Annotated in this window: 20 protein-coding genes (2 of these 20 only partly in view); 16 read left to right on the forward strand and 4 right to left on the reverse strand. The window is 74.9% G+C overall.

Annotated features, from left to right (window positions below; translation table 11 throughout):
- Positions 1-57 carry the 5' portion of a 3-oxoacid CoA-transferase subunit A gene (locus DY262_RS04230; protein WP_116957731.1) on the reverse strand. 660 nt of this gene lie to the left of the window's left edge, so the window shows 57 of its 717 coding nt (coding positions 1-57); its start codon is at positions 55-57; its stop codon lies beyond the left edge, outside the window.
- Positions 58-182: 125 nt separating this feature from the next.
- Here DY262_RS04230 and DY262_RS04235 point away from each other — a divergent pair, with 125 nt between their 5' ends.
- On the forward strand, positions 183-989 hold the full coding sequence (locus DY262_RS04235) for an IclR family transcriptional regulator domain-containing protein (protein WP_116957732.1): 807 nt from the start codon (positions 183-185) through the stop codon (positions 987-989).
- Positions 990-1,213: 224 nt separating this feature from the next.
- Here the strand turns inward: DY262_RS04235 and DY262_RS04240 are convergent, their stop codons facing one another.
- Together DY262_RS04240 and DY262_RS04245 are read right to left on the reverse strand one after the other, a co-directional pair.
- Entirely contained in the window at positions 1,214-1,750 is a 537-nt protein-coding gene (locus tag DY262_RS04240) for an AAA family ATPase (RefSeq protein WP_116957733.1), read from the reverse strand.
- 137 nt (positions 1,751-1,887) lie between these two features.
- Positions 1,888-2,673, reverse strand: coding sequence for an AraC family transcriptional regulator (locus DY262_RS04245; RefSeq protein WP_181936410.1), 786 nt, complete (start codon positions 2,671-2,673; stop codon positions 1,888-1,890).
- A gap of 83 nt (positions 2,674-2,756) precedes the next feature.
- Between DY262_RS04245 and DY262_RS04250 the strand changes: the two genes are divergently transcribed.
- Positions 2,757-3,935, forward strand: coding sequence for an MFS transporter (locus DY262_RS04250; RefSeq protein ID WP_245980811.1), 1,179 nt, complete (start codon positions 2,757-2,759; stop codon positions 3,933-3,935).
- A gap of 28 nt (positions 3,936-3,963) precedes the next feature.
- Here the strand turns inward: DY262_RS04250 and DY262_RS04255 are convergent, their stop codons facing one another.
- Positions 3,964-4,665, reverse strand: coding sequence for a 4'-phosphopantetheinyl transferase family protein (locus tag DY262_RS04255; protein WP_116957736.1), 702 nt, complete (start codon positions 4,663-4,665; stop codon positions 3,964-3,966).
- Between the two features lie 384 nt (positions 4,666-5,049).
- Here DY262_RS04255 and DY262_RS04260 point away from each other — a divergent pair, with 384 nt between their 5' ends.
- The 14 genes from DY262_RS04260 to DY262_RS04325 form a co-directional block, all read left to right on the forward strand.
- On the forward strand, positions 5,050-5,814 hold the full coding sequence (locus DY262_RS04260; protein WP_116957737.1) for a thioesterase II family protein: 765 nt from the start codon (positions 5,050-5,052) through the stop codon (positions 5,812-5,814).
- A gap of 76 nt (positions 5,815-5,890) precedes the next feature.
- A complete protein-coding gene (locus tag DY262_RS04265; protein ID WP_181936411.1) occupies positions 5,891-11,269 on the forward strand; it encodes a type I polyketide synthase in 5,379 nt (1,792 codons plus the stop codon).
- Between the two features lie 5 nt (positions 11,270-11,274).
- Positions 11,275-17,799: a type I polyketide synthase gene (locus DY262_RS04270; protein WP_116957739.1), complete on the forward strand. Its 6,525-nt coding sequence runs from the start codon at positions 11,275-11,277 to the stop codon at positions 17,797-17,799.
- On the forward strand, positions 17,796-22,223 hold the full coding sequence (locus DY262_RS04275) for a type I polyketide synthase (protein WP_116957740.1): 4,428 nt from the start codon (positions 17,796-17,798) through the stop codon (positions 22,221-22,223). Before DY262_RS04270 ends, DY262_RS04275 begins: the two co-directional genes overlap by 4 nt.
- Before the next feature lie 3 nt (positions 22,224-22,226).
- Complete coding sequence (locus DY262_RS04280; RefSeq protein WP_116957741.1) at positions 22,227-29,855, forward strand: type I polyketide synthase; 7,629 nt, start codon at positions 22,227-22,229, stop codon at positions 29,853-29,855.
- A complete protein-coding gene (locus DY262_RS04285) occupies positions 29,848-36,600 on the forward strand; it encodes a type I polyketide synthase (RefSeq protein ID WP_116957742.1) in 6,753 nt (2,250 codons plus the stop codon). The genes DY262_RS04280 and DY262_RS04285 overlap by 8 nt, the downstream gene beginning before the upstream one ends.
- 27 nt (positions 36,601-36,627) lie before the next feature.
- Positions 36,628-43,149: a type I polyketide synthase gene (locus DY262_RS04290; RefSeq protein ID WP_116957743.1), complete on the forward strand. Its 6,522-nt coding sequence runs from the start codon at positions 36,628-36,630 to the stop codon at positions 43,147-43,149.
- Positions 43,146-44,132 carry an EamA family transporter gene (locus tag DY262_RS04295; protein ID WP_181936412.1) on the forward strand — a complete coding sequence of 329 codons (987 nt, stop codon included), beginning with the start codon at positions 43,146-43,148 and terminating at the stop codon, positions 44,130-44,132. Before DY262_RS04290 ends, DY262_RS04295 begins: the two co-directional genes overlap by 4 nt.
- A 40-nt stretch (positions 44,133-44,172) precedes the next feature.
- Positions 44,173-45,090, forward strand: a complete 918-nt coding sequence (locus DY262_RS04300) for a DMT family transporter (protein WP_116957745.1) — start codon at positions 44,173-44,175, stop codon at positions 45,088-45,090.
- Complete coding sequence (locus DY262_RS04305; RefSeq protein ID WP_116957746.1) at positions 45,087-48,710, forward strand: non-ribosomal peptide synthetase; 3,624 nt, start codon at positions 45,087-45,089, stop codon at positions 48,708-48,710. The genes DY262_RS04300 and DY262_RS04305 overlap by 4 nt, the downstream gene beginning before the upstream one ends.
- A gap of 3 nt (positions 48,711-48,713) precedes the next feature.
- Positions 48,714-53,267: a type I polyketide synthase gene (locus DY262_RS04310; protein WP_116957747.1), complete on the forward strand. Its 4,554-nt coding sequence runs from the start codon at positions 48,714-48,716 to the stop codon at positions 53,265-53,267.
- Positions 53,264-56,602 carry a non-ribosomal peptide synthetase gene (locus DY262_RS04315; RefSeq protein ID WP_116957748.1) on the forward strand — a complete coding sequence of 1,113 codons (3,339 nt, stop codon included), beginning with the start codon at positions 53,264-53,266 and terminating at the stop codon, positions 56,600-56,602. The genes DY262_RS04310 and DY262_RS04315 overlap by 4 nt, the downstream gene beginning before the upstream one ends.
- On the forward strand, positions 56,599-57,366 hold the full coding sequence (locus tag DY262_RS04320) for a serine aminopeptidase domain-containing protein (protein ID WP_116957749.1): 768 nt from the start codon (positions 56,599-56,601) through the stop codon (positions 57,364-57,366). The genes DY262_RS04315 and DY262_RS04320 overlap by 4 nt, the downstream gene beginning before the upstream one ends.
- Positions 57,363-57,671: the start of an alpha/beta fold hydrolase gene (locus tag DY262_RS04325; protein ID WP_116957750.1), read on the forward strand. 597 nt of this gene lie beyond the right edge of the window; the window shows 309 of its 906 coding nt (coding positions 1-309); its start codon is at positions 57,363-57,365; the stop codon falls past the right edge of the window. Before DY262_RS04320 ends, DY262_RS04325 begins: the two co-directional genes overlap by 4 nt.

Here is a 57,671-nt window from a genome sequence, read left to right on the forward strand (position 1 = left end):
GCCGTCGCGCACGCCGTGCAGGGCCTCGGCCACCGAGGAAGCGATCTTGTTGATCACGGGGGTTGGTCTCCGGACGGAACGCTGAAACAGCGGGGAGGGGCGCTTGCCGTGTCGATCGCCAGATGTTCTAATGACGAACACTTGTTCGATTGACGAATCATTCTAGTCGCCCACCAAAGCCCATGGCAACCCACGCCCGTCGCGCACCCGACGCCCCCACGCCCGGTGACGGCTACGTGCAGTCTTTCGCGCGTGGTCTGGAGGTGATCCGCTCCTTCAGCGCCGAGGCGTCCGAGCAGACCCTGTCCGAGGTGGCCGCGCGCAGCGGGCTCACGCGCGCCGGCGCGCGGCGCATCCTGCTCACCCTGCAGACGCTGGGCTACGTCGAGGGCGACGGCAAGCTGTACCGCCTCACGCCGCGCATCCTGGACCTGGGCTTCGCTTACCTCACGTCCATGCCGATATGGAACCTGGCCGAGCCGGTGATGGAGCGCCTGGCGGACGCGGTGGGCGAGTCGTGTTCGGCGGCGGTGCTGGACGGCAGCGACATCGTCTACGTGCTGCGTGTGCACACGCACAAGATCGTCTCGCTCAACCTCAACGTGGGCACACGCCTGCCGGCCTACTGCACCTCGCTCGGCCGTGTGCTGCTGGCGGGGCTGGACGACGCCGAGGTGAAGGCGCGGCTGAAGGCCAGCGAGCGGCGCGCGAACACGCGCCACACGGCCACCGAGCCGGCCGAGATCCTGGCGCGTGTGCAGCAGGTGCGTCGCCAGGGCTGGGCGCTGGTGAACCAGGAGCTGGAGGAGGGCCTGATCTCCATCGCGGCGCCGGTGAGGAGCCGCGCGGGCGCGGTGATCGCGGCGCTCAACGTGTCGGGGCAGGCGAACCGCACCTCGGCGACGGTGATGAAGGAGCAGCTGCTGCCGAAGCTGCGGGCGGCGGCGGACGAGGTGTCGTCTTTGCTGGGACGCGCCGGGCGGGGGTGAGTCGGTCGCTTGGGCCGGCCGTCCTGCGCTCCTCGCCTGCGCATAGTCGCCCCCAGCGGCCGGGCCCAAGCCCTCGGCTGGCGATGGGCGGGCGATCGCCGCGAAGCATTGGCGGGAGTGCGCCCTGGCTCGGATGTGGGCCGAGTGGTTTCGTGTCGACTGCGATCGCGGCTCACGGCCAGGAGCGGGCTCTTACCAAGCGCGGCGGTGGTGAACTCAGGCGCTTAGGCGTTCAGGAGAAACTTTTCGCTTTCAACTGCGGCGACCACGGCAGCCAATGTGAGTTCTGGCGACAGGCTTCGTATGTCCAGCACATGCTTGTTCAGCGCCCCAAGAGACGACAACTGGCGATGCAGGGATGCAATCACTTGCGCATCGGTGAGCGTGTCGCCGCCACGGGCTTGGCAGCGCGCAATTGCGCTGTCGACATCGATCTGAAGCACTATGTAGTGAAGGCGCGCCGAAAGCCCAATGAAGGCGTCCAGGAACCACGGCCCGACGATGCCATCCACGATGACAAAGTAGCCACCCTTCGCATAGCCCTCCGCCGCCTGGGCCAACACCTTGACGACCGTTTCGTTTTGTTTGTGCGCCGATTCCAGAAAAGGTGGGATCGCTCCGTGCTTGATGAAGTGCCAGAAGTCATCGCAATGAAGATGCACCTTGGGCGAGCCCGATGTCGCTGCTAGCGCCTTGGCGGTGGTCGTTTTCCCCGCGCCTGGAGTACCGGTAAGGATGAGGATGTCTTTTGCCTGATTCATTGAGGACCGGATTCTGCAGCGCGTTGTGGCCAGTGCCAAAGACGGCTTCGGGCCCCCAGCCGGCACCCGGAAACGAAGCAGGTGCCCCGTGGGTGCACCAGGGCGCCTTCCCTGACACCCGCCCACCCGCGGCCCCTTCACCCCGACCCGCCCAACACCTTCCTCGGCGCCTGCCCGAACTGCTTGGCGAACATCTTTCCGAAGGCCGACGCGCTCGCATAGCCGAGTTCATCCGCCAACTGCCCGATGTTCATGCCCTGGTCGCTCAGCGCGAAGGCGCGCATCAGCCGCGCCTGCTGGCGCCAGCGGTGCAGGCTCAGGCCCGTTTCCTGCGGGAACAGCCGGATCACGCTGCGCTCGGACAGGCCCACCTCGCGGCCCAGTTCGGCGATGGAGGCGGCCTCGCCCGGGTTCTCGATCAGCCACTGGCACAGGCGCGCGAGCCGCTTGTCTTCGGGCAGTTTCAGGGACAGGGGCCGGGACTCCAGCCAGCCCACCTCGTCGACGATCAGGTCCATCAGGCGCGCGTCGGCGCTGTCGAGCGCGTAGCGCGGCGGGATCGTCATCGCGCGCAGGATCAGCTCACGCAGCAGCGGTGTGATCGCCAGCACCTGGCAGTCGCGGCCCTGGCCCGTGACCGTGCCGGGCTGGAAGTACAGGGTCCGCATCTCGACCTCGGTGTCCATGCGGATCTGGTGAACGGTGTGCGCGGGCATCCACATGCCGTGGCTGGGCGGCAGGGTCCAGATGAAGCCCTTGGCGCGGATCGTCATGACGCCACGGATGGCGTAGATCAGCTGGTCGCGCGCGTGCAGGTGGGGGGCGATTTCCATGCCGGCCGGATCGGAGCGCGCCAGCGCGGCCACGGGGCGCGGCACCCGGTTGGCGGCCTGCGCGTCGGCGCTGGGACCCCGGCGCAGCACGCCGGGACGGCTTGGCGGTTTTGGACGCATTTCTGGCGGTCTTGAATTTCTTCCGCGCAGCTTAACCGGCGATGATCGCCCCCATGCACAACAAGACCACCCAGACCCTGTTGAACGTGGGCCACGCCATGGACCACATGATGTTGCTGATCTTCGCCACCGCGGTGACCAGCATCGCCACCGAGTTCGGCCTGGCGCGCTGGGAAGACCTCATGCCCTACGGCGTGGCGGCGTTTTTCTTCTTCGGCATCGGCTCGCTGCCCGCAGGCAAGCTGGGCGATCACTGGGGCCGGCGCAAGATGATGCTGGTGTTCTTCTTCGGCATGGGCCTGGCCTCGCTGCTGGTGGCCGCCACGAACACGCCGCTGCAGATGGCGTTCGCGCTGGCGCTGCTGGGCGCCTTCGCGTCGATCTACCACCCGGTGGGCATTCCCATGCTGGTGCAGGGCGCGCCGCGCCCGGGCTGGACCATCGGCGTGAACGGCCTGGCGGGCAACCTGGGCGTGGCCTTCGCGGCCATCGTCACGGGCTTTCTCGTGAAGTACGCGGGGTGGCGTGTGGCCTTTGTGGTGCCGGGGCTGCTGTGCCTGGCCTGCGGCCTGCTGTTCGCTGTCTACGGCTCGCGCGAGAGCGCGGCGCCAGCCAAGAAAAAGGGCGGCGCGGCGCAGGTGTCCGGGGTGCCGATGGCGCGGCTGTTCCTCATCATGACCATGGCCGCCACCAGCGGCAGCCTGTTGTTCAACTTCTCCACCAACGCCAACTTCGAGCTGCTGACCGACCGCCTGCGCGAGGTCTCGCAGGACCCGGCGCGCATCGGCACGCTGCTGGCGCTGGTCTACGCGGTGGCCTCGGTCACGCAGCTCATCGTGGGGCACCTCATCGACCGGCACTCGCTCAAGCGGCTCTACATCGGCGTCATCACCCTGCAGGCGCTGCTGCTGTTGCTGGCCACCACGCTGAACGGCTGGGCCTTCCTGCTCATCCAGCTGCTGTTCATGTCGGCGATCTTCGGCGCCATTCCCTTCACCGACGCGATGATCGTGCGCTTCGTCGACGACGGCATGCGCTCGCGCGTGGCCGGCATGCGGCTGGCGGTGTCGCTGGGCGCCAGTTCGGTGGCGGTGTGGCTGATCGGGCCGGTGGTGAAGGCCGCAGGCTTCACCGCCTTGCTGGGCGTGATGGCGGTGACCTCGGTGGTCACGCTGCTGGTGCTCACGCAAATGCCGCGCACGCCCGCGCCGGTGCCGGCGCCGGTGGGCTGAAGGGGGGCGGCGACCCCGTCTCGCCGGACTAGAACGCCAGGTGCCGTGAGCCGGGTTCGAGCCAGGCCACGGCCGCCAGGGCCTCGCGGTCCACGTCCACGCTGAGCACCGTCACCTGGCAGGCCTGGCCCGACACCGGCACGGTGGTGGTGCGCTGCTCGGGCGTGGTGCCAGCCTCGAACAGGCCTGGCTCGATCGACAGCCCACTGCCGATGGCCTTGAGGCAGGCTTCCTTGCGCGTCCAGCAGCGCAGGAAGGCGCGCAGGCGCCCGGCCTCGGGCAGGGCCAGCAGTTCGCGGCACTCGGTGGCGGTGAAGTTGCGCTCGGCCAGGGCCATCAGCTCGCCCATCTCGCGCGGCGCCTCGATGTCCACGCCGATGGGCGTTTGCCCGCCGATGCCGATCAGGGCCCAGCGCCCGCTGTGGCTCATGTTGAAGGCCGGCGCGCCGGGCAGGTCCAGGCGCGGCTTGTCGTGGCTGCCCGCCCCGAAGCGCAGGCTGGCCGCCGCCACGCCTGTGCGTTGGGCGAGCAGGTGGCGCAGGGCGCTGTGGCTGGCGCGGTAGCGGTGGGCGTCGCGCTCGAAGTGAAAGCGCGCGGCGCGCGCGCGCTCGGCGTCGTCCAGCCAGTCGCCGGGGGCGGGCGCCTCGTGTTCGCGCGCCGGGACCTCCAGGTCCACCAGCCACAGCTCGATGCCCGGGGCCGCGAGGGGCGCCTGTTGCTTGATCCGCATCCTTGGTTACACCCTCGTGGGCCGTTGCGTGAATATTTACTACCTATCTTTGGCCGGTGCCCGTCTAATCGCCTGCCGGCCCCGGCCGACATTCTGTAACGGGTATTCGGAGGCCCCCGGATTTCACCAGTTCTTCACTCTGCGCACGGTGCTCGCATGGAACTTGATACAGGTAGAGGAAGGAACGTGATGAAAGGCACTGAAATAGGGGGTCGGCGGAGCCGCCCGAGACGATACATTCGGTAACATCGAAGGCCAAAAACCCATACGTTCCCTCTACATGGGGAGCAGGTGCGCCCACCTGGGCGAGCCAGAGGAAGTCATCATGCAACGCAGGGTCGCACCAGCCGTCGACGCTCAGGTCTCCAGCCGCCGGGGCGCGCCATGAACAGCCCGTGGTTTCAGCGCTTCGTTCCCCGTCCCGGCGCGCGCCTGCGCCTCTTTTGTTTCGCCCACGCCGGCGGCAGCGCGGCGGTCTATCGGCCCTGGTGCAATGCCTTGCCCGACGCGGTGGAGCTGATCGCCATCCAGCTGCCCGGGCGGGCCAATCGCCTGAACGATCCGGTGGTCACGCGGCTGGACACCATCGTCGAGGCCGTGGTGGCCGCGTTGAGGCCGCACCTGGACCGGCCGTACGCGCTGTTCGGCCACAGCATGGGCGCCGTGCTGGCCAACGAAGTGGCGCGCGCGCTGCGCCATGAGGGCGCGCCCCAGCCCGGGCACCTGTTCGTCTCGGGCCGGCGCCCGCCGCACTGGCCCAACCCCGACCCGCTGCTGCACGTGTTGTCCGACGCCGATTTCGTGGCCGAGATCCAGCGCCGCTACGGCGGCATTCCGCCCGAGGTGGCCGAGCACGAGGAACTGATGGCCATGCTGCTGCCGTCCCTGCGCGCCGACATCCACGCGCTGGAGACGCACGCGCCGCTCGCCGGGCGCCCGCCGCTGGCCTGCCCGCTGTCCGTGTTCGGCGGCTCGCACGACCCGCTGACGCCGCGCGAGCACCTGGAGGGCTGGCGCAACGAGTCCAGCGGACCCTTCCGCTTGCGCGTGCTGCCGGGCGACCATTTCTACCTGAACGCCCAGCGCGACGCGCTGCTGGCCGAGGTGTCGGCCAGCCTGGCACCGCTGCTGGGGAGGGTGGCGGCATGAGCCCGGCACGGCCGCCCGAAGGGGCTCGCACCGCAGCGCGTTGCGCGGGGTTCTCCGAATGAGCCCGAATCCACCGATGCCCATCGCTGTCGTCGGCATCGGCTGCCGCTTTCCCGGAGGCGTGACCGATCCGGCGGGCTTCTGGCGCCTGCTGGCCGAAGGGGTCGACGCCATTGGCGAGATCCCCACCGACCGCATCGACCTCGGCCATTACTTCGATCCGCGCCCGGCCACGCCGGGCCGCATGATGACGCGCTGGGGTGGCTTCCTCGAGGGCATCGACCGCTTCGACGCCGGCTTCTTCGGCATCTCGCCGCGCGAGGCCGAGCGCCTGGACCCGCAGCAGCGCCTGCTGCTGGAAACCGCCTGGGAAGCTCTGGAGGACGCCGGCCTCGATGCGCGCGCGCTGGACGGCTCGCGCACCGGCGTGTTCGTGGGCCAGTGGCTCAGCGACTTCGAGGCCCGGCTGTTCGCCGATCCTGAGGGCGTGGATTTCTTCATGACCACGGGCAGCGGCCGCTACGCCAGCTCGGGGCGCCTGTCCTACCTGCTGGGCCTGCGCGGCCCCAGCCTCACGCTGGACACGGCCTGCTCGTCGTCCCTGGCCGCGGTGCACCTGGCGGCGCGCAGCGTGCGCAGCGGCGAGAGCGAAGTCGCCATCGCCGGCGGCGTGAACATCATCTTGCAGCCGCACATCAGCGTGGCCTACTCGCAGAGCCGCATGATGGCGCCCGATGGCCGCTGCAAGTTCGGCGACGCCCGCGGCGACGGTTATGTGCGCAGCGAAGGCGCGGGGCTGGTGGTGCTCAAGCCGCTGGACAAGGCCCTGGCCGACGGTGACCGCGTCTACGCCGTCATCCGCGGCAGCGCGCTCAACAACGACGGCCGCGCCAGCGGATCGATGGGCACGCCGAGCCAGGCCGGCCAGGAGGCCCTACTGCGCAGCGCCTGCGAGGACGCGGGCATCGACCCGGCCCAGGTGGGCTACGTGGAAGCCCATGGCACGGGCACGCGCGCGGGCGACCCGGTCGAGCTCGGGGCCATCGCCGCCGTGCTGGGCGCCGGACGCGACGCCGCGCAGCCGGTGCGCGTGGGCTCGGTCAAGACCAACATCGGCCACACCGAAGGCGCGGCCGGCGTGGCCGGCCTCATCAAGGCGGCCCTGGCCCTGCACCATGGGCGCATCCCGCAGAGCCTGCACTGCCAGCAGCCCAACCCCGCCATTCCCTGGACCGACATTCCCGTGGTGGTGGCGCGCGAGGCCACGCCGTGGCCACGCGGTGAGCAGCCGCGTCTGGCCGGCGTGAGCGCCTTCGGCATCGCCGGCACCAACGCGCACGTGCTGCTGCAGGAAGCCCCCGCCGCCACCACCACCCCGCCCGCGCCGCGCCTGGCGCCGGCGGGCGAGGCGGCGCTGCTGGTGCTCAGCGCGCGCGACGAAGGCGCCTTGCGCGCCCAGGCGCGGCGCTTCGCCGAGGTGTTGTCGGATGGCGCGTCCCTGGCCGACCTGTGCTGGAACGCCGCCGTGCGCCGCACGCCGCACGAACACCGCGCCGCCTTCGTGGCCGGTGACGCCGCCGCCATGGCCGAGGCCCTGCGCCAGCACGGCGATGGCCAGGCGGCCGCGGCCGAAGGTCGCGCGCCCGAGGCCCGCCCGCGCATCGCCTTCATCTGCCCCGGGCAGGGCGCGCAGTGGGACGGCATGGCCCGCGAACTCATGGCGCGCGAGCCCGTGTTCAAAGCCGCGCTGCAGCGCTGCGACGCGGCCGCGCGGCCCTACGTCGATTGGTCCATCGTCGAGCAACTGGCGCTCGAACCCGGCGATCCGAAGCACCTGCTGGAGCGCATCGACGTCATCCAGCCCGTGCTGGTCGCCATCTCCCTGGCCTACGCCGAGCTGTGGCGTTCGCTGGGTGTGCGGCCCGACGCGGTGGTGGGCCACAGCATGGGCGAGGTGGCGGCGGCCTGCATCGCGGGCGCCCTCAGCCTGGACGAGGCGATGCGCATCATCTGCCGCCGCAGCGCGCTGATGCGCCGCACCAGCGGGCAGGGCGCCATGGCCCTGGTCGACCTGCCCATGGACGAGGCGCAGCGGCGCCTGGCCGGCCACGAGCACGAGGTCTCGGTGGCGGTGAGCAACAGCCCGCGCTCCAGCGTGATCTCCGGCCGGCCCGAGGCCGTGCAGGCGCTGATGGCCGCCTGGGAAGCGCAGAACGTGTTCTGCCGCCTGGTGAAGGTGGACGTGGCCTCGCACAGCCCGCAGATGCAGCCGCTGGCCGAGCAACTGCGCGCCGAACTCCAGGGGCTGAACCCCGGGGCGCTGGCCGTGCCGCTGGTCTCCACCGTGCTGGCTCGCCGCGCCGAGGCGCACGAACTGGGCGCCGCCTACTGGGGCGACAACCTGCGCCAGCCGGTGCGCTTTGGCGCCGCCGTGCAGCGCCTGCTCGACGATGGCGTCACGGTGTTCATCGAACTGGGGCCGCACCCGGTGCTGCTGCCCTCGGTGGAGCAGACCGCGCAGGCGGCGGGCGCCGAGGTGGCGGTGATCGGCTGCGCGCGCCGCGGCGAACCCGAACAGGCGGCCTGGCTCGCGGCCGTGGGCGCCGCGTTCTGCGCCGGCGTGGCGCCCGACTGGTCGCGCCTGATGCCCGAGGGCGGGCGCTTCCTGGCCTTGCCCACCTACCCCTGGCAGCGCGAGCGGCACTGGATCGCCGCCGCCGAGCGGGCGGCCGCGGGCGCCCAGGGCCACGGGCGGACGGTGCCCAGCCAGCACCCGGTGCTGGGCGCGGGCATCGAACTCGCGGGCGCCCCCGCGGGCGCCCTGTGGGCGCTGAGCCTGGACCCGCAGCGCGTGCCCGCCTGGTTCGGGCACGCCTTGCACGGCAGCGCGCTGCTGCCGGCCTCCGCCTACCTCGAGCTCGCGCTCGCGGCCGCGCGCGCGCTGTCGCCCGGGCAGCCCCTGGCGCTCGAGGGCCTGAGCTTCGAGCGCGCCCTGCACCTGCAGGCCGATGCGGCCTGCGCGCTGCAGCTGCAGGCCAGCGCGGACGGACAGGGCGGTCTGCGGCTGGCGTTCCAGACGCACAGCGGCAGCGAGTGGCTGCCGCACGCGCGGGCCCGGCTGGCGGCGCCCAGCGCCCGCCGCGCCGGCCCGGTGTCGCCCGTGGACACGGCCGCGCTGCGGCGTGGCGCGGCGCTCTCGGCGGACGCGGTCTACCAGCGGCTCGCGGCGCTGGGCGCCGGCTTCGCCGCGCCACTGCGTGGCATCGCCCGCGCCTGGCTGTCGGCCGACGAGGCGCTGGTGGACCTCGAGGCCCGGCCCGAGGACACCGCCGCCGCGCCCGGCTTCTGTTGGGCGCCCGAGGTGTTGGACGCCTGCTTCCAGGCCGCCGCGCTGCTGGCGCCGCCAGGCCAGCTCTGCCTGCCCACCGGCCTGGACGACGTGGCGGCGCACCGCGCGCCACGGGGCGCCTTGAGCGTGCACCTGATCCGGCGCGCCGGCAGCGGTCTGATCGATGCGACGCTGAGGGACGGGCAGGGCCCCGCGCTGGAACTGCGCGGCCTGCGCCTGCAGCCCTTGGGCGAGCGCGCCCTGGCAGACCCCGCCGACTGCTTCTACGACCTGCAGTGGGTGCCGGCCGAGCCGGCGGCCAGCGCCGCGCCGGCGGGTGCCCGCCGCTGGTGCCTGATCGCCGACCAGGGCGGGCTGGGCCCCGCGCTGCTGAACGCCCTGCGGCAGGCCGGTGAAACGGCCGAGCTGGTCGACGGCCCGCCCGCCGCCGACGACGCCGGTGCCCCCATCGAGCTGGTGGACCTGCGCGCGCTGGACCTGTCCCGCCTCGACGCCGAACACGCCGCCGGGCTGCACCGCCTGCTGCTGGGCGCGCAGGCGCTGGAGCGCCTGCCGCCGTCCTCGCGCGCCCGCCTGTGGTGGGTCACGCGCGGCGCCATGGCCGTGTCGCCGGCCGAGGCCACGGCGCTGGCGCTGGCGCAGTCGCCGCTGTCGGGGCTGGCGGCCGTCATGGCGACGGAGCAGGGCGAGCGCTGGGGGGGGCTGATCGATCTGGACCCTGCCGCCGCGCCCGGCGACGCGGCGCTCGCGCTGGCCCAGGCCCTGCCGGGCGCGGCGCCGGGCACCCTGGCCCTGCGCGGCCACCAGCGCGTCGAGCCGCGCCTGCGCCGCGCGCCCTGGGCGCCCGAGGCGCCGCCGCGCTGGCGCCCGGACGCGAGCTACCTCATCACCGGCGGCCTGGGCGGCGTTGGCCAGCAGATCGCGCAGCGCCTGGTGGCGCAGGGTGCGCGCCACCTCGTGGTGCTGTCGCGCACGCCGCTGCCGGCGCGCGCGGCCTGGGCGGGCCTGGGCGCGGACACGCCCGCGGGCCGCGCCGTGGCGGCCGTGCGCGGTCTCGAGTCGCAGGGCGCCAGCGTGCGCCACGTCGCGCTCGACGTGGCCGATGAAGCCGCCCTGCGCGACTGGCTCGAGGGTTTCGCCGCCGAGGCCCATCCGCCCATCCGTGGCGTGTTCCACGCCGCCGGCCTCACCGACGACCAGCTGGTGCGCGACCTCGACGCCGCCTCGCTCGCCGCCGTGCTGCGCCCGAAGTTGGGCGGTGCCTGGAACCTGCACCGCCTGCTGCCCGAACTCGATGCCTTCGTGCTGTTTTCGTCCATGGCCGCTGTCATGCCGCAGGCCGGGCAGGCCAGCTACGCGGCGGCCAACGCCTTCCTCGACGGCCTGGCGCGGCACCGACGTGCCCTGGGCCAGCCCGCGCTCAGCATCGGCTGGGGCGTGTGGTCGCAGACCGGCGTGATGCGGGGCGACACCGGCCAGCGCCAGCAAGACGAGCTGCAGCGCCAGGGCATCGCCGCCTTTGCGCCGGCGCAGGCCCTGGCCCTGTTCGACGAGGCCCTGCGCTGGCCGCACGGTCACCTGCTGGCCATGCCCATTCACTGGGCGCGGCTGCGCGCGCAAGGCGGCGCGCGCCAGGCGCCGCTGCTGCGCGACCTGTTCGAGTCCGAGGCCGCCCCGGCGCAGCCCGGCGCGGCGCCCACCGCGCCGGCACCCGCCGACCCGGCCGACCCGGCTGAGCGCCGCCGCGCCCTGGAGCTCACGGTGCGCGAGGTCGTGGGCCGCGTGCTCAAGCTCAACCCCGCGCGCATCGACCCACGCAAGCCCCTGGGCAGCCTGGGCCTGACCTCGCTCATGGCGCTGGAACTGCGCAACCGCCTGGAGCCGCTGCACGGCCAGCCGCTGTCGGCCACGCTGGCCTGGAACTACCCCACCATCGAGGCCCTCACGGGCTTTCTCGCCGGGGCGCACGCCGCCGCGCCGGCGCCAGCCGCCGCGCCCGTGGCGGCGCCGGCCGCCGGGCCAGCGCCCGAGCTCGCCGCCGCGCTCGACGACGTGAACCAACTCTCCGACGAGGACGCGGCCCTGCTGCTGCGCCAGCGCCGCTGACCCCCATGAGCGACACGCCTTCCTCTCCTTCGCTGGGCCAGCTGTCGGCCATCAAGCTCGCCTTGATGGCGCAGAAGGTGCGCGCGCAGAGCGAGGCCGTGCTGCGGGCCGACCCGATCGCCATCGTCGGCATGGGGTGCCGCTTCCCTGGCGGCGCGGACTCGCCCGAGGCGTTCTGGCAGCTGCTGGTCGACGGCGTGGACGCGGTGCGCCCCGTGCCCGCCGACCGCTGGGACGTGCAGGCCGTCTACGACGCCGACCCCTCGGTGCCCGGCAAGTCCATCGCGCGCGAAGGCGGTTTCCTGGAGCGCATCGACGGCTTCGACGCCGCCTACTTCAACATCCTGCCGCGCGAAGCCGAGCGCATGGACCCGCAGCAGCGCCTGTTCCTCGAAGTGGCGATGGAGGCGCTGGACGACGCCGGCTTCACGCGCGACAAGCTGCGCGGCAGCCGCGCCGGCGCCTTCGTGGCCAGCTACCACAACGACTACCAGCTGCTGGAGTACCGCGACCCCGAAGCCATCGACGCGCGCACGCTCACCGGCACGGTGCACAGCGTGCTGGTCAACCGCCTGTCTTATCTGCTGGACCTGCGCGGCCCCAGCGTGTCGGTGGACACCGCCTGCTCGTCCTCGCTGGTGGCCATCCACCTGGCCTGCCAGAGCCTGCGCCACGGCGAGAGCGACATCGCCCTCGCCGGTGGCGTCTCGCTGATGGTCACGCCCGACCTGATGGTGTCGCTCTCCAAGGTCGGCTTCATGGCCCCCGATGGCCGCTGCAAGACCTTCGACGACAGCGCCGACGGCTTCGGCCGCGGCGAGGGCTGCGGCGTCATCGTGCTCAAGCGCCTGAGCGACGCCGTCGCCGACGGCGACCGCGTGCTGGCCGTGGTGCGTGGCTCGGCCGTCAACCAGGACGGCCACTCCACCCTGCTGGCCGCGCCGAATGGCCTGGCCCAGCAGGACCTCATTCGCGAGGCCCTGGCCGCGGCGCAGCTCGAGCCCGGCCGCATCGGTTTCATCGAGGCCCACGGCACCGGCACGCCGCTGGGCGACCCGATCGAGGTGGAGGCCCTGGCGGCCACCGTGGGCCGCGCCGACGTGGGCGGCGGCACCTGCTGGCTGGGCGCGGCCAAGGCCAACCTGGCGCACATGGAGGCGGCGGCGGGGGTGGCCGGTGTCATCAAGACCGTGCTGGCCATGCGCCACGAGGCGATCCCGCCGCAGATCCATTTCAAGTCGCTCAACAAGCACCTCTCGCTGGACGGCACGCGCCTGGCCGTGCCCACGACGCTCACGCCCTGGCCGCGCGGCGCGCTCACGCGCTGCGCCGGCACCAGCTCGTTCGGCGTGGGCGGCACCAACGCGCACGTCGTGCTCGAAGAAGCGCCGCGCCTGGGCGCCGCGCCGCAGGCGCCGGCCGGGCAGGGCACGCATCTGCTGCACCTGTCCGCGCAGAGCGGGCCCGCGCTGCGCGAACTCGCCCGGTCCTGGGCCGGGTTCCTGCCGCGCAGCCAGGCCTCGCTGACCGACCTTTGCTTCACCGCGGGCGCGCGCCGCTCCGCGCTGGACCACCGCCTGGCGGTGCTGGGCCGCGACCGCGAGGAACTGCGCGCCCGGCTCGAGGCCTTCGCGCGCGACGGCGAAGCGCCCGGCGCCTGCCTGGGCCGCGTGGCGCCCGACGCCGCGCCGCGCCTGGCCTTCGTCTTCAGCGGCCAGGGCCCGCAGTGGTACGCCATGGGCCGCGAGCTGTTGGCGCAGGAACCGGTGTTTCGCGCGCGCATGGACGAATGCGAGGCGCTGATCCGCGCGGCCACCGGCTGGTCGCTGCTGGCCGAGCTGTCCGTGGACGAAGCGGCGTCGCGCCTGCACCAGACCGAGGTGGCTCAGCCCGCGCTGTTCGCCATCCAGGTGTCGCTGGCCGCGCTTTGGGCCGCCTGGGGCGTGCGCCCCGGCGCGGTGGTCGGCCACAGCGTGGGCGAAATCGCCGCGCTGCAGGTGGCCGGTGTGCTCAGCCTGGCCGAGGCCGTGCGCGTGGTCTGCCTGCGCGCCCGCGTGATGCAGCAGGCCACCGGCCACGGCCGCATGGCCGCCGTCGACTGCAGCGCCGCCGAGGCCGAGGCCCTGCTGGCGCCCTTCGGCGAGCGGCTCTCGCTCGCGGCCCTGAACGCGCCGCGCAGCGTGGTGCTCTCCGGCGAGCCCGCCGCGCTGGACGAAGCGCTCAATGCCCTGGCGTCGCGCGGCGTGCACCACCGCCTGCTGCCGGTCAACTACGCCTTTCACAGCGCCCAGATGGCGCCGCTGCAGCGCGAGCTGGTGGCGCGCCTGGGCGAGGTGGCGTCCTCGCCGGCGGCCGTGCCGGTGTACTCCACCGTCACCGGCGCCGCCGCGCCGCGCCAGCGCTTCGACGCCGACTACTTCGGCCGCAACGTGCGCGAGCCCGTGCGCCTGCAAGCCGCCATCGAGGCCCTGTCGGACGACGGCTTCAACGCCTTCCTGGAGATCGGTCCGCACCCGGTGCTCAGCGGCGCGCTGGGCGACACGCTGCAGGCCCGCGGCCGCGCCGCCACGGTGGCCGCCTCGCTGCGCCGGGGCAAGCCCGAGCGCGACGCGCTGCTGGCCTCGGCCGCCGCGCTGCACGTGGTGGGCCACACGCTGGACACCGAGGCCTTGCTCGGCGGCCCGGGCGAGGTGGTGGACCTGCCGCGCTACCCCTGGCAGCGCCAGCGCTACTGGCTGCGCCCCACGCCGGTGGCCGCTGCCGCCCCCGCGCGGCCCAGCGGCGCGCACCCCTTGCTGGGCGCGCGCCTGCCGCTCGCGGCCACCAGCGACCGGGTCTACCAGGCGCGCTGGACGGTGGACAGCGCGGGCGCGCTGCGCGACCACCGCATCGGCGGGCGCCTGCTGATGCCCGGCGCGGCCATGCTGGAGACCCTGCACGCGGCCTGGCGCGCCGAGGCCGGCGCAGGCTCGCTCGAGGCCTTCGCCGTCGACCGCCCGCTGCCGCTGCCGGACGCGGGCGAACTGGCCTGGCAGGTGGTCGTGCGCGACGGCGCGGCGGGCGCGGTGCTGGAGCTGTTCCAGGCCATCGACGCGGCACCCGGCTGGCAGCGCGTGTGCTCGGCCATCGGGCGGCGCGAGGCCGCGCCGTCGCCTGGCGCCGCACCCGCCCCGATGGAAGGCGCCGCCGTCGACCGCGCCGCTTTCTATCAACGCTTCGACTCGCTCGGCGTGGCCTTCGGCCCCGGCTTTCGCGGCGTGCAGGTCTTGGCCGCCGGCGACGGCTGGGCCCGGGGCGAGCTGGCCCTGCCGCCCGAGCTGTCGCACGAGGCGCCGCGCTTCGGCCTGCACCCGGCCCTGCTCGACGCGGCCCTGCAGCTCTGCGCGGCCGCCGCCTCGGCCGGCTCGGCGGGGCTGCCCACCCAACTCTGGGTGCCCATGGGCGTCGAGCGCTTCGCGCTGTGGCGCCCGGGCCTGGCGCGGCTGCGCGCCAGCGCCACCCTGCGCGCCGAACCGGCGCCGGGCGCCGAGGCCTTCGCGGCCGACCTGCGCCTCGACGACGAGGCCGGCGAGCCGGTGGCCTTCATCACCGGCGCCCGTTTCGCGCGCGCCGACGCGCGGCGCCTGGCCGGCGACGCGCCGGACGAGGGCGTGTACGAGGCGCGCTGGCAGCCGGCGCCCGCCGGCGCCGCGTCCCCCGAGCGTCCCGCCGACGGCGCCTGGCTGCTGTTGAGCGACGCCTCGGGCCTGGCGGCCTCGCTGCGGGCGGCGCTGCAGGCGCGCGGCGCGCGCTGCATCGAGGTGCGGCCGGGCGAACGCCTGCAATCCCTGGGCGGGGACCGCTGGACCGTGGACCCGCACGGCCCGCAGGACTTCAAGGCGGTGCTGGACGCGGCCCAGGCCAGCGGCCCGCTGCGCGGCGCGGTGCACCTCTGGGGCCTGGACGCCCCGGCGCTGGAGGCCGATGACCCCGAACACGCCGAGCGGCTGGCCAGCGGCGCGCTGCTGCACCTGGCCCAGGCCCTGGTCGCGGCGCCGGCAACGCTCACCCTGGTGACGCGCTCGGCGCAATCGGTGCACGCCGGCGAAGCACCGGCGGGCCTGGCGGCCGCGGGCGCCTGGGCCTTCCTGGGTGTGCTGCGCGTGGAACACCCCGAACTGCAGCCGCGCGCGATCGACATCGATGCCGCGGCCAGCGACGGCGCGGCGCTGCTGCCCTGGCTGCTGGGCGCCGGTCCCGACACCGCGCTGCGCGGCGGCGGCGCCTGGGTGCAGCGGCTGGTGCCGCTGGCGCTGACTCACCCGGACGCGGCGCCGGCGCCCGTGGCCGACGCGCCCCGGCGCCTGGAAGTGGCGCAGGCCGGCACCCTCGACGGGCTGGCCATCCGCCCCCTGGCGCGCCCGGCCTTGCAGGCCGGCGAGGTGCGCCTGCGCGTGGCCGCGGCGGCGCTGAACTTCCGCGACGTGCTGCTGGCCCTGGGCGTCTACCCCGGCACGGGCATCCCGCTCGGCGCCGAATGCGCGGGCACGGTGATCGAATGCGGCGCCGGCGTCGACGGCCTGCGCGTGGGCGACGCCGTGTTCGGCTTCGCCCACGGCAGCATGGCCAGCGAGGCCGTGGTGCCCGCGGCCTTCCTGTCGCGCCTGCCCGCCACGCTGTCGTTCGAGCAGGCGGCCGCCTTGCCGGTGGCCTTCCTCACCGCCTTGTTCGGCCTGCAGCGCATCGCCGGCCTGCGGCGCGGCCAGCGCGTGCTGATCCACGCGGGGGCGGGCGGCGTCGGCCTGGCGGCGGTGCAACTGGCCCTGCGCGCGGGCGCCACGGTGTACGCCACCGCGGGCTCCGAGGACAAGCGCGCCTTTCTGCGCTCGCTCGGCGTGGCGCAGGTGATGGACTCGCGCAGCACCGGTTTTGTCGAGGAACTGAAGCGCGCCACGCAAGGCGAGGGCGTGCACGTGCTGCTCAACTCGCTGGCGGGCGATTTCATTCCCGCGGGCCTGTCGGTGGTCGCGCCGGGCGGCTGGTTCCTGGAGCTGGGCAAGCGCGGCATCTGGACGCCCGAGGCCGTGGCCGCGCGCCACCCCGGCCTGCGCTACCGCGCCTACGACTTCGGCGACGAGGCCTACGCCGACCCCGCGATGGTGGCGCCGCTGCTGGACGAGGTGCTGGCCGGCCTGGCCGACGGCAGCCTGCGCCCCTTGCCGGTGACGCCCTTCGATTTCGAGCGCGCCAGCGAAGCTTTCCGCCACATGGCCCAGGCCCGGCACACCGGCAAACTGGTGCTGCGCCTGCCCCCGGCGCCGCAGGCGGCACCGGCCGGTCTCGTGCGCGCCGACGCCAGCTACCTCATCACCGGGGGACTGGGCGCGTTGGGGCTGCACACCGCGCGCGGGCTCGCCCAGCGCGGCGCGCGCCATCTGGTGCTGCTGGGTCGCCGCGCGCCCTCGGCCGAGGCGCAGGCGGCCATCGCCGCGCTGCGCGGCAGCGGCGTGAGCGTGCGCGTGGCCGCGCTGGACGCCGCCGACGCCGGCGCCATGGGCGCGCTCCTGGCCGAACTCGCGCGCGAGCTGCCGCCCCTGCGCGGCGTGGTGCACGCGGCCGGCGTGCTGGACGACGGCGCGCTGATCCGCCAGACCTGGGCGCGCTGCGCCGCCGTGCTGCGCAACAAGGTGGGGGGCGCGCGCGTGCTGCACGCGCTCACGCGCGAGTGGCCGCTGGACTTCTTCGTGCTCTATTCCGCCGCCGGCGGCTGGCTGGGCGCGCCCGGCCAGTGCGCCTACGCCGCCGCCAACGCCGAACTCGACGCCCTGGCGCGCGCACGCCGCGCGTCGGGCCTGCCCGCGCTCAGCGTCGGCTGGGGCGCCTGGGCGCAGGGCGGCATGGCCACGCAGCTGGCGGCCTCGGGCCGCGACCCCTGGGCCGGGCGTGGCCTCAAGCCCATCGAGCCCGAGCTGGGCCTGCAACGCCTGGAAGCCCTGTGGCGCGAGGGGGCCACGCACGCCCTGGTGCTGCCGATCGATTGGTCGGCCTTCCTTTCGCACTTGCCGGCCGGCGTGGACGCGGCCCTGTTCCCGGCCGCCGCGCGCCGCCCCGCGCCCGCCGCCGAGACCCTGCCCGACGCCACCCTGGCCGCCCGCCTGCGCCAGCTGCCCGCCGGCCAGCGCCGCGGCGCGCTCATGGCCCACCTCGCCGAGCGCGCGCTGCAGGTGCTGGGCCTGGACGCCGGCACCGCCATCGACCCCCGGCGCGCGCTCAAGGACATCGGCCTCGACTCGCTGATGGCGGTGGAGCTGCGCAACGCCCTGACGCGCTCCATCGGCCAGCCGCTGTCGGCCACCTTGCTGTTCGACTACCCCAACCTCGACGCGCTCACCGCCTACCTGATGCGCGCGCTCGGCCTGGAGGACGCGCCCGCGCCCCAGGCCACGGCCGGCGCGCCGGCCCATGGCGAGCTCGCCGCGCTGTCCGACGAAGAAGCCGAGGCCCTGCTGATGCAGGAACTCTCGGGCGGACCCGAAAGCCCCGGAACATGAACGACCCGCAGCCCGCCACCGAAGCCCTGTCGCCCGTCAAGCGCGCCCTGCTCGAAATCCGCGAGCTCAAGGCGCAGCTCGCGCGCGCGCAGTCGGCCGCGCACGAACCGCTGGCCATCGTCGGCCTGGCGCTGCGCCTGCCGGGCGGCGTGAAAGACATGGAGGGCCTGGGCGATCTGCTGTGGAACGGCCGCGACGCCATCGGCGGCATTCCCGCCGATCGCTGGCCGCTCGACGCGCTGTACGACGCGGACCCGGACGCGCCCGGCAAGATGACCACGCGCCATGGCGGTTTCCTCGACGGCGTGGACCGCTTCGACGCCGAGTTCTTCGGCATCTCGCCGCGCGAGGCCGCCAGCATGGACCCGCAGCAGCGCCTGCTGCTCGAAGTGGCCTGGCAAGCCCTGGAGAACGCCGGCCAGGCGCCAGGCGAGCTGGCGGGCACGCGCACCGGCGTCTACATGGGCGTGGGCAACAACGACTACGGCCGCGCCATCTACCGCCACCACGAACTCATCGACCCGTACTTCGGCACCGGCAACTCCTACAGCGTGGCCTCGGGGCGGCTGTCCTACGTGCTGGGCGCGCAGGGTCCCGCCGTCACGGTGGACACGGCCTGCTCGTCGTCCCTGGTGGCCCTGCACCTGGCGGTCCAGGGCCTGCGCCTGGGCGAGTGCGACACCGCCCTGGTGGGCGCGGTCAACCTGATGCTCACGCCCGAGATGAACATCAACTTCTCGAAGGCGCGGATGATGGCCGCCGACGGCCGCTGCAAGACCTTCGACGCCGCCGCCGACGGCTACGTGCGCGGCGAAGGCTGCGTGGTGCTGGTGCTGCGGCGCCTGTCGGACGCGCAGGCGCGGGGCGACCGCGTGCTGGCGGTGGTGCGCGGCAGCGCCATCAACCAGGACGGCCGCAGCGGCGGCCTGACCGCGCCCAACGGCCCGGCGCAGGAAGACGTGATCCGCGCCGCCCTAACCAACGCGCGCGTGCGGCCGGGCGAGATCGGCTACGTCGAGGCGCACGGCACCGGCACGCCGCTGGGCGACCCGATCGAGGTCGGCGCCCTGGGGGCCGTGCTCGGCGCGGGCCGCGAGGCCGCGCGGCCCCTGCTCATCGGCTCCATCAAGACCAACATCGGCCACCTGGAGGCCGCGGCCGGCCTGGCCGGCGTCGCCAAGGTGGTGCTGGGCCTGCAGCGCGGCGAGCTGCCGCCGCACCTGCACTTCCGCCAGGGCAACCCGCACATCGACTGGGCCGCCTGGCCGCTGAAGGTGCCCACCGCCGTGACGCCCTGGGCGCCCATCGAGGGGCGCCGGCTCGCGGGCGTCAGCGCCTTCGGCTTCAGCGGCACCAATGCCCACGTGGTCCTGGAGGCCGCGCCCGAGGCGCCCGCGCGCGAGGCGCCCGCGCACGAGCGCACCACGCACCTGCTGGCCCTGTCGGCGCGGCACGACGGCGAGCTGGCCGAGCTGGCGCGGCGCTACGCGCAGGCCCTGGCCGCGCCCGACCTGAACCTGGCCGACCTGTGCTTCACCGCCAACGCCGGCCGCGCGCATTTCGCGCACCGCCTGGCCGTGCGCGGTCAGAACGCGGCGCAGATGATCGACGGCCTGCGCGCTTTTCTGGACGGGCGCGAGTCCGAGGCGCTGGTGAGCGGCCACAACGAGGGCGCCACGCGCCCGCGCGTGGCCTTCCTGTTCACCGGGCAGGGCGCCCAGCACGTGGGCATGGGGCGCGCGCTGTACGAACAGCAGCCCGTGTTCCGCGCCGCCATGGACGCCTGCGACGCCGCGCTGCGCCCGCACATGGACCGGGGCCTGCTGGCGCTGCTGTACGCCCCGCCTGACGCGGCGGTGTCCATCGACGACACGGCCTACGCCCAGCCGCTCACCTTCGCCATCGAGGTCTCGCTGGCCGCGCTCTGGCGCTCCTGGGGCATCGAGCCCGAGGCCCTGCTGGGCCACAGCCTGGGCGAGTACGCGGCGGCCTGCGTGGCCGGCGCCCTGTCGCTGGAGGACGGCCTGCGCGCCGTGGCCGCGCGCGGGCGCCTCACGCACGCGCTGCCGGCCGACGGCGGCATGGCCGCCGTGTTCGCGCCGCTGGCCACGGTGCAGGCCCAGCTGGCCGCCAGCGGCGACCCGGCGCTCGCCATCGCCGCCGACAACGGCCCCGAGCACTTCGTCATCAGCGGCCCGCGCGACAGCGTGACGGCCGCCGTGGCCGCGCTGCAGGCCCAGGGCGTGCGCGCCAAATCGCTGCGCGTGCCGCACGCGGCGCACTCGGCCCTCATCGAGCCCGCGCTGCCCGGCCTGCGCGAAGCGCTGGCCAGCGTGCGCTTCTCGCCGCCGGCCATCGCCCTGGTGTCCAACCTCACGGGCGAGCCCGTGGGCCCGAACGAGCTGGCCGACCCCGACTACTGGCTGCGCCACATGCGCCAGCCGGTGCGCTTCGCGCCGGCCCTGCAGGTGCTGCTGCGCCAGGGCATCACGCACTTCATCGAGGTCGGCCCGCACCCGGTGCTGCTGGGCATGGGGGCCGAATGCGCGGCCGGGGCGACCGTCGACTGGCTGCCCTCGCTGCACCGCGAGCGGCCCGAGGCGAACGACATGCTGGAGGGCCTGCAGAAGCTCTACGCGGCGGGCGCCGAGGTGGACTGGGCCGGCTTCGACGCACCCTTCGCGCGCCGCCGCGTGGCCGCGCCGAGCTATCCCTGGCGCGCCACGCGCCACTGGATGGACGTGGTCAACCAGGCGCCGGGCATGGCCTTGAACGCGGGCCAGCGCTGGGCCGCGCTGAGCCAGGCGCTGGACCGGCAGGCACAACGCGGTCCGCTGGACCTGGGCATCGCCTCCTACCCCGCCAAATGGGCCTGCCTGGAGGCCATCACCCTCGCGCACGCCGCGCACACGCTGCACGAAGCGGGCTTGTTTCGCGTGGCCGGCGAATCGCGCACGCTCGACGAGGTGCTGCACGCCGGCGGCATCGCGGCCGGCTACCGCCACCTGGTGGCGCGCTGGCTGGCCGGCCTGGCCGCGCGCGGCGATCTGCGCGCCGCGGGCGAGGCCTTCGTGGCCGACGCGCCGCTGGCCGCGCCCGACCTGCCCGCGCTGTGGGCCGGCGCCGAGGCCCTGTTCGCCGACAACCAGCCCCTGCTGGACTACCTGCGCCACTGCGGCTCGCTGGTCGAGCCCGTGCTGCGTGGCCGCGAAAGCCCGCTGGAAACCCTGTTCCCTGGTGGCTCCTTCGAACTCGCCGAAAACTTGTACCAGCGCTCGGCCACCATGCGCTACATCAACGGCCTGGCCGCCACCGCCTTCGAGTCGCTGGGCGCCTCGGTGCCGCCAGGCCGCCAGCTGCGCGTGCTGGAGATCGGCGCCGGCACCGGCGGCACCAGCGCCGCGGTGCTGGCCGCGCTGCCGCCCGATCGCGCGCGCTACCACTTCAGCGACGTGTCCGACGTGTTCCTCGACCGCGCGCGCGAGCGCTTCGCCGAGCACCGCTTCCTGAGCTTCGGCGCCTTCGACATGGACCAGGACCCGGCCGCGCAGGGCTATGCGCCGGGCGGCTTCGACGCCATCGTCGCCGCCAATGCGGTGCACGCGAGCAAGGACCTGCGCACCGCGCTGCAGCGCCTGCGTGGCCTGCTCGCCCCGGGCGGCGTGCTGGTGCTGGTGGAGTCCACCACCCACCTGGCGTGGTTCGACATGAGCACCGGCCTGATCGAAGGCTGGCAGCACTTCGCCGACGACCTGCGCACCGACAACCCGCTGCTGCCGCCCACCACCTGGGTGCGCGCCCTGCGCGAGGCCGGCTTCGACGAGGCCGGCGCCTGGCCGCCCGCGGGCTCGCCCGCCGAGGCCCTGGGCCAGCACCTCATCGTGGCGCGCGCGCCGGGCTCGGCCGAGGCCGCCGGTGGCGTGACGCAGGCGATCGAGCCGGCCGGTGCGCCGGCGAGCGCGCCCACGCGCACCGGGCCGCAGGAAGCGGCCGAGGCGCTGCGGCGGCGGGTGCGCGAGGCCTTGCCAGGCGAACGCCTGGACCTCTTGCGTGAATTCGTGCGCGATCGGGTCGTTCGCGTGCTGCGCCTGGACCAGAACGAGCCGCCAGGGCGGCACGATCGGCTGATGGACCTCGGATTCGACTCGCTCATGGCCGTGCAGCTGCGCAACCAGCTCGGCACCGGCCTGGGCCTGGACAAGCCGCTGCCCGCCACGCTGATGTTCGACTACCCCACCATCGACGCGCTGGCCGCGCACCTGCTGGGTCGCGTGGCGCCCACCGACACGGCCGCACCCGCCGCCCCGTTGGCCGCGCCCGCCACGCCCGCCGCCGCGCCCGCCGCATGGGGCGAGGCCGCCGTGGCCGCCATGAGCGACGCCGAGATCGAAGCGCTGCTGCTCGCGCGCCTGGACAAGACCTGAACGATGAACGACGCAAGCCCCCCGGCCCCCGCTGGCGAATCCGCCCTGTCGCCCCTCAAGCGCGCCTTTCTCGCGCTGGAGGCGGCGCAGTCGCGCGTGGCCGCGCTGGAGGCCGCGGCGCGCGAGCCCATCGCCATCATCGGCCTGGGTTGCCGCGTGCCCGGCGGCGGCAACGACGCCGACAGCTTCTGGCGCCTGATGCGCGACGGCGTGGACGCCATCGGCCCGCTGCCCGCCGATCGCTGGGACACCGAGGCCCTGTACGACCCCGACCCCGAGGCGCCCGGTCGCATCGCCACGCGCGCGGGCGGCTTCCTCGGCGCCATCGACGGTTTCGACGCCGGCTTCTTCGGCATCGCGCCGCGCGAGGCCCAGGGCATGGACCCGCAACAGCGCCTGCTGCTCGAAGTGAGCTGGGAGGCCCTGGAGCACGCGGGCCAGGCGCCCGACCGGCTGGAGGGCACGCGCACCGGCGTCTACATGGGCATGTGCAGCAGCGACTACGCCTACCTGCAGCTCATGAGCGGCGACCGTTCCCTGCTCGATGCGCACTTCACCTCCGGCATCGCCCACAGCATCGGCTCGGGCCGCCTCTCGTATCTGCTGGGCCTGCAGGGGCCCAGCCTCACGCTGGACACCGCCTGCTCGTCCTCGCTGGTGGCCGTGCACCTGGCCTGCCAAGCGCTGCGCGCGGGCGACTGCCGCATGGCCCTGGCCGGCGGCGTCAACCTGATCCTCTCGCCCGACCTGTACATCGCGCTGTCGCACGCGCGCATGCTCGCGCCCGACGGCCGCTGCAAGACCTTTGACGCGTCCGCCGACGGCTTCGCGCGTGGCGAGGGCTGCGGCGTGGTGGTGCTCAAGCGCCTGAGTGATGCGATGGCCGACGGCGACCGCGTGCTCGCGGTGATTCGCGGCAGCGCCGTCAACCAGGACGGTCCCAGCAGCGGCCTGACGGCGCCCAACGGCCCGGCGCAGGAAGCGGTGATCCGCGAGGCCCTGGAACGCGCCGGCCTGCGGCCGCACGAGGTCGGCCTGATCGAGGCGCACGGCACCGGCACGCAACTGGGCGACCCGCTGGAGGTGCAGGCCCTGGGCGCGGTGTTCGGCGCCGGGCGCGAACAGCCGCTGTGGCTGGGTTCGGTGAAAACCAACGTGGGCCACCTGGAAGCGGCGGCCGGCGTCACCGGGCTCATCAAGCTGGTGCTGTCGCTGCAGCAGCGGCAGATCCCGCCGCACCTGCACTTCAAGACGCCCAGCCCGCACATTCCCTGGGACGATTTCGCCCTGCGCGTGCCCACCGCGCTCACGCCCTGGGAGCCCATCAACGGCCGCCGCATCGCGGGCGTCAGCTCCTTCGGTTTCAGCGGCACCAACGCGCACGTGCTGGTGGAGGAGGCCCCCACGGCGCCGGCCAGGGCGGACCACGCCCTGGGCCGCCAGTGGCCGTTCGTGCTGTCGGCCAAGAACGAAGCCGCTTTGGCCGCGCTGGCCGCGCGCTGCGCCGAGGCCCTCGCGGGCCGGCCCGACGAATCGCTGGCCGATCTCTGCTTCAGCGCCGCCGTGGGCCGCGCGGCCTTCGCGCAGCGCGCCGTGGTGCTGGCGCGCAGCGTGACCGAACTGGTCGAGGGCCTGCGCGCCCTGGCCGAGGGCCGCGAGGCGCCGAACCTGCGCACCGCGCGCGTGAACCGCCGCGACCCGGCGCGCATCGCCTTCCTGTTCACGGGGCAGGGCGCGCAGTACCTGGGCATGGGCCGCACCCTCTATGAGCGCGAGCCGGTGTTCCGCCGCGCGCTCGATGAATGCGCCGCCGGGCTGCAGGGCGCGATCGAGCGCCCCTTGCTCGAGCTGCTGTTCGACCCCGAGGCGCCTGCGAAGCGGCTCGACGACACCGGCTTCACCCAGCCCGCGCTGTTCGCCATCGAGTACTCGCTGGCGCAGCTCTGGATCAGCTGGGGCGTCCGGCCCGACGCGGTGATGGGCCATTCGGTGGGCGAACTCGTGGCCGCCTGCCTCGCGGGCGTGATGCCGCTGGAGCGCGCCCTGTGGCTGATCGCCCGGCGCGGCGGGCTGATGCAATCGCTGCCCGCCGGTGGCCGCATGGCGGCCGTGTCCGCGCCCGAGGCCGAGGTGGCCGAGGCGCTCGCCCCGCGCGCGGCGCGTGTCGCCATCGCGGCGGTCAACGGCCCGCGCCAGACCGTGATCGCGGGCGCCGCCGCCGACGTGGACGCCCTGTGCGAGGGCTTCGCGGCGCGCGGCCACCGCTGCCAGGTGCTGCCGGTTTCGCACGCCTTCCATTCGCCCCTGGTCGACCCGGTGCTGGACGCCTTCGAGCAGGCCGCGTCGAGCGTGCCGTTCGCCGCGCCGCGGCTGCGCCTGGTGTCCAACCTCACGGGCGGCTGGGCCGACCCGGCCGAGGTGACCCAGCCCCGCTACTGGCGCCGCCACGTGCGTGAGGCCGTGCGCTTCGCCGACGGCCTGCGCACGCTGGCCGGCCTCTCGCCCGACGTGTGCATCGAGGTCGGCCCCCACCCCACGCTGCTGCCGTTCGTGGAGGCCACGCTGGACGAGGGCGCGCCCGCCCGTCTGCCCACCCTGGTGCCGACGCTGCGCAAGGGCCGCGACGACCTCGACCAGCTCGCCGAATCGCTGGGCAGCCTGTTCCTGGCCGGCGCGCCGCTGGACTGGCGGGCCGTCTGGTCCTCGTCCGGCTGCCGGCCCGCCGACCTGCCCAGCACCCCCTTCCAGCGCGAGCGCCAGTGGTTCCGCGCGCGCGCCGTGGCGCCCCGGCCCGTGGGCCGCGACACCGCGCACCCGCTGCTGGGCGCGCGCCTGCGCGGCGCCTTGCGCGAGGTGGTGTCGTTCGAACAGCGCCTGCGCGCCGCCGACCTGCCGTACCTGGCCGACCACCAGGTCAACGGCCGCGCCATCCTGCCGGCCACCGGCTTCCTGGAAATGGCGCTGGCCGCCAGCCGCCAGGTCTGGGGCGAGGCGCGTGCGCTGCACGAGGTGGCGATCGTCGAGCCGCTGGCCTTCGAGGGCGAGGAGGCCCGCACGGTGCAGGTCGTCGTGCGCCGGCCCGAGGGCGAGGCCGCCAGCGTCGAGGTGCTGTCGCAGGCCGATGGCGCCGATGAGGACGCGTGGCAACGGCACGTGCTGGGCCGCTACGCCGACCCGGCCGAGCGCGCCGACGCGCCGCTGCCCGAGCCGCGCGAGGCCGTGCGGGAACGCTGCACCCGCACGCTGGACGGCGCCGCGCACCGCGAGGGCCTGCGCGCGCGCCGGCTGGACTTCGGTCCCAGCCTGCACGGCGTGCAACGCCTGCACCGCCAGGACGGCGAAGCCCTGGGCGAGATCGAACTGCCCGCCGCCGCCGGCGCGGGCGACTACCTGCTGCACCCGGCCCTGCTCGACGCCTGCCTGCAGGTGATGGCGGCGGCGCTGCCCGAGCGCACGGCCGCCGGCCAGGCCTACCTGCCGATGGCGATCGAGCGCCTGCAATGGCACCGCACGCCGGGGCCGCGGGTGACCAGCCACGCGCGCATCGCCGTGGGCGAGGGCGGGGCGGGGCTGCTCAAGGCCAGCGTCACCGTCGCCGACGAGCACGGGCCGGTGGCCACGCTGGAGGGCATCGCGCTGCGCCCGCTGGGCGCGGGCGAGGCCCCGGTCTACGCGATCGAATGGCCGCGCGCGAGCGACGCCGCCTGGCTGCCCGCGCCCGCCGAGCTGGCCGCGTGCGCCGGCCCGCTGCTCGACGGCCTGGCGCGCGAGCATGGCCTGGACGACTACCACCAGGCCTTCCTGGCGCTGGAGTCCCTGAGCGCCGACTGGATCGTGCGCGCGCTGGCCGAGCTGGGCTGGCGCCCCGCGGCCGGCGAGCGGGTGGAAGCCGCCGCGCTGGCGCGCACGCTCGGCGTGGCGCCGCGCTACCACCGCCTGCTGCCGCGCCTGCTGGCCATCCTGGCCGAGGACGGCGTGCTGCGCGCCGAGGGCGGGGCCTGGCGCGTGCTGCACTGGCCCACGCCGGCCGACCCCCTGCAGCGCCTGCCCGCGCTGCTGCAGCGCCACCCGGCCGCGCGCCCGCGCTTCACGCTCACCGCGAACTGCGGCGCGGCGCTGGGCGGCATCCTGCGCGGCGCGGTGGACCCGCTGCACCGGCTGTTCCCCGACGGCTCGGCCGCGCTGGCCGAGGCCCTGTACCGCGACGCCCCCGAGGCCAAGGCCTACAACCAACTGGTGCGCGAAACCGTTCGCGTCGCGCTGCGCCAACTGCCCCCGGGCCAGCGCCTGCGCGTGCTGGAGGTGGGCGGCGGCACCGGCGGCACCACCGCCTGGCTGGCGCCCGCGCTGCCCGCCGGGCGCTGCGACTACCTGTTCACCGACGTCGGCCCCTCCATGGTGGCGCGCGCGAAGGAGGCCTTCGCGGCGCACCGCTTCATGGCCTTCCAGGCCCTGGACCTGGAGCAGGACCTGGCCGCGCAGGGCCTGGACGGGCGCCGCTTCGACCTCGTGATCGCCTCCAACGTGGTCCACGCCACCGCCGACCTGCGCCGCACCCTGGGCCGCCTGCGCGGGGCGCTGGCGCCCGGCGGCACCCTGCTGATGCTGGAGGTGGCCGGCGACGAGCGCTGGATCGACATCACCTTCGGCCTCACCGAGGGCTGGTGGCGCTTCACCGACACCGACCTGCGGCCCCGCCAGCCGCTGCTGTCGCGCGAGCGCTGGCTGTCGCTGCTGGCCGAGACCGGCTTCGAGGCCGCGGCCATCGATTCGCCCGACCCGCGATCGCGCGAGGTGCTGCTGGCCGCGCGAAAACCGGTGGAAGCGCAGGAGCCGATGCCCACGGGCGGGCGCTGGCTGCTGCTGACCGATCAACAGGGCGTGGGCGACGCCCTGGCCGCCGGCCTGCGTGGGGCCGGCCAGGTGGTGGACCTGCGGCCCGCGAACGCCGCCACCGGGGCCGACGCCGCCGCGCTGCGCCAGGCCCTGGCCGGTGCCGATTGGCGGGGCGTGGTCCACCTCGGCAGCCTCGACACGTCCCCGGCCCCTGCCGGCGCCGTGGTGCCTTCGCTGCGCGCCGGCCTCGGCTCGCTGCTGGATCTGGTGCAGGCCATGGGCGCCACCGCGTTCGCCACCGCGCCGCGCCTGTGGATCGCCACGCGCGGCGCGGTGGCCGTCGATGGCGCCGACGCGGTCGACGCCGCGCAGGCGCCGACCTGGGGCCTGGGCAAGGTCATTGCGCTGGAGCACCCCGAGTGGCGCGCCAGCTGCGTCGATCTCGATCCGCGGGCCGATGCGTCCGCGATGGCCGGCGGCCTGCTGCGCGCGCTGGCCGCGGCCGATGCCGAGGACCAGGTCGCGCTGCGCGGCGGTCGGCGCCACGTGGCGCGCCTGGCGCCCTTCCCGCTGGTGGCCGCCGACGACGCGCCGGTGCGACTGGAAAAAGCCGCCAGCGGCGTGTTCGACGACATGGCCCTGCGCCCGATGGCGCGGCGCGCGCCCGGCCCGGGCGAGGTCGAGATCGCGGTGCGCGCGGCCGGCCTGAACTTTCGCGACATCATGAACGCCGTCGCCCTGCGCGACGACCCCGAGCCCCTGGGCGGCGAATGCGCCGGGCGCATCGTGCGCGTGGGCGAAGGCGTCACCCGCTTCGCCGTGGGCGACGCCGTGGTGGCCACGGGCGAAGCCTGTTTTGCCAGCCACGTGACCACGCAGGAACGCCACGTGGCGCCGCTGCCGCGCGGCCTGGGCTACGCCCAGGCGGCCACGCTGCCCTTTGCCTTCATGACCGCCTGCCACGCGCTGCACACGCTCGGCGGGCTGCGCCCGGGCCAGCGCGTGCTCATCCACGCCGGTGCCGGCGGCGTGGGCATGGCGGCCCTCCAGCTGGCGCGGCGCGCGGGGGCGCAGGTGTTCGCCACCGCCGGCAGCGAGCCCAAGCGCGCCACGCTGCGCGCGCTCGGCGTCGACCACGTCATGGACTCGCGCACGCTGGACTTCGCCGACGAGGTGCTGCGCCTCACGCAGGGCCGCGGCGTGGACCTGGTGCTCAATTCGCTCGCCGGCGACTTCATCGCGGCCAGCGTGCGCTGCCTGGCGGCCGATGGCGTTTTCCTGGAGATCGGCAAGCGCGACATCTGGACGCCCGAGCGCTTCGCGCAGGAGCGCCCCCAGGCGCGCTACCACGCCATCGACCTCAACGCCCAGCGCTACCAGGACCCGGCCGCCGCCCAGGCCCTGTTCGAGCGGGTGATGGGCCTGGTGAACGCGGGTGAGCTGCAGCCGCTGCCGTACCACGCCTTTGCGCTGGCGCGCGGCGCCGAGGCCTTCCGCTTCATGGCCCAGGCGCGCCACACCGGCAAGGTGGTGCTCACGCGCCACGATCCGGCGCAGGCCTGCATGGAATCGCTCTCGCCCGAGGCCAGCTACCTGGTCACGGGTGGCCTCTCGGGCCTGGGCCTGATCAGCGCCATGCGGCTGGCCGAGCAGGGCGCGCGCCACCTGGTGCTGGTGGGCCGCCGCGCACCCGGCGAGGCCGCCCTGGCCACGCTGGACGCCATGCGCGCGCTCGGCGCGCAGCTCAAGCTGGTGCAGGCCGACATGTCGCGCGCCGACGAAGTGGCGCGCGTGCTGGACCTGATCGGCGAGGACCACCCGCTGCGCGGCGTCATTCACAGCGCCGGCGTGCTGGAAGACGGCGCCCTGCAGCAGCAGACCTGGGAGCGCTTCGCGCGCCCGCTGGGCCCCAAGGTGGAGGGCGCCTGGGCCCTGCACGCGCTCACGCGCGAGCTGCCGTTGGACTTCTTCGTTCTGTATTCCTCGGTGGCCGGCCTGCTGGGTTCGTCCGGCCAGGGCAACCACGCGGCCGCCAACGCCTTCCTCGACGCGCTCGCGCTGCACCGCCGCGCGCAAGGCCTGCCGGGACTGAGCATCGCCTGGGGCGCCTGGAGCGAGGTCGGCGCCGCCGCCGACCGCGCGATCGACCAGCGCGTGGGCGCGCGCGGCATCGAAGCGATCGCGCCGCGCATGGGCCTGGACCTGCTGCAGTCGCTGATGCGCAGCGAGGCCACCAGCGTGGGCGTGTTCCCGGTGCGCTGGGAGCGCTTCCTGGAAGCGGGCGCGCCGCCGCTGCTGGAGCGCTTCCGCGCCGCGGCGCGCAGCGAGGCGCCCCGCGCGGCGAGCGCGCCGGCGCCCGAGCGCGGCGCCTCGCTGGCCGATCAACTCAAGGGGCTGTCGAGCGCGCAGCGCGCCGAGCGCCTGCTCGCCTTCGTCGGCGAGCACGTGGCGCGCGTGGTCGACGTGGCCGACGCCCGCCGCATCGACCCGCGCCAGCCGCTCAACGAGCTGGGCCTGGACTCGCTGATGGCCGTGGACCTGCGCAACCGCCTGGGCAAGGACCTGGGCCTGGCGCGCGGCCTGCCCGCCACCCTGGTGTTCGACTACCCCACGCTGGACGCGCTGGCCGCGTACATCGGGCAGCTGCTGGCGCCGCAGGCCGAGACCGAAGCCGCCGCCGCGCCCGCGCCCGTGCCCACGGCCAGTGGCGCGGTCGAGGCCATCGATGACCTGAGCGACGAGGAGATCGAGGCCTTGTTTGCGAAGAAGCTGCAGAGAAAGCCATCGGATGTCTGACTTCCTGGAACGCATCAGCCACTTTTCGCCCAAGCGCCTGGCGCTGCTGGCCGACGAGCTGCAGGAGCGCGTGACGGCGCTGCAGGCGCGGCTCGCCGAGGCCGGCGGCACCGGCGCGCGCGAGCCGATCGCCATCGTCGGCATCGGGTGCCGCTTCCCCGGGGGGGCCGACACGCCCGAGCGGTTCTGGACCCTGGTGCGCGACGGCGTGGACGCCATCACCGAGGTGCCGCCGCAGCGCTGGGCCATCGACGACTTCTACGACGCCGACCCCGACGCGCCGGGCAAGATGAACACGCGCTGGGGCGGCTTCGTGGGCGACGTGGACGGCTTCGACCCGCACTTCTTCGGCGTCTCGCCGCGCGAGGCGCGCAGCATGGACCCGCAGCAGCGCCTGCTGCTCGAGGTGGCCTGGGAAGCGCTGGAGCACGCCGGCATCCCGGCCGATCGCCTGGAGGGCAGCCGCACCGGCGTCTTCATCGGGATGTCGGCCGGCGACTACTACCAGCTGCTGCGCGACGGCGGCAAGGAGCGCTTCGACGCCTACACCGCCTCGGGCATCGCGCACAGCATCGCCTCGGGCCGCCTGTCCTACGTGCTGGGCACCCGCGGGCCCAGCCTGTCGATCGACACCGCCTGCTCGTCCTCGCTCGTGGCCATCCACGAGGCCGTCATGAGCCTGCGCCGCGGCGAGTGCGACGCCGCGCTGGCCGGCGGCGTCAACCTGATCCTCACGCCCGACGTCAGCGTGGCGCTGTCGCGCTCGCACATGATGGCCCCCGACGGCCGCTGCAAGACCTTCGACGCGCGCGCCGACGGCTTCGTGCGCAGCGAGGGCTGCGGCGTGCTGGTGCTCAAGCGCCTGTCCGACGCGCAGGCGGCGGGCGACAACATCGTCGCGCTCATCCGCGGCAGCGCGGCCAACCAGGACGGCCGCAGCAACGGCCTCACGGCGCCCAACGGCCCCTCGCAGGAGGCCGTGCTGCGCGAGGCCCTGGCCGACGCGCGCGTCGACCCGGCGCGCGTGGGCTTCGTGGAGGCGCATGGCACCGGCACCTCGCTGGGCGACCCGATCGAGGTGCAGGCCCTGGCCAAGGTGCTGGGCGAGCCGCGCCAGGCGGGCGATGCGCCGCTGCTGCTCGGTTCGGTCAAGGCCAACGTGGGCCACATGGAAGCGGCCGCCGGCGTGGGCGGCGTGATCAAGCTGGCCCTGGCCCTGCGCCACGGCCAGGTGCCCGGCCAGCCGCACGTGCAGACGCTCAACCCCTACATCCCCTGGGACGATCTGGCGGTGCGCGTGCCCACCGCGCTCACGCCCTGGCCCGCCGGCGCGGGCCCGCGCCTGGGCGGCGTCAGCTCTTTCGGTTTCAGCGGCACCAACGTGCACCTGGTGCTGGAGCAGGCGCCCGAGCCCGCGCCCGCCGCAGCCCCCGCCGGCCCCGACCGGCCGCTGCACCTGCTCACCGCCACGGCCCGCCAGGACGGCGCGCTGCGCGCCCTCGCGGCGGCCTATGCCGAGGCGCTCGACGGCGCCGGCGCCTCGCTGGCCGACATGGCCTACAGCGCCAACACCGGCCGCGCGCCTTTCGCGCACCGCCTCTCGGTGCTGGCGGCGTCGCCGCAGGAAGCCGCGTCGCGCCTGCGCGCGCACCTCGCGGGCGAGGACCCGCCCGGCGTGTTCGCCGCCACGGCCGGCGCGCGCCCGCCCAAGATCGCCTTCCTGTTCACCGGCCAGGGCGCCCAGTACGCCGGCATGGCGCGCGAGCTCTGCGCCAGCGAGCCGGTGTTTCGCGCCGCGCTGGAGCGCTGCGCCGCCGGGCTCGACGCCGAGCTGCCGCGCCCGCTGCTGGAGGTGCTGTTCGCGCCCGAGGCCGACGGCGCCATCGACGACACCGCCTTCACCCAGCCCGCCTTGTTCGCCGTCGAGTACGCGCTGGCGCAGCTCTGGCTGTCCTGGGGCGTGCGGCCGGCGGCGGTGATGGGACACAGCGTGGGCGAATACGTGGCGGCCTGCGTGGCCGGCGTGTTCGCCCTGGACGACGCGCTGCGGCTGATCGCGGCGCGCGGCCGCCTGATGGGCGCCTTGCCGCGCGACGGCGGCATGCTCGCGGTGATGGCCGAGCCCGCGCGCGTGGCCGCGCTCATCGCGGCCTGGCCGAGCGAGCTGTCCATCGCCGCGGTCAACGGGCCGCAGAACGTGGTGGTCTCGGGCCTCCTGCGCGCCATCGAGGCCGTCGAGGCGCAATGCCAGGCCCAGGGCCTGCGCTGCTCGCGGCTCAAGGTGTCGCACGCCTTCCACTCGCCGCTGATGGAGCCCATGCTGGCCGAGTTCGAGCGGGTGGTGGCGTCGGTGGACCTGCGCGCGCCGCGCATCGAGCTGATCTCCAACCTCACGGGCCGCCCGGTGGGCGAGGCCATCACCCGGCCCGGCTACTGGCGCGAGCACGTGCGCGAGGCGGTGCAGTTCGCGCCCGCGGTCCAGGCGCTGGCGCAGGCGGGCGTCGAGGTCTTTCTGGAAGTGGGCCCGCACCCCACCTTGCTGGGCCTGGGCCAGGCCTGTCTGCCGGACGGTTCGGGCGACGGCCAGCGCCATTGGCTGCCCTCGCTGCGCCGAGGGCGCGGTGACTGGGAGAGCCTGCTCGGCAGCCTGGCCCGCCTGCACGGCCTGGGCGCCGCCATCGACTGGACGGCCTTCGACGCCGGCCGCGCGCGCCGCCGTGTCGCGCTGCCGGGCTACCCCTTCCAGCGCGAGCGCTACTGGGCGCCGGACGACCACGCGCCCGCGCGCGGCGCCGAGCCGCTGCCCACGCCGCTGCACCCGCTGCTGGGCTGGGAGGTGGCGCAGTCGCTCACCAGCGACCGCCTGTTCGAGACGCGCTGGGGCCTGGCGGCCCAGCCCTGGCTGCGCGACCACCGCATCCTGGGCCGCTGGCTGCTGCCTTCGCCCGTGTACATGGAAATGGCGCGCGCCGCCGCGCAGCTGCAGTTCGGCGACGGCCCGGTGGAGATCACCGATGTCGTCGTGCACCGCGCGATGCCACTCGACGGCGACGAACCGGTGCGCGCGCAACTGGTGCTGGGCGCGCCCGAGGCGGGCGTGAGCGCCCTGCGCATCGCCGCCTTCGACGCCGAGGAGGGCGGCTGGCCGGTGAACGCCAGCGCGCGGCTCGCGGCCGCCACCGGGCCGGTGCCCGCGCACGAGGCGCCCGCCGCGATCGCGGCGCGCCTGGGCGAAGCGATCGACGTGGACCGCCACTACGGCTGGCTCAAGACCCTGGGCCTGGACTTCGGCCCGCTGTTCCGCGGCGTCGAGTCGATCCGGCGCGGCGAGGGCGAGGTGCTGGCGCGCATGTGCTGGCCCGAAGGCCTGGCGCCCGAGGCCGGTCTGCTGTGGCACCCCGCCTGCCTGGACGCCTGCTTCCACGTCATCGGCGCTGGCCTGCCCCAGCAGGGGGCGACCCTGGACCAGGCCTTCCTGCTGCTGCAGGTGGACCGCATCCGCCTGGACGGCGCGCCGGGGCGCGCGGTCTGGAACCACGTGAGGCTGCGCCCCGGCGAAGGCCGCGACCCGGCCCGGGCCGAGACCTTCAGCGCCGACCTCACGCTGCTCGACGACGCCGGCGCCGTGCTGGCCCGCTTCGAGGGCATGCACTTCAAGCGCGCGCGGCCCGAGGCCCTGGCGCCGCAGGGCCGCGTGCCGGCCAGTGTGCGCCGCATGCTGCATGAGATCGTGTGGCGCGAGCTGCCGCCGAACGCGGCCGGCGCCGCCTCGCCCGCCGCCATCGCCCAGGCCCTGGGCCCACGCGTGGACGCACTCGCGCGCCAGCACGGCCTGGACCGCTACGCCGCTTTCCTGCCCGAACTCGACGCCCTGGCCGCCGACTACGTGCGCCAGGCCCTGCATGGCCTGGGCCTGGACCCGCGTCCCGGCGAAGCCCTCGGCCCCGCCGCCGCGCTCGCCACGCGCCTGGGCGTGCTGCCGCGCCACGGCCGCCTGTTCGAGCGCATGCTGGGCATGCTGGTGGAAGACGGCGCGCTCGTGCGCGGTGCCGGCGGCTACGCGGTGCGGCACTGGCCCGGGGCCGGCGACCCCGAGGCGCGGTACCACGAGCTGCTGGCGCGCTTCGCCGACTGCGATGCCGAGCTGAACCTCACCGCGCGCTGCGCGCGCGAACTCGCGGCGGTGCTGCGCGGCCAGGCCGACCCGCTGGCCCTGCTGTTCCCCGGCGGCTCGCTGGCCGACACCGAGCGCCTGTACCAGCACTCGCCGCCAGCCCAGGTCTACAACGCCCTCATCGCCGACGCGCTGGCGGCCATCGCGGCGGCCTGGCCCGCCGGGCGGCCCCTGCGCGTGCTGGAGATCGGCGCTGGCACCGGGAGCACCACGCACCACGTGCTCTCGCGCCTGCCCACGGCGAACCTGGACTACACCTTCACCGACGTGTCGCCGCTGTTCCTGCACCGCGCGCGCGAGAAGTTCGCCGCCCATGGCTTCATGCGCTACGCCGTGCTCGACATCGGCGCCGCGCCCGCCGGGCAGGGCTTCGCCGAGGCCGCCTACGACGTGGTGATTGGCGCCAACGTGCTGCACGCCACGCCCGACCTCGACACCACCATGGATCACGTGCGCCGCCTGCTGGCACCCGGCGGCACGCTGGTGCTGCTGGAGGGCACCACGCCCCAGCGCTTCGGCGACCTCACCGTGGGCCTGCTCGAGGGCTGGTGGGCCTACGCCGACACCCAGCGCCGCCAGTACGCGCTGATGCCGCGCGGGGCCTGGATCGATCTGTTCCAACAGCACGGCCTGGGCGAGCCGGCCGCGCTGCCCGGCGACACGCCACACCCCGTGCTGCAACAGCAGGCCGTGTTCCTGGCCCGCCAGCCGCTGGCCGAGGCCAAGGCCGAGGCCCACGCGGCGCGGCGCTGGCTGCTGCTGCCCGACGCGGCGGGCCTGCAGCAGGCGCTGGCCAGCGAACTGCGCGCGCGCGGCGACGAGGTGCGCGTGCTGGCCGAGGGCCCGGCCGGCCTGGCCGCCGCGCTGGGCGAGGGCCCCTGGCAGGGCGTCGTGCAGCTGCAGCCGCTGGACGCGCGCCTGGACGAGGCGCTGGACCTGGACGCCGTCGAGCAGCAGCAGCAGCGCCTGATCGGCGGGCTGTTGCCCACGGTGCAGACGTTGGCCGCCCAGGCGGGCAGCGCCGACGGCGCGCCGGGCCTGTGGCTGGTCACGCGCGGCGCGCAGGCCGCGCGCGCGAACGACAGCGCCGACGCCGCCCAGGCCACGGCCTGGGGCCTGGGCCACGTGGTGGCGGTGGAGCACCCCGAGCTGCGCTGCGTGCGCCTCGACCTCGATCCCGCCAGCGAGGACGCCGAGGCGGCGCGCCAGCTGGCGGACGAACTGCAATCGCCCTCGCGCGAGGACCAGATCGCGCGGCGCGGCGGCGCGCGCCTGGCGCGCCGCCTGGTGCGCCACGACGCGGCCACCGCGCCGGCCGGGGGGCCGACGCGCCTCGCCGCCGACCGCGCCTACCTCGTCACCGGCGGCCTGCGCGGCCTGGGGCTGCGCGTGGCCGAGTGGCTGGTGGAGCGGGGTGCGCGCCACCTCGTGCTGATGGGCCGCCAGGCGCCCGACGCCCGCGCGTTGGCGGTGATCGAAGGCCTGCGGGGGCAGGGCGCGCAAGTGCTGGCCGCGCGCGGCGACGTGGCGCGCCGCGCCGAGCTGCAGCGCGTGCTGGCCGAGGCCGCCGCGCTGGCGCCGCTGGCCGGCGTGGTGCACGCGGCCGGCGTGCTGGACGACGGTGTCATCGCGGCGCAGACCTGGCCGCGCTTTGCCACCGTGATGGGGCCCAAGGTGCGGGGCAGCTGGAACCTGCACACCCTGTGCCCGGGCCTGGACTTTCTGGTGCTGTTCTCCTCGGGCGCGTCGGTGGCGGGGCCGGCCGGCCAGTCCAACCACGCGGCGGCCAACGCCTTCGAGGACGCGCTGGCCTGGTACCGCCAGGCGCGCGGCCTGCCCACCGTCAGCATCAACTGGGGCCCCTGGGCGGAGATCGGCGCCGCCGCCGACCGCCGCCTGGACAAGCCCGGCTCGCTGCGCGCCATCGCACCCGCCGACGGCCTGGCCGCGCTCGACCACGCGATGCGCCGGTCCGCGCCCGGCGCGCTGTTCCCGAACGCCCAGCTGGCCGTGCTGGACAGCGACTGGGCGCACCTGGCCGACGGCGCGCCGCCGCTGTTCGGCGAGCTGCTGCGCGGGCTGGCGCGGCCCGGCCACGCGCCGGCGCCCGGCCAGACCGCCGCCGCACCCGAGCCGTCCTTGCGCGAGCGCCTGGCATCGGCCGCCGCCAACCGGCGCAAGACCCTGCTGCGCGACCACGTGCGCCAGCTCACCGTCAAGGTGCTGGGCCTGCAGCGCGGCGAAGACCTGGACGTGACCGAACCCCTGCGCCAGCTCGGCCTGGACTCGCTGATGGCGGTGGAGCTGCGCAACCGCCTGGGTCAGGCGGTCGGGCGCACCCTGCCGGCCACGCTCACCTTCGACCACCCCAGCGTCGCGGCGCTCACCGAGCACCTGGCGCGTGAGGTGTTCGCCGACCTCATGCCCGCGGCCGGCGCGCCGGCGCCCCAGGGGCCCGCACCCGACCCCGCGCCCACCCCCGCCGCCGCGCCCGACGTCGACGCCTTCGACGAACTGTCGGAAGACGAACTGGCCCAGCAGCTGATGCGCCGTCTCGACGGCCTGGGCTGAAGCGATTCACACCCTTTAGGAAACACCGTGACCGAACCCCGCCAAGGCACCGACCACGCCGCGCTGCTCAAGCGCTCGCTGGTGGCCATCGACCAGTTGAAAGCCCAGCTGGCGGCCGCGGAACAGGCCCGCAGCGAACCCATCGCCATCATCGGCATGGGCTGCCGCTTCCCCGGCCAGGCCGACACGCCCGAGGCCTTCTGGTCGCTGCTGCACAGCGGCCGCGACGCCGTGACCGAGGTGCCACCGCACCGCTGGGACGTGGAGCGCTACTACGACCCCAACCCCGACGCCATGGGCAAGAGCTACACGCGCTGGGGCTCCTTCGTCGAGGGCGTGGACCGCTTCGACGCGCCCTTCTTCGGCATCTCGCCGCGCGAGGCCGTGAGCCTGGACCCGCAGCAGCGCCTGCTGCTCGAGGTGTCGTGGGAGGCGCTGGAGCGCGCGGGCCTGGCGCCCTCGTCGCTGGCGGGCTCGCGCACCGCCGTGTACATGGGCATCACCACCAGCGACTACGCCGGCCTCATGAACGAGGAGCGCGGCCCCTGCCACGGCGATGCCTACACGCCCTCGGGCACCGCGCACAGCGTGGCGGCCGGGCGCCTGTCGTACTTCTTCGGCCTGCACGGCCCCAACGTGGCGGTGGACACCGCCTGCTCGTCCTCGCTGGTGGCCATCCACTGGGCCATCCAGTCGCTGCGCAACGGCGAGGCGGAGCTCGCGCTCGCCGGCGGCGTCAACCTCACGCTGGCGCCCAATGGCGCGGTGCTGACCTCGCGCGCCCGCATGATGTCCTTCGACGGCCACTGCAAGACCTTCGACGCCTCGGCCGACGGCTACGTGCGTGGCGAGGGCTGCGGCGTGCTGGTGCTCAAGCGCCTGTCGGACGCCCAGCGCGACGGTGACCGCGTGCTGGCCGTGCTGCGCGGCTCGGCGCTCAACCAGGACGGGCGCAGCAGCGGCCTCACCGCGCCCAACGGCGCCGCGCAGGAGGCGGTGATCCGCGCCGCGCTGGCCAACGCGCGCCTGCAGCCCGGCGACATCGGCTACGTCGAGGCGCACGGCACCGGCACGCCGCTGGGCGACCCGATCGAGATGAAGGCGCTCAACCAGGTCTTCGGCGACCGCCCGCGCGAGCGCCCGCTCATGGTGGGTTCGGTGAAAACCAACATCGGCCACCTGGAGGCCTCGGCCGGCGTGGCCGGTGTCATGAAGGTCGTGATGGCCCTGCAGCACGCCACCGTGCCGCCGCACCTGCACCTGCGCCAGCCCAATCCCCTGATCGCCTGGGACCAGTACCCCATCACCGTGCCGACCACGCCGACCGCCTGGCCGCGCCCCGGCGACGCGCCCCGGCGCGCCTGCGTCAGTTCCTTCGGTTTCAGCGGCACCAACGCGCACGTGGTGCTGGAGGAGGCGCCGCCCCCGCCGGCGGCGCCCGCCAGCGGCGAGGCGCCGCGCGCCGAGCACCTGGTGGTGCTGTCGGCGCACACCGCCACCGCCCTGGCCGCGCAGGCGCGCCGCCTGGATGAGGCGCTGGCTGCCGGACCCGGGCTGCCGCTGGCGCCGGTCGCGGCCACGCTGGCGCTGGGCCGCTCGCACTTCGTGGAGCGCCTGGCCCTGGTGGCCGCCAGCACCGACGAGCTGCGCGCCCAGCTCAAGGCCTTCCTGGACAGCGTCGCTGCCCCGGATGGCGAGAGCGTTGCGCCCGCCGGCGTAGTGCGCGCGCGCGCCGCGCTTGGCGCCGCGCCCGAGGTGGTCTTCATGTTCACCGGCCAGGGCGCGCAGTACGCGGGCATGGGCCGCCAGCTCTACGAACAGGAACCGGTGTTCCGCGCCGCCCTCGACGAATGCGATCGCCTGGTCTCGCCGCTGCTGCCGCACGGCCTGCTGGACACCCTCTTCGGCAGCGGCGAGGACGCCGCGCGCCTGGACGACACCGCTTTCACCCAGCCCGCGCTGTTCGCCATCGAGTACGCGCTGGCGCAGCTGTGGCGTTCCTGGGGCGTGGTGCCCACGGCCGTGATGGGCCACAGCGTGGGCGAGTACGTGGCCGCCTGCCTGGCGGGCGTGTTCAGCCTGGCCGATGGCCTGCGCCTGATCGCCGCGCGCGGCCGCCTGATGGGCCAGCTGCCGCGCGACGGCGGCATGGCCGCCGTGTTCGCCGACGAGGCCACGGTGCGCCAGGCCATCGCGGCCGACGCGGCGGTGCTGTCGATCGCGGCCGTCAACGGCCCGGGCAACACCGTCGTCTCCGGCCGCAGCGACGCGCTCGCGGCGGCGCTGGCGCGCCTGCGGGCGCAGGGCGTGGAGTCGCAGCCGCTGGTGGTGTCGCACGCCTTCCACTCGCCGCTCATGGAGCCCATGCTCGAAGCCTTCCGCGCCGAGCTGGCCACGGTGCAGCTGAACCCGCCGGGCATGGACCTGGCCTCCAACCTCACCGGCACCCTGGCCGGCGAGGAGGTGTGCACGCCCGAGTACTGGTGCCAGCACGTGCGCGACGCGGTGCGCTTTGGCGACGGCATCGCCGCGCTGCAGAAAGAAGGCTACCGCGTGTTCGTGGAGGTCGGCCCGGCGCCCACGCTGGTGAACATGGCCCAGCGCGCCAGCGCGCTCGCCGACGCCAGCTTCATCGCTTCCCTGCGCAAGGGGCGAGCGGACACGCGCTGCCTGCTGGAAAGCCTGGGCCGCCTGCACGCGCGCGGCCTGCCGGTGCAGTGGCGCGCGGTGCTCGGCGAAGCCACTGCGCGCCAGCGCGTGGTGCTGCCCACCTACGCCTTCCAGCGCGAGCGCTACTGGTTCGAGCCGGGCGGCCGGGCCGAGGGCGCCGCGCTCGCGCCCACGCGCAGCGGCCACCCGCTGCTGGGCGGCGTGGTGCCCAGCCCGCTGTTCATCTTCCAGAACCGCATCGGCGTGGCCTCCCAGCCCTGGCTGGCCGACCACCGCATCTTCGAGTTCACGCTGTTCCCGGGCACCGGCTTCCTGGAGCTGGCGCAGATCGCCGGGCGCGAGGCCGCGGGCAGCGACGACGGCCAGCTGTTTGACGTGCTGATCCGCGAAGGCCTGCCGCTGCCCGAGGAGGGCCAGCGCACGGTGCAGGTGGTCGTGGACGAACCCGATCAGGGCCGTTACGCGGTGCGCGTGTTCAGCCGCGCCGACGCCGAGGCGCCGGGCGCCGACGCGCCGGCCTGGAAGCTGCACGTCGGCGCCAACTTCGTGGTGGGGCAGGGCAGCGCCGCGCCCGCGCCCCTGCGGCGGGCCGGCCTGCTGGGCGCCGCCGCGCGCGAGCACGACGTCGACGCCTACTACGCGCGGCTCGCCGAGCAAGGCGCGCACTACGGCCCGGCCTTTCGCTGCATCACCGAGATCCGCAGCGAGGGCCGCCAGGTGCTGGGCCGCGTGGCCCTGCCGGCGGGCGTGGCCGCCGCGGCGCCGTCCTTCGTGCTGCACCCGGCCCTGCTCGACGCCTGCCTGCAACTGGTGGGCGTGGGCCTGTCCTGGGGCGATACCGCGCCCGACGGCACGCCCAGCGACGACCTCTGCGTGCCCGTGGGCATGGGCAACTACCGCGTCCACCAGAGCGGCCTGTCGCAGGCCTGGTGCCATGTCAGCGTGGACGAGGCGACGCCCGACGCCGAGGCGGTGGGCGCCGACGTGACCCTGTTCGACGACCACGGCGTGGTGGTGGCCGAGGTGCGCCGGCTGGTGCTCAAGCGCGTCACGCGCGCCCTGCTGCAGCGTGCGATGGCCGGCAACGCGCCGGCCGCCGAGTGGGCCTTCGAGGCCGATTGGCAGGCGCTGCCGCCGGCCCCGGCGCCGGACGCGGACGCCGAGGGGCGCTGGCTGGTGCTGGCCGACGGCAGCGGCGTGGGCCAGGCACTGGCGGCGCGGCTGCGGCGCGACGGCGCGGGCGTGGCGGTGATCGCCCGGGGCGAGGGGTACGCCGAGTGCGGCGCCGAGGGCTGGCGGGTGGACCCCTCGAACGCCGCGCAGATCCGCCAGGCGATCGAGGCCGCGGCCCGCGCCGATGCGCGCGCGCTCGAGGGCATCGTGGTGGCCTGGACGCTCACGCCCCCGGCCGGTGGCGCCGACCTGCAGGACACGCACCTGGCGCTGCTGGGCGACCTGCTGCGCGTGGTGCAATCGCTGGGCGAGTCCAGCGCGCGCCTGTACTGGCTCACGCGCGGCGCGCAGGCCGTGGCCGGCTCGGTGCCCGACCTGCTGCAGGCGCCGCTGTGGGGCCTGGGCGGCGTGGTCGCCTCCGAATACCCCGCCCTGCGCTGCGTGCGCGTCGACCTCGACCCCACGCCCCGCGACGACGAGACCGAGCTGCTGTGCGCCAGCCTGCGCTCGGCCGACGCCGAGGACCGCGTGGCGCTGCGCGGTGGCCTGCGTCACGTCTCGCGCCTGGTGCCCGGCGACTTCGTGCCCGAGCCCCGGCCGCTGCGGCTGGAGATCACCGAGCGCGGCTCGCTGGACCGCCTGGCCCTGCTGCCGGTGCCGCGCGAAGCGCCCGGGCCGGGGCAGGTGGAGATCCGCGTGCACGCCACGGGCCTGAACTTCCGCGACGTGCTCAACGCCCTGGGCATGTACCCGGGCGACCCGGGGCCGCTGGGCAACGAATGCGCGGGCGTCGTCTCCGCCGTGGGCGAGGGCGTCACCGACCTGGCCGTGGGCGACGAGGTGGTCGCCATGGTCGACAAGAGCTTCGCCACCTGGGTCATCGCGCCGGCCGTGATGACGGTGAAGAAGCCGCCCAGCCTCACGTTCGCCGAGGCCGCGACCATTCCTGTCACCTTCCTCACCGCCGAGTACGCGCTGCGCCACCTGGCCGGCATGAAGAAGGGTGACCGCGTGCTGGTGCACGCCGTCACCGGCGGCGTGGGCATGGCCGCGCTGCAGCTGGCGCGCCGCGCGGGCGCCGAGGTCTTTGGCACCGCCGGCTCGCCGGCCAAGCGCGCCCTGGCCACCGAGCTGGGCACCCACCACCTGGCCGACTCGCGCTCGCTGAGCTTCGTGCCCGACGTGCGCCGCGACTCGAAGGGCGAGGGCGTGGACATCGTGCTCAACTCGCTGGCCGGCGATTTCATCCCCGCCAGCCTGGGCCTGCTGCGCCCGGGCGGCCACTTCATCGAGATCGGCAAGACCGGCATCTGGGACGCGGCCAAGGTCGGCGCCGAGTTCCCCGGCGTGCACTACCACCCGCTCTACCTGGGCGAGGTGGCCGCCGAGCGGCCCGAGTTCGTGCGCGACATGCTGCGCGATCTGCTGGCCGACTTCGAGACCGGCGTGCTCAAGCCGCTGCCGCAGCGCCTGTACCCCATCGAAGCCGCGGAGGACGCCTTCCGCTTCATGGGCCAGGGGCACCACGTGGGCAAGATCGTCATCACCCAGCACGACGCGCCCGCCGTGCGCGCGGACGCCAGCTACCTCGTCACCGGCGGTCTCACCGGCCTGGGGCTGGTGACGGCGCGCTGGCTGGCGCGCGAAGGCGCGCGCCACCTGGTGCTGATGGGCCGGCGCGCGCCCTCGGCCGAGGCGCAGGTCGCCATCGCCGAACTGGAAGCGGCGGGCGTGCGTGTGCGCGTGGCCCAGGCCGACGTGGCCGACGCCGCGCAGGTGTCGGCCGTGGTGGACGGACTGGGGCGCGACATGCCGCGCCTGCGCGGCGTGGTGCACGCCGCTGGCCTGGTGGACGACGGCACCCTGGCCGAACTCGCGCCCGAGCGATTCGAGGCCGTGCTGTCGCCCAAGGTGCGCGGCGCCTGGAACCTGCACCAGGCCACGGCGCGGCTGGCGCTCGACTTCTTCGTCTGCTTCTCGTCGGGCGCGGCGCTGATGGGCTCGCCCGGCCAGGGCAACTACGCGGCGGCCAACACCTTCATGGACGCGCTGGCGCACCTGCGCCGCAGCCAGGGCCGCCACGCGCTCAGCATCAACTGGGGCAGCTGGGCCGAGGTCGGCATGGCCGCCGGCCTGGGCGAGCTGCACCACCGCCGATGGGCCGCCATGGGGCTGGGCATGATCACGCCCGATGACGGCATGCGCATGCTCGGGCAGATGCTGCGCGGCGCGCGCGCGCCGCAGATGGCGGCGATGCCGCTGGTGCGCGCGCGACTGCCCGCCAACCTGGGGCCCTTCTTCAGCGCGCTGGTCAACGCGCCGGCGGCCCAGGCGGGCGCGCCGGTGGCCGAGCCGGTGGACATCCTGCCGCGCCTGAGCGAGACGCCGGCGCCCGAGCGCCACGCCGTGCTCTCGGACTTCCTGGCCGATCAGGTGGTGCGCGTGCTCGCCCTGGGCGCGGCCCACCACGTCGATCCGCAGCGCTCGCTGATCGACCTGGGCATGGACTCGCTCATGGCCATGGAACTGCGCAACCGCATCCAGGCTTCGCTCAAGGCCACCGTGGCCGTGGCCGATCTGCTGCAAGGCCCCAGCGTGTCCTCGCTGGCCAGCAGCCTGCTGGACGGCCTGGACCTGCCGGGCGGCGAGGCGGCGCTCGAGGCCGGTACGGTCGAGGGCGTCGAATGGGAGGAGGGAACCCTGTGAACCGTGTGCCGTTCGTGCGCCCCGCGCGCCGCTGGCTGGCCCAGCGCTCCAGCCGCCAGTGGGCGGTGCTGTTCGCGCTGGCCTTCGCGCTGGTGTGGTCGCTGGTCGAGGTGCTGGTCACGCAGCTGCACCAGGCCTACAGCCTGGTGCAGGTCGAGGGCGTGCGCTTCGGCGTGCAGCTGCTGCTGATGGTGCTGCTGTGGACCTGGCGCGGCGACGCCGGCCAGGGCTGGTGGCGCAGCCGGCGCGCGCCCTGGCACGTGTTGCGCGGCCTGTCCATGCTGGCCTTGCCCTTCGCCTTCGCCGCCGCGGTCTACTCGGGCGTGTCCATCCCGCTCGCGCTCTCGGGCCTGTGGTTCGCGCCCCTGTTCGCGCTGGCGCTGGCGGCGCTGTGGCTGCGCGAGCGGCCGCCCGCCGTGCTGTGGCTGGGCGCGCTGGCGGGGCTGGGGGCCGTGTTGCTGCTGTTCCAGCCGGCGCTGCCGGGCTCGCCAGCGGCGCTGCTGATGCCGCTGCTGTCGGGCGCGGCCCTCGCGGTCTACCTGTTGCTGACGCGCCTGCTGCGCGACGAACCCGTGCAGACGGGGCTGTTCTTCGTCGCCGCCGTGGGCCTGCTGGTGTTGCTGCCCTTCCTGCCCGGCGTGTGGGTGCGGCCCAGCGCGCGCGACCTGGCGCTGCTGGCGGGCGTCGGCGCCTTCGGTTACCTGGCGCTGTGGCTGCTCGACCAGGCGCTGCGCCGCTGGTCGCTGTCGCACCTGGCGCCCCTGCTGTACGCGCACGTGCTGGTGCTGCAGTGGCTGCCGGCGCTGTGGCGGGGCCAGTGGCCGTCGTGGCGATTGGTGCTGGCCTCGGCGCTGATCGGCGGGGTGGTGGCCATCGTGTGGTGGCGCGCCTCGGCGCGCCGCGTGGCGAGGGCCGGAACCGGCGATTCCTTGATCGGCGATTCGGGGCTCGGTGCACCGGTGTCGGTGCGGGGAGGGCTGTGATGAGCGCCGCCGCGCCGCGCGCCGCACGGAGCATGGTCCCATGACCACCGGTCTGGCCACGCCGGCCTGGGCCGCGCCGCTGGGCGACGGCCGCCGCGCGCTGCTGCTGCTCGCGCTGTTCGTGCTCTCCTGGACCCTGCTCGAAGGCGTGGTCGGCGCGCAGTTCCAGCAGCCCTACCACCTGATGCAGATCGTGTGGTGCCGCTACGCCGTGCACCTGGCCTGCCTGCTGCTGGTCTGCGGCTGGCGCGAGCCCTCGCGGCTGTGGCGCACGCGCCGCCCGGTGTTCCAGCTGCTGCGCTCGCTGTGCATGCTGGTCATGCCCCTGAGCTTCGCGCTGGCCCTGGTCGGCGGTGTGGGCGGGCACACCGTGTGGGCGCTGTTCTGGGTGGCTCCGCTGCTGATCCTGGCGCTTTCGCGCGGCTGGCTGCGCGAAGCCGTGCCGCCGCTGGCCTGGGCGGCGGCCGCGCTCGGCGCGCTGGCCGCGGTGCTGCTGCTGCAACCCCATTGGCCCGCCGCGCCGGGCCGGCTGGCCTGGCCGCTGGCCATGGCGGCCTCGTTCGCCCTGTACGTGGCCATGACGCGCCAGCTGCGCGAGGAGACCGTGCAGGCCAACCTGTTCTACACCGCCGCCGGCGTGTTCGCGCTGCTGACGCCGCTCATGCCCTGGGTGTGGGTGACGCCCAGCGCGCACGACGCGCTGGTGCTGGCCGGTATCGGCGTGGTGGGCCTGCTGGGCCTGTGGGCGCTGGACCGCGCCTGCGAGGCCGCGCCGGTGTCGCTGGCCGCGCCGGTCCTGGTGCTGCACCTGGCTGGTATGTTCGGCATCGAATCCCTGGCCCGAGGCAGCGGGCCGTCGCGCGGGCAGTGGCTGGCGCTGTTGTTGATCGGCGTGGCCGTGCTGCTCGCCTGGCGGGTGTCCGCCGGCCCGCGCGGCGCGCCAGGGACTTCCCCATGAAAGGCAATGAGCACGTGTCCGAGGAGCTGAGGCAATGGATGGCCGCCCTGCAGGCGCAGGGCGTGGAGCTGTGGGCGGAGGGCGGCCAGCTGCACTTCCGCGCCCCGCCGGGCGCGCTCTCGGCCGAGACGCGCCAGCAACTGGCGGGCCGCCGCGCGGAGCTGCTGGCCGCGCTCGGCGACAAGGCCGCGCCCGCGCCGCCGGCCTCGGGCGGCGTGGCCGATCTGCTGGCGCGACTGGCGCGACTGGACATCCGCCTCTCGGTCGACGGCGACAAGCTCAACGTCAGCGCGCCCAAGGGCGCGTTGACCCCGGCGCTGCGCGAAGAGCTCGGCCGGCGCAAGGAAGAGGTCAAGGCGCACCTGGGCGCGCAGGCCGGGGCGGGCGCGGCCCCCGCGCGATCGGCGCTGCCCCCGCTGGTGCCGGTGCCGCGCCAGGCCGACATGCCGGTGTCGCACACCCAGCAGCGCCTGTGGTTCCTGCGCCAGGTCGACCCGCACAGCCACGCCTACAACATCCCGGCGGTGCTGCGCTTCACGGGCGCGCTCGACGACGGCGCGCTGGAGCGCGCGCTGCAGATGCTGGTGGTGCGCCACGAAAGCCTGCGCACGCGCTTCGTCACCGTGCAGGGCGAGCCGCGCTGCGTGATCGAGGCGCAGACGCCGCTGGCCATCGAACGCATCGACCTGTCCCACCTGCGGGGCGAGGCGCTGGCGGCGGCGTCCACCCGGGCGGCGGAGGGCGTCGTGCAAAAGCCCTTCGACCTCACGCGCGCGCCGCTGCTGCACGTGGGCCTGATCCGCGAGGCCGCCGATCGCCACGTGCTCGCCATCGCGATCGACCACATCGTCTCGGATGGGCTGTCGATCGGCATCTTCATGCTGGAATTCCAGTCGCTCTACACCCACCTGGTCACCGGGCAGGAGCCCAACCTGGCGCCGCCGCCGGTGCAGTACCACGACTACGCCGAGTGGGAGCGGCAGGCCTTCGCGCAGGGCGCGCTGGACGAGCACGCGGCGTTCTGGAAGCGCGAGCTGCAGGACCTGCCTTCCCTGCTGCAGCTGCCCACCGATCGGCCGCGCCCGCCGGTGCAGACCACGCGGGGCGCGCGCCGCACGCTGCAGCTCCCGCCGGAGCTGTCGCAGCGCCTCAAGGCCTTCGGCCGCCAGGAAGGCGTCACGCTGTACATGGTGCTGATGTCGGCCTTCCAGGTGCTGCTGCACCGCTACAGCGGCGAGACCGACATCGCCATCGGCTCGGCCATCGCCAACCGCAACCGCACCGAGGTCGAGCACGTCATCGGCTTCTTCGCCAACAACCTGGTGCTGCGCGCCGACCTCTCGGGCAACCCCAGCGTGCGCGAGCTGATGGCGCGCGTGCGCGACCGCGCGCTCAAGGCCTACCAGCACCAGGCCATGCCCTTCGACATGCTGGTCGACCTGCTGGGCACGCGCCGCGAGCTCGACCACTCGCCGCTGTTCCAGGTGCTGTTCGTGCTGCAGCACATGCAGCTGACCGGCCTGGACCTGCCCGACCTGCGCTGCGAGCCCGTGGAGCTGGAGGTGAAGTCGGCGCGCTTCGACCTCGCCGTCGACGTCTTCGACATCCCCCAGGGCCTGCGCTGCTACTTCGAATACAACGCCGACCTGTTCGACGACAGCACCATCGCGCGCTGGCAGGGCCACTACGAGCGACTGCTGCGCGGGTTCATCGACGCGCCCGAGGCGCGCATCGCCGACCTTCACCTGCTGACCCCGGCCGAGGAGCGCCAGCTGCTGCTCGACTGGAACGCCACCGCACAGGACTACCCGCGCCAGCAGACCGTGCACGGCCTGTTCGAGGTCCAGGCGGCGCGCACGCCCGAGGCGGTGGCCGTGCGCTTCGAGGAGCAGGCGCTGGGCTATGGCGAGCTGAACGCGCGCGCCAACCGCCTGGCCCACCACCTGCGCTCGCTCGGCGCGGGGGCGGGTTCGCTGGTGGGCGTGTGGATGGAGCGCGGCCTGGACATGGTGGTCGCGGTGTTGGGCATCCTGAAGGCCGGCGCGGCCTACGTCCCGCTGGACCCGGCCTTTCCCAAGGACCGGCTCGACTACATGATGGAAGACGCCGAGCTGGGCATCGTGGTCACGCAGTCCGCGCTGGCCGATGGCCTGCCCGATGGCGTGCACGGCGTGCGCCTGGACGCGGGCGAGGCCGAGCTGGCGGCGCTGTCGCCGCTGAACCCGCCCGCGATCGCGGGGCCCCACGACCTGGCCTACGTCATCTACACCTCGGGCTCCACCGGCCGCCCCAAGGGCGTGATGCTGGAACACCGCTCGGTGGTGAACTTCCTGCTGTCCATGCAGCGCGAGCCGGGCATTGGTGCGCAGGACCGCTTCGTGGCCGTGACCACGCTGTCCTTCGATATCGCCGGCCTGGAGATCCATGGCCCGCTGACCGTGGGCGGCACCGTGGTGCTGGCCGCGCGCGCCACCGCGCTCGACGGCCTGCGCCTGGCGCAGTTGCTGGACCGGCACGAGGCCACGCTGCTGCAGGCCACGCCCGCCACCTGGCGCCTGCTGCTCGACAGCGGCTGGCGCGGCCGGCCCGGCCTGAAGATGCTGTGCGGCGGCGAGGGCCTGCCGCGCGAGCTGGCCGACAAGCTCATCGCCACCGGTGGCGAGCTCTGGAACATGTACGGGCCCACCGAGACCACCATCTGGTCCACGGTGCAGCGCATCACCGACACCGCGCGCGGCATCTCCATCGGCCGGCCCATCGCCAACACCCAGGTCTACGTGCTGGAGCCCTCGGGCCTGCCGGCACCGATCGGCGTCGGCGGCGAGCTGTGCATCGGCGGCGACGGCCTGGCGCGCGGCTACCGGCACCGCGACGAGCTCACGGCCGAGAAGTTCGTGACGCTGGCGCTGCCCGGCGTGGGTCCCACGCGCGTGTACCGCACCGGCGACGTGGTGCGCTTCCTGGCCGACGGCCGACTGGAGTTCGTGGGCCGGCGCGACCACCAGGTGAAGGTGCGCGGCTTTCGCATCGAGCTGGGCGAGATCGAGACCGTGCTCTCGCGCCACCCCGGCCTCAAGGGCAACGTGGTGCACGTGCGCGAGGACACGCCCGGCGACCAGCGCCTGGTGGCCTACGTGGTGCCCGAGGCCGGCGCCCGGCCCGAGGCCGAGGCCATGCGCGCCACGCTGCGCGCGCAGCTGCCCGAGTACATGGTGCCCGGCCAGTTCGTGGTGCTGGAGGCCTTTCCGCTCACGCCCAACGGCAAGGTCGACCGCAAGGCCCTGCCGGTGCCCGAGGCGGCCGCGCCGAGCGAGGCCGACGAGGTGGCCGAGGCCCTGATGTCGCCCGTGCAGCGCCAGGTGGCCGCGCTGTGGCGCGAGATCCTCAAAATCGATCGCGTGGGCCTGCACGCCAACTTCTTCGACATTGGCGGGCACTCGCTGCTGCTGGTGCGCCTGCAGGCCGCGCTCAAGCGCGAGTTCGGGCAGGAGATCGCGCTGGTCGAGTTGTTCCAGCGCACCACGGTGGCGGCGCAGGCGCAGCGCCTGGGCGCGCCGGTGGGCGCGAGTTCGGCGCTGGAGCGCGCGCGCGCCCGGGCCGCGAAACAGATTCAGGGTTGACGGATGAACCTCAAGGACCAGTACCCCGCGCACGCCATCGCCATCGTCGGCCTGGCGGGGCGTTTCCCCGGCGCGGCCGACCTCGACGCCTTCTGGCGCAACATCCGCGAGGGCGTGGAATCGCTGGAGGACTTCAGCGACCAGGACCTGCGCGAGGCCGGCGTGGACCCCGCGTTGAGCGCCTCGCCGGGCTACGTGAAACGCGGCACCGTGCTGCAGGAATCGGAGCACTTCGACGCCGCCTTCTTCGGCCTGTCGCCGCGCGAGGCGCAGGTGATCGATCCGCAGCAGCGGATTTTTCTGGAATGCGCGTGGGAGGCGCTGGAGCACGCGGGCTACGCGCCCGGCGCCATCGAGGCACCGGTGGGCGTGTACGCGGGCGCCAGCATGAACACCTACCTGATGTCGCAGATCCTGCGCCAGCCCGCGCTGGCGGCGGCGGTGGGCGGCTACCAGCTCATGCTGGGCAACGACAAGGACTTCCTCTGCACGCGCGTGTCCTACAAGCTGGACCTGCGCGGCCCCAGCATGACGCTGCAGACCGCCTGCTCCACCTCGCTGGTGGCGGTGCAGGCGGCCTGCCGCGCGCTGGAGCGCCACGAATGCGACATGGCCCTGGCCGGCGGCGTCTCGCTGAGCTTCCCGCAGCGCGGCGGCTACCTCTACCAGGAGGGCATGATCCTCTCGCCCGACGGCCGCTGCCGCCCCTTCGACGCCGAGGCCAAGGGCACGCGCCCCGGCGCGGGCGCGGGCATCGTGGTGCTCAAGCGCCTGGCCGACGCGCTGGCCGACGGCGACACCATCCACGCGGTCATCCGCGGCGCGGCCATCAACAACGACGGCGCCGGCAAGGCCGGCTACACCGCGCCCAGCGTGGACGGCCAGGTCGAGGCCATCGCCACCGCACAGATCCTGGCCGACGTGGCGCCGCGCAGCATCGGCTACATCGAGGCGCACGGCACGGCCACGCCGCTGGGTGACCCGATCGAGATCGCCGCGCTGCGCCAGGTGTTCGAGGGCGACACCGACCAGCGCGGCTTCTGCCGCCTGGGTTCGCTCAAGGCCAACCTGGGCCACCTGGACGCGGCGGCCGGCGTGGCCGGGCTCATCAAGGCCGTGCTGGCGCTCAAGCACCGCGAGCTGCCGCCGCTGGTGAACTTCCAGCGGCCCAACCCGCAGCTCAACCTGGAGGCCTCGCCCTTCACCGCCAGTGCCGAGGCCGCGCCCTGGCCGGCCGGGCCCACGCCACGCCGCGCGGGCGTCAGCTCCTTCGGCATCGGCGGCACCAACGCGCACGTGGTGCTGGAAGAGGCGCCCGAGCGGGAGCGCCCGCTGGCCGACGAAGGCCCGCAGCTCATCGTGCTGTCCGCGCGCACCGAGGCCGCGCTGGACGCCGCCACCCAGCGCCTGAAGCAGCACCTGCAGGCCCATCCCGAGGCGGCCCTGCGCGACACCGCCTGGACCCTGCAGACCGGCCGGCGCGCCTTCGCGCAGCGCCGCGCGGTGGCCGTGTCCTCGGTGGCCGAACTCATCGCCGCGCTCGACGCGCCGCAGCGCCCGCCCATGCACGGCGCGCGGCACGAAGGCGGCGAGCGCCCCGTGGCCTTCCTGTTCAGCGGCCAGGGCAGCCAGTTCGCGGGCATGGGGGCGGGCCTGTACGCGCAGTACCCCGTCTACCGCGAGGCCGTGGACCGCTGCGCCGGGCTGCTGCGTGAACCCCTGGGCCGCGACCTGCGCGAGCTGCTGTTCGCGCCGGCGGGCGACACCACCATCAACGAGACGCGCTACGCCCAGCCCGCGCTGTTCGTCACCGAGTACGCGCTGGCCCTGCTGTGGCAGAGCTGGGGCGTGCGCCCCGCCGCCATGCTGGGCCACAGCATCGGCGAGTACGTGGCCGCGCACCTCGCGGGCGTGCTGTCGCTGGCCGACGCGCTCGCGCTGGTGGCCGCGCGCGGCCGCCTGATGCAGGGCATGGCGCCCGGTGGCATGGCGGCCGTGCACATGGACGAAGGCGCGCTGCGCGCCTGGCTGGCGGCGAACGCGCCGGCGCTGGAGATCGCGGCCGTGAACGCGCCCGGCCTGTGCGCCATCGCCGGCCCGCGCGAGGCGCTGGAGGCTGGGCTGGCCGCGCTCGCGGCGATGGGCACCGAGGCGCAGCCGCTGCACACCTCGCACGCCTTTCACTCCTCCATGATGGACGGCGTGCTCGAGCCCTTCACCGCACTGGTGCGCGGGATCGCGCTGCACGCGCCCACGCTGCCTTACGTGTCCAACCTCACGGGCCAGTGGATCACGCCCGAGCAGGCGACCTCGCCCGCGTACTACGCCGAGCACCTGCGCCGCGCCGTTTTGTTCGACGCCGGTGTGCGCACGCTCTCGGCCGACGCCTCGCTGCACCTGCTGGAGGTGGGCCCGGGCCGCGCGCTGGCCACGCTGGCCGGCCTGGCGCTGGGCCCGCAGGGCGCGCGGCGCGTGGCCGCTTCGCTGGGCGGCGCGCGCGAGGCGAAGCAGGAAGCGCCGGCCGCGCTGGACGCGGCGGGCCGCCTGTGGCTCGCGGGCGTGGCGCTGGACTGGGCCGGCCTGCATGGCGGGCGCCCCGCGCGCCGCGTGCCCCTGCCCACCTATCCCTTCGAGCGCCAGCGCTGCGCGATCGATGCGTCCGCGCCGGCGCCCGCGCCGGCTGCCGACGCGCCGGTCGCAAAGGCGGGCGGGGCCCAGGACCTGGCCTTCAGCCGCGACGTGGCCGACTGGCTCTACGCGCCCACCTGGTCGCGCGCGCCGCGCAACCGCGCGGCCCGGCTGTCGGGCACCTGGCTCATCGCCGGTGGGGCCGACGCGCTGGCCGAGGCGCTGGCGCGCCAGGTCGGCGACGCCGGCGGCCGCGCCGTGCGCATCGCCTCGCCCGCCGAGGCCGAGGCCGCCGTGGCCCAGGCCCGCGCGGCCGGCCAGCCGGTGGCGGGCGCCTTCGCGCTCTGGGGCCTGCCGGTGCACGAGGGCAGCGACACGCAGGCCATCCAATGGCTGCACCACGCGCCCGTGGCGCTGGCCGCCGCGCTGGCGCCCTCGGCCCGTGAGCCGGTGCGGGTGATCGTGGCCACGGCCGGCGCGCACAGCGTGTTGGGCGAGGCCGTGGCGCGCTCGGTGGCCGCGCTCGCCATCGGCCCGGTGCTGGCCCTGCCGCTGGAAATGCCGGGCCTGCGCCTGCGCCAGCTCGACCTGGAGGCCGCGGGCGCCGAGTCCGCCGAGTCGGCCGCGCAAGGCCTGCTGGACGAAGCCCTGGCGCGCGACGAGGAAGACATGGTGGCGCGCCGCCAGGGCCAGCGCTGGCTGCGCCGCCATGAGCGCACCGCCTTGCCCGCCGTGGACGCCGACGCCCTGCCGTTGCGCGACGGCGCGGTGGTGCTGATCACCGGCGGCCTCGGTGGCATGGGCCTGGCCATCGCGCAGCGCCTGGCCGAGCGGCGCCGCGCGCGCCTGCTGCTCACCGCGCGCACCGCGTTGCCGCCGCGCGCCGGGTGGGACGCCTGGCTGGCCACGCACGGCGGCGATGAGCGGCACGCCCAGACCATCGCGGCGCTGCGCGCCATCGAGGCCGCGGGCGGCGAGGTGGAGCTGGCCCAGGCCGACGCCGCCGACGCCACGGCCATGGCCGCCGCCGTGCGGGCCGCGCGCGCGCGCTGGGGACGCATCGACGCCGTGGTCCACGCGGCCGGCGTGGCCGGCGAAGGCGCGCTGTCGGCGCTGAAGACGCCCGAGTCCATCGAGGCCGTGCTCGCGCCCAAGCTCGGTGGCCTGCGCGTGCTGCGCGAGCTGCTGGCCGATGAGCCGCTGGAACTGGTGGTGCTGATGAGCTCCATCAACGCCGTGCTGGGCGCGCCCGGCGTGGCCGACTACGCCTCGGCCAACGCCGTGCTCGACGCCTTTGCCGAATCGGCCGAGGCGCCGCCGGCCTGGCGCCGCGTGGTGGCCTTCGACTGGGGCGCCTGGCGTGAGGTCGGCATGGCCGCGAAGCTGGAGGTGCCCGCCTGGCGCCGCGCCGCCTGGGACGCGTACCTGGCCCAGGCCATCGGCACGGCCGACGGCCTGGATGCCTTCGAGCGCGTGCTCGCCAGCGAGCTGCGCCGCGTGGTGGTGGTGCCCTACGACCTGCCACAGGCCCTGTCGCTGGCGCGCTCGGCCGCGCTGAACCCGCCGATCGAGGCGCCGCGCGCCGAAGCGGCGGCGCGCGACACCGCGCCCGCCCGCCAGGCCGCGTCCGCGCGGCCCGCGGGTGCCGACGATGCCCCGCCGGGCGACGTGCAGGCCCGCCTGGCCGCCATCTGGGTCGAGCTGTTGGGCGTGGACAGCGTGGCCGCGCACGACGACTTCTTCCATCTGGGGGGACACTCCCTGCTGGCCACGCGGGTGCTCGCGCGCATCCGCGAATCGCTCGGGGTGCAACTGGCGCTGCGCGACATGTTCGACGCCTCCACCCTGCAAGCCCTGGCGCAGCGGGTGCAGGAGGGCCTGGCCACGACCGAAGCCAACGACGACGATCGGGAGGAGATCGAGTTTTGAATGCGCGAGAACTGCTGCACCGGCTGGAGGGGCTGGGTGTGGACCTGGAGGTGGTCGAAGGCCGGTTGCGCGTGAGCGCCAGCCGCGGCCGGCTCGACGACGGGCTGAAGGCCGACATCGCCGCGCACAAGGCCGAGCTGATGGCGCTGCTGGCCGAGCGCGGCGCGGTGGCGCACGCGGTGCCGGCGCCGAGGGACGGCGGCGCGCCGCGCGCCCGCGTGGCGCACGACGGCCTGCTGCCGCTCTCGCTGTTCCAGGAGCGCCTGTGGATCCTGCAACAGCTGGAGCCCGAGAGCACCACCTACCTGCTGGCCCTGGCCTGGCCCGTGCGCGGCGAGGTGCCGCGCGAGCAACTGCTGGCCGCCGTGCAGCGCGTGCACGCGCGCCACCTGGGCCTGCGCGTGCACTTCGTGCAGGAGGACGGCGTGCCCGGCGCGCGCCGGGTGGACGTGCCGCCGGTGACCGTGCACGACCTGCGCCACCTGCCGGCCAGCGAGCGCCTGGCCGCCGTGCAGGCCGCGCGGGAGCGCGCGGTGCACACGCCCATCGACCTGTCGCGCCAGACCCCGCTGCGCTTCGAGCTGCTGGACTTCGCGCCCGAAGGCTACGGGCTGATCGTGGCGGCCCACCACATCGCGGTGGACGCCTGGTCGCTGCAGATCCTGCTGCGCGAACTGGCGCGGGAGCTGCAGACGCCGGCGCCCGAGCCGCAGGGCGGGCCCACGCGCCTGCAGTACGCCGACTACGCCGCCTGGCAGCGCGAGCACCAGCGCCCCGAGGCCATCCGCGCCGCACTCGACTGGTGGGACGACACCCTCAAAGGCGCGCCGCCCACCTCCATGTTCCCGCCCGACCTGCCGGCGAGCGACGCGCCCGCGCGCGGCGCCACGGTGGATTTCGAGTTCGACGCCGCCTTCAGCGCCGCCCTCAAGCGCTGGGTGCAGGAGCGCCAGGCCACCGTCTACATGGCTTTCCTGGCCGCCAGTGCCGCGCTGCTGCGCGCGCACACGGGGCAGGGCGACGCGCTCATCGGCAGCCCCATGGGCGTGCGCGAGCGCGCCGAGTTCGAGGACCTCATCGGTCCCTTCGTGAACCTGCTGGTGATCCGCCTGCGCACGGCCGACGACCCCAGTTTCAGCGAGCTGCTGCGGCGCGCGCGCGGCGCGCTGCTGGACGCGCATGCGCACCGCGACACCCCCTTCGAGGCCGTGGTGGAGCGCGTGCGCCCGGTGCGCAGCTTCCAGCACTCGCCGCTGTTCCAGCTGGCGGTGGTCTACCACCAGGCCGCCGCCGCACCCGAGCAGGGCGACGTGGTGGTGCACAGCGGCGGCGCGCTCAACGAGATCACCTGGTTCGCGCGCGAGCACGAGGGCCGCATCCTGTGCAGCCTGGAATACCGCAGCGACCTGTACTCCGCCGCCCACATGCAGCGCCTGGCCTCGCAGCTGCAGGTGCTGCTGCGCGCCGCGCTGGCGCAGGGCGAGGCACCGATCAGCCGCCTGCCCCTGCTCACGGACGGCGAGCGCCGGCAGCTGCTGCTGGACTTCAATGACACCGCGCGCGCCCTCGACACCGCGCCCTTCGCGCGCCAGTTCGAACGCCAGGCGGCGAGCGCGCCCGAACGCACCGCCGTGGGCTTCGAAGGCGAATTCCTGAGCTACGGCGAGCTCAACCGCCGCGCCAACCAATGGGCGCGCCACCTGCGCGGCCTGGGCGTGGCCGCGGGTGTGCGCGTGGGCGTGTGCACCGAGCGCTCGCTGGACATGCTGGTGGCCCTGCTCGCCGTGCAGAAAGCCGGCGGCGCCTACGTGCCGCTGGACCCGGGCTTTCCCGCCGATCGCCTGGCCTACATGCTGGACGACAGCGGCGCGAGCGTGCTGCTCACCACCGGCGAGGCCGCCGATGCGGTGGACCCGCCGCCCGGTGTGCGGCTGTTCGACCCCGCGCGCGAGGCCGGCGCGCTGGCGGCGCTCGACGGTGGCGACCTCGACGGCACGCCCGCGCCGGGCGACCCGGTCTACGTGATCTACACCTCCGGCTCCACCGGCCGACCCAAGGGCGTGGTGGTGTCGCACGGCGGGCTGAGCAACTTCCTCGGCGCCATGCGACAGGCGCCCGGCCTCGCGGCCGAGGACGTGCTGGCGGCCATCACCACCATCTCCTTCGACATCGCGGGCCTGGAGCTCTACCTGCCGCTCCTGGTGGGCGCGCGCGTGGAACTGCTCTCGCGCGACACCGCGAGCGACGGACCCTCGCTGATCGAGGCCTTGCAGGCCAGCGGCGCCACGGTGCTGCAGGCCACGCCCGCCAGCTGGCGCCTGCTCATCGAATCGGGCTGGACCGGGTCGCCCGCGCTGCGCGCCTTCTGTGGCGGCGAAGGGCTGCCGCGCGAGCTGGCCGACGCGCTGCTCAGCCGCGTGGGTGAGCTGTGGAACCTCTACGGCCCCACCGAGACCACCATCTGGTCCACCGCCGAACGCGTGGCACCGTCGCCCGCGGCGGTGGGCATCGGCCGGCCCATCGCCAACACCCAGGTCTACGTGCTCGATGCGCACCAGCAGCCCCTGCCCGTGGGCGTGCCCGGCGAGCTGTGGATCGGCGGCGCGGGCGTGGCCCTGGGCTACCACGGGCGGCCCGAGCTCACGGCCGAGCGCTTCGTGGCCGACCCCTTCGCGGCCCAGGCCGGCGCGCGCTTCTACCGCACCGGCGACCTCGCGCGCTGGGACGCCGAGGGCCGGCTGCACCACCTGGGCCGGCTCGACCACCAGGTGAAGATCCGCGGCTTTCGCATCGAACTGGGCGAGATCGAGGCCCGCCTGGCCACGCACGAGGCCGTGCGCCAGACCGTGGTGATGGGCCGCGAGGCCGCGCCCGGCGACCTGCGCCTGGTGGCCTACATCGTCTTCGAGCCGGGCGCCGACCTCACCGCCAGCGACGTGCGCCGCCACCTGCGCCGCGACCTGCCCGACTACATGATTCCCTCGGTGGTGGCGGCGGTGGACGCGATCCCGCTCACGCCCAACGGCAAGGCCGACCGCGCCGCGCTGCCCGACCCGTTCAAGAACGCGGTGCAGGCCGCGCGCCACTACGTGGCGCCCGAGGGCGGCCCCGAACAGACCATGGCCGAGATCTGGCGCGACATCCTGCGCGTGGAGCGCGTGGGCGCCGAGGACAACTTCTTCGAGCTCGGCGGGCACTCGCTGCTCTCGCTGCGCGTGGTGCTGGCGGTGGAACAGAAACTGGGCTGGCGCATGGACGCGCGCACGCTGTTCTTCCAGAACCTGCGCCAGGTGGTGGCCTCGGCCGCGGCAGGAAAGGGGGTGGTCAAGGCATGACGCCCCTGTACTTCGGCGAGCGATCGCGCCGCCTGTTCGGCCTCTACACCCCCGCGCGCGCTGGCGGCGGCCGCGCGCGCGGCGCCGTGCTGTGCGCGCCCTGGGGCCCCGAGTACCTGCGCGCGCACCGCAGCATGGCCCAGCTGGGCAAATGGCTCAGCGAGGCCGGCGTGCACGTGCTGCGCTTCGACTGCCACGGCACCGGCGACTCGGCCGGTGACATGGGCGATGCGCGCATCGACGGCTGGACAGGCGACGTGATGACCGCCATCGACGAATTGAAGGACACGGCGGGCCTGCAGCGTGTGACCCTGGTAGGCCTGCGCCTGGGCGCCACGCTCGCGGCGCGCGCGGCCACCAAGCGCCGCCGCGACGTGGACGGCCTGGTGCTGTGGGACCCGGTGCTCAGCGGGCGCGAGCACCTGGCCGAACTGCGCGCGCTGCACGAACAGACCCTGCGCACGCGCGGCCTGAGCGCGGGACCCTCGGAGCTGCTGGGCTTTGCGCTGAGCGAGGCGCTGGTGCAGGACATCGAGGCCATCGACTTGTTGAACCCCATGCCCACCTGGCCCGCGCGCAGCCTGGCCGTGGTGAGCGAACACCGCGAGGCCTGGGGCGCGCTGGGCGCGGCGCTGCCGCCGGGCGACGGCTCGGCGCTGGAGCGCATCGAGGTGCAGCCCGCCTGGCTGGAGGACCGGCACTCGGGCGCGGGGGCCGTGCCGGTGAAGCTGCTGCGCCGCGTGGTGGAGTGGACGGTGTCATGACGAGCCCCCACGCCGCCGAACAAACGCTCCTGCTCGGCCCGGCCAATGGCCTGGTCGGTGTCATCACGCCGCCGCTGCCGCCAGCGAATGGCCAGGCGCCGCGCGAAGACCCGCCCTTCGTCATCATCCTCAACGCCGGCATCATCCACCGCGTGGGCCCCAACCGCCTGCACGTGTCCCTGGCCCGTGCGCTCTCGGCCGATGGCTTCCCCGTGCTGCGCGTGGACCTCTCGGGCCTGGGCGACAGCCAGGGCCGAGAGGACGGATCGGCCCCGCTGGACGCGGCCCTGGCCGACATCCGCGAC

The sequence above is a fragment of the Hydrogenophaga borbori genome, assembly GCF_003417535.1.
GTDB lineage: Bacteria > Pseudomonadota > Gammaproteobacteria > Burkholderiales > Burkholderiaceae_C > Hydrogenophaga > Hydrogenophaga borbori.

Bases quoted from the DNA above. Each gene is read 5' to 3' on its own strand.
- DY262_RS04235 (WP_116957732.1), top strand. From the start codon at position 183: ATGGCAACCCACGCCCGTCGCGCACCCGACGCCCCCACGCCCGGTGAC.
- DY262_RS04240 (WP_116957733.1), bottom strand. From the start codon at position 1,750: ATGAATCAGGCAAAAGACATCCTCATCCTTACCGGTACTCCAGGCGCG.
- DY262_RS04250 (WP_245980811.1), top strand. From the start codon at position 2,757: ATGCACAACAAGACCACCCAGACCCTGTTGAACGTGGGCCACGCCATG.
- DY262_RS04255 (WP_116957736.1), bottom strand. From the start codon at position 4,665: ATGCGGATCAAGCAACAGGCGCCCCTCGCGGCCCCGGGCATCGAGCTG.
- DY262_RS04260 (WP_116957737.1), top strand. From the start codon at position 5,050: ATGAACAGCCCGTGGTTTCAGCGCTTCGTTCCCCGTCCCGGCGCGCGC.
- DY262_RS04265 (WP_181936411.1), top strand. From the start codon at position 5,891: ATGCCCATCGCTGTCGTCGGCATCGGCTGCCGCTTTCCCGGAGGCGTG.
- DY262_RS04270 (WP_116957739.1), top strand. From the start codon at position 11,275: ATGAGCGACACGCCTTCCTCTCCTTCGCTGGGCCAGCTGTCGGCCATC.
- DY262_RS04275 (WP_116957740.1), top strand. From the start codon at position 17,796: ATGAACGACCCGCAGCCCGCCACCGAAGCCCTGTCGCCCGTCAAGCGC.
- DY262_RS04280 (WP_116957741.1), top strand. From the start codon at position 22,227: ATGAACGACGCAAGCCCCCCGGCCCCCGCTGGCGAATCCGCCCTGTCG.
- DY262_RS04285 (WP_116957742.1), top strand. From the start codon at position 29,848: ATGTCTGACTTCCTGGAACGCATCAGCCACTTTTCGCCCAAGCGCCTG.
- DY262_RS04300 (WP_116957745.1), top strand. From the start codon at position 44,173: ATGACCACCGGTCTGGCCACGCCGGCCTGGGCCGCGCCGCTGGGCGAC.
- DY262_RS04305 (WP_116957746.1), top strand. From the start codon at position 45,087: ATGAAAGGCAATGAGCACGTGTCCGAGGAGCTGAGGCAATGGATGGCC.
- DY262_RS04310 (WP_116957747.1), top strand. From the start codon at position 48,714: ATGAACCTCAAGGACCAGTACCCCGCGCACGCCATCGCCATCGTCGGC.
- DY262_RS04320 (WP_116957749.1), top strand. From the start codon at position 56,599: ATGACGCCCCTGTACTTCGGCGAGCGATCGCGCCGCCTGTTCGGCCTC.